We start from the raw sequence: 56,842 nt of genomic DNA on the forward strand, positions 1-56,842 counted from the left end.
CCGGCCGGGACGCAGCAGCGCCGGGTCGAGGATGTCGGGACGGTTCGTCGCGGCGATCAGGATGACGCCGCCCTTGACGTCGAAGCCGTCCATCTCGACGAGCAGCTGGTTGAGCGTCTGCTCCCGCTCGTCGTGACCGCCGCCGAGGCCCGCGCCGCGGTGCCGTCCGACGGCGTCGATCTCGTCGATGAAGATGATCGACGGGGCGTTCGTCTTCGCCTGCTCGAACAGGTCGCGGACGCGCGAGGCGCCGACGCCGACGAACATCTCGACGAAGTCCGAACCGGAGATCGAGTAGAAGGGCACGCCCGCCTCGCCGGCGACGGCGCGCGCGAGCAGCGTCTTGCCGGTGCCGGGCGGGCCGTACAGCAGGACGCCCTTGGGGATCTTCGCCCCGATCGACTGGAACTTCGCCGGGTTCTGCAGGAAGTCCTTGATCTCCTCGAGTTCCTCGAGGGCCTCCTCGGCTCCCGCCACGTCGGCGAACGTGGTCTTCGGGGTGTCCTTGGTGATGAGCTTGGCCTTCGACTTGCCGAAGTTCATCACCCGCGAGCCGCCGCCCTGCATCTGGTTCATGATGAACAGGAAGATCAGCACGATGATGACGATCGGCAGCAGGCTGAACAGCAGGCTGACGAACATGCTCTGCTGCGGGACCTCGATGTCGTAGCCGCCGGGCAGGTTGCCCGCTCCGGCCTGCTTCTGCAGCTCGTTCTGGAGCTCGAGCCCCTGGCCGCTGACCCAGGAAGCCTGCTGCTGCTCGCCGCTCTTGAGCGTGATCTCGATCCGCTGATCCTTGTCAATGATCTTGGCGGACTTCACCTTGCCCTGGGCGATCTCCTGGACCACCTTGGAGGTGTCGACCTTCTCGTACGAGCGGCCGGGGTTGACGCCCCACATGACGAGGGCGACCAAGAGGCCGAACAGCAGGATCCACAGCAGCGGCCCGCGAAAATAGCGCTTCACGTCCATTTATCCGGTTACCCCTTCGGGGCCCGTCCCTCCTGACCAACGTCTGTGTGCGATCCTCGCCCGCCCCCAGAGGACGGACGCCACTGCGACCAACGACGGTCCCGCCGTGGCTCCGGACCACCGAGGCGGTCCCCCTTCTACGGCTCCCCGGCCCTGGGGCCCGGGACATCGACGGTACACCGCTGGGCGCAGAAGACGCAGCCAGCGCTGTCTCCTGGCCCTTTCCCTATACCCGTCAACGACCCTTGCAACGATCCGTCACGGCCACTTGTTCCCTGACGCGTCGTTCCTGCCGGTTCAACGGGGGTTTCCCGCCCACGCGGCTCTCACTCCCCATCGCCGCCGTAGACATGGGGAGCGAGCGTCCCCACGAAGGGAAGGTTCCGGTACTTCTCCGCGAAGTCGAGCCCGTACCCGATGACGAACTCGTTCGGGATGTCGAAGCCGATGTACTTGACGTCCAGCTCCGCCTGGACGGCCTCCGGCTTGCGCAGCAGCGCGCAGATCTCCAGGGACGCAGGCCCCCGCGAACGCAGGTTGCTGACCAGCCACGACAGCGTCAGCCCGGAGTCGACGATGTCCTCCACGATCAGGACGTCGCGGTCGAGGATGTCGGTGTCCAGGTCCTTCAGGATCCGCACGACGCCGGACGACTTCGTGCCCGACCCGTACGACGAGACGGCCATCCAGTCCATCGACGCCGGCGTGTGCAGCGCCCGCGCCAGGTCCGCCATGATCATGACGGCGCCCTTGAGGACGCCGACGAGGAGCAGGTCCCGGCCCGCGTAGTCGGCGTCGATCTGCCCGGCGAGCTCCCGCACCTTGGCCTGGAGGTCGGCCTCCGGGATCAGCACCTTCGCCAGGTCGTCGCCCAGGTCCTTCTCGTCCACAACCCCACCCTCATCGTCGTGATCGCGCCCGCCCGGAGGCACGGACCCGCGCCACGGGCGAACCGGGCGTCGGCCGGGCGTCAGACCGGGCCGAACAGCAGCTTCCCATACCGCCTGAAGGCCCTCAGACCTCCGGGCAGGTCCACGTGGCGCTGGCCGTGCCATGCCGTGACCAGCCGATCCACCGCGTCGACGTGGACGGCCGCGAGCGTACCCGCTGGGCTGCCCGCTTTGACCGCGGCCGTCCGCAGTACACGGGTCCGGACGGCCCTCGGCAGCTCCGCGAGCCCGTCCAGGCGAACGGCGACGGTGTACCCGTCCTCGGGTGCTCGCAGGTCCGCGTAGGCGCGCGCCGCCAGATCGTCCAGGACGTCCGCGTCCTCGCGCAGCATCCGCGCCGTGCGCGCCAGCGCCTCCGTGACCCCGGGGCCAAGAGCCTTCTCCAGGGCGGGCAAAGCATCGTTGCGTACTCGTACGCGCGTGTAGGCGGGGTCGTCGTTGTGAGGGTCGTCCCAGGGTTCCAGCCCCATCGCCAAGCAGGCCCGGCGCGTGGTCACCCGGTCGAGTTCGAGCAGTGGACGCAGGTAGCGCACGCCTGCCTCGTCCTTGGCGGCACGGCGGGTGAAGGCGGGGGGCATGCCGGAAAGCGAGCGCGTACCGGATCCGCGCGCAAGGCCGAGCAGGACCGTCTCGGCCTGGTCGTTCAGGGTGTGCCCAAGAAGAACCGCGGCGGCACCCAGACGGCGTGCGGCATCGTCCAACGCCCCGTATCGGGCTTCGCGGGCCGCGTTCTCCATCCCGCCGCGCGTTCCCACCGTGACGGCCACGGACCCGACCGGGTCGAGCCCGAGGTCGGCGAGCGTGCGCACCACGGCGTCAGCGCGCGCGCCCGATCCTTCTTGCAGCCCGTGATCGATCGTCACGGCTCCGGCCGGAATGCCCAGCCTCGGCGCGACGAAGGCGAGCGCCCCCGCGAGCGCGAGTGAATCCGCGCCTCCGCTGCACGCGGCGAGCACCATGCCCGGCCGTCCCGGAGGGCCTTCGGAAGGCGGCGACTCGGCCAGCGTCCGCCGCACCGCGAGGCGGACGGCCGCCACGGCCGGATCAGGACCCACTCAAGCCTCGTTCGCCTCCGGCGGGACGGCGTCGATGGCGCGCGGGCCCACGACGCGTTCCATCCACAGTTCGGGTTCCTTGATCTCCAGGTGGGTGGGCAGGCTCTCGGGCGAGTCCCACACCTTGTTGAAGCCGCTCATGCCGGCCTCGGTGACGACCCGGCGGACGAACCGCGAGCCTTCCGCGTACTGCTTCATCTTCAGGTCGATACCGAGAAGCCGCCGGATCGTCTTGTCCATGCGGCCACCGCCCTCGCGGCGGCCCTGGAAGCGCGACCGGATCTGCTGCACGGACGGGACGACCTCGGGGCCGACGGCGTCCATCACGTAGTCGCCGTGCCCCTCGACGAGCGTCATCACGGCGGTCAGCCGGTCGAGGATCTCGCGCTGCTCGGGGCTCTGGATGGCGTCGATGAGGTTGGAGTCCCCGCCCCGGACGGCGTCCGCGACGGCCTCCGCCGCGTCCTTGATCCGGTCGAGCATCGCGCCCGGATCGAGATCGGACGCCAGGAGGAACTGGGTCGTCTGGTTCTGCACGTACTCCCGCAGCCACGGGACGCCCGTGAACTGTGCGCGGTGCGTCTCCTCGTGCAGGCACACCCACAGGCGGAAGTCGCGCGCGTCCACGCGGAGTTCCTGTTCCACATGGACGATGTTGGGCGCGACCAGCGTCAGCCGCCCCGTCGGCGCCCGTCCGTCCGGGTCGGGCGGGAGGAACAGTTCGTACTGCCCCAGGACACGGCTCGCCATGTAGGCGAGGATGGCGCCGACCTGCATCCCCGTGACGCGCGACCCGACCGCGTCCACGACCAGGTTGCCCGCGCCGCCGAGCGGCCCCGGCCCGCGCTTCTCCGTCATCTGCTCCATGAGCGGTTCGAGCACCACCCGGAAGCCGTCCACGTTCGCCCGGATCCAGCCGGGCCGGTCCACGATCGTCGCCGGGTCGGGGTCGAGTTCGGAGGCCATGCCGGTGAACTCCCGCACGTGCCCGTGCGCCAGCGTGGACAGCTCGCGCAGTTCCGCCACGACCTCGCGGGCCTCCGCGTGGCTGACCTGCGGCCCTGGACGGACGAGCCGGGTCCCCGCCTGGACCGCCACATTCCAGTCGATCATTGAGGCGCTCATGTACTCCACCGTACGTTTCGACGCGGCGCCGCAGCGCCTCTCCACGATCGTTCAACGAACAACCGTTCTGGTTATCTCCCGTGGCGCACTCCCCACACGCTCCCGCCCATGGGAGCCGCCCGCAAGGACGACCGAGGACGGCCGCGTGTTCAGCAGCCGCAGCGCGCGACCTCTGCGGCCAGCCGGTCGAGCGTCAGCGGGTTCACCCATCCCTTGCCGTCGCCCAGCATGAACGCGAACGCCAGCAGGCGGCCGTCCGCGTCCCGCAGCAGTCCCGCGAGCGTGCTGACGCCGGAGAGCGTCCCGGTCTTGGCCCGGACGACCCCGGCGCCCGCCCGGCTGGCCCGCCCGGTGTACCGGGGCGGGCTGAGCGTGCCGGAGAAACCGGCCACGGGCATGCCCGTGATCGTGGCGCGCAGATCCGGGTGCTCCGCGTCGGCGGCGAGCGAGACGATCCGGGCGAGCGCGAGGGGCGTGATGCGGTTCGCCGGGGACAGCCCGCTCCCGTCGTTGACCGCGACACCCTGTCCAGCACCGAGTTCCGTCAAAACCTGCATGACCGCCTGCGCGGCGCCTTGGAACGACGCAGGCAGTCCCTTGTTCATCGCCACCTGACGCGCGACGGCCTCGGCCACGTCGTTGTCGCTCTCGGTCAGCAGGTGCTCCACGAGAACCGACATCGGCGGCGACTGCACCGCCCCCAACTCTTCCGCGCCCTCACCTGCGGCGACCTTGCGCCCGGCCTTGGCGGAGACACCGTTCTTGGTGAGCAGTTCCGCGAACTTCGCCGTGGCCACGGCAGCAGGGTCGGAGACCCGTGCCCGCTTGGTCGGGTCCTGTGGTGCGACCTTGCCGTTGTCCACGGCCAAGGCGGACACGGGAGCGACCTCACCGTCGGGTATGTAGTTGGGCTTCCAGGTGGGCGCCGCCCCTGGCCCCTGGTAAGCGGACGCGTCATAGTCCACTCGAACCTGACCGATCCCGGCCTTCTTCAACGCGGCCGCCGTCTGCTTCGCCAGGTCGTCCAGTGACGCGAACTGCGGGGAGAACTGCGGAGAATCGTCCTCCGGGCTCGCCGGGAGCGCCGTCAGGGTAGGATCCCCGCCTCCGACCAGTACGATGCCGCCTCCGGCGCTCCGCACGACCCGCGTCGTGATGCGGTGCTCCGGTCCCACCGAGGCCAGCGCCGCCACCGACGTCGCCAGCTTCGTCGTCGAGGCGGGCGTGGCCGGCCGGTCGCCGCGATGCCCGAACAGCGTCCGTCCGGTGGCGACGTCGACCACGACCGCGCTGATCTCGGTGCCGGAGCCGCCGATCGCCCCGGACAGCCGTCCCGCCAGGACGGACGCGTCCGGTACGGGGCCCGTGCCCGGTTCGGCGGCGGAGACCCCGGCCGGGGACCCGGCGGAGGACTCGGCCGATACCCGGACGACGTCCCGCGCCGCCACGCTCGGCGGTTGCGGGGACAGATGCCTGGCCGGTGTGAGTTTCACCACTGCGAACGCCGCGGCGACGGCGAAAACATTAAGGAGGGACAGTGACAACAAGACGAGGGCACGGCCCCGTCCGGACACGTCGCCGCCCCTCTCCCACTCAGCACTCACCAACGTGCGACATCCTTATATGAGGGAACACCCACACCGTGGGGGCCGGCCTCGCCCGCACAGACCCCCGAAAGACTATTCACTGCGACGCGCAGGGAGCGGAGGACACCTTGGATTTCGACGTCACCATTGAGATCCCGAAGGGTCAGCGGAACAAGTACGAGATCGACCACGAGACCGGTCGGATCCGCCTCGACCGCATGCTCTTCACCTCGACGCAGTACCCCGCCGACTACGGGTTCATCGACGACACCCTCGGTGAGGACGGCGACCCCCTCGACGCGCTCGTCCTCCTGCAGGAGCCGACCTTTCCGGGCTGCCTCATCCGCTGCCGCGCCGTCGGCATGTTCCGGATGACCGACGAGGCCGGTGGTGACGACAAGGTCCTGTGCGTCCCCGCGACCGACCCCCGTATGGAGCACCTGCGCGACATCCACCACGTTCCCGAGTTCGACCGCCTCGAGATCCAGCACTTCTTCGAGGTCTACAAGGACCTGGAGCCCGGCAAGTCCGTCGAGGGCGCCAGCTGGGTGGGCCGCGTCGAGGCCGAGGCCGAGATCGAGCGCTCCCGCAAGCGCGCGGTGGAGCAGGGCGGGCACTGAGCCCCGCCGGGGGCCGGCCGCCCCTTCCGCGATACCGCTCGTCGCAGGCGAACGAGGACCCTTCCGTGAGGGACACGCCCTCCGGGAGGGTCCTCGTTCATTCAGCCGGACGGACGGGTGGCGCCGATCAGGTCGCTCCGGTGGATGCCCGCCACGCGGACCCGCGCCCCCGTGTACGGCGCCTCTACCATGCGTCCCTCACCGATGTAGATGCCGACGTGGTGGATGGTGTCCGGGTCGGACGTGTCGCGGGCGAAGAACACGAGGTCGCCGCGGCGTAGTTCGTCCAAGGGGACATGCGGCCCGGACGTCCACTGCGTGCCCGTCCAATGGTCGAGCCGTACACCGGCCTTGTCCCACGCGTACATCGCGAGCCCCGAACAGTCGAATCCGCGGATACCGGAGCCGTGCTCGATACCGAAGCTGGGACCGTCCACGGTGCCGCCGCCCCACGAGTAGGGCGTCCCGAGCCATCTGAGGGCCGCTCTCGCCGCGATGTCACCGCGCTCACCGGACGGGACGGCTTCGCCCGAATCGGCGTGCGCGGAGTTCACCTTCTGCGCGGCCGACTCCGCCAACGCGCGTTCCCGCGCGCGCTTGAGTTCGGCGGCGCGCGCTTCGGCCGCCCCCAGGCGACGTTCGAGTTCGCGCTTACGGGCCTCGATGCGTACAACGGACGCCTGTTGCTTCTCCACGGCGTCCTGTGCGCGACGCCTCGCCTCGTCCGCACGACGGGCCGCCTCGCCCTGCCTGGCCAGAGCGTCCTCCGCCTGACGCCGGAACAGGCCCTCCACGGTCCTGGACGCCTCCACCCGGCGCACCATCCCGGCCCGCTGCTGGGCCAGCATCTTGGCCATGACGGCCCGGTCCATGAACCCTTGCGGGCCGCCGCGTCCCGCCACCACAGACGCCAGGCGGTCGTGCCCGCTGCCGTCCCGGTACATCCGCGCCGCGTAGGCCGCGAGATCGGCCCGAGCGGCGTCGACCCGCCGCCCGGCCTCCGCCAGCCTCCGCTGCGCGTCCCGGTGGGCGAGGCGAGCGCGTTCCAGCATCAACCGTTCACCGTGGTATCGCTCGACGGCGGCCTGCGCGTCGGCGACGAGCCGGTGCAGCTCGCCGTCCGCCACCGCCAGTTCGGCCTTCGTCCGGCCGACGGCCGCCGCGCGCTCCCGCACGTCCTGCCGGCTCTGCTCGACGTCCCGCGCGCTGGGCGGGGGCTCCGCCGGAGGGCGCGCGGCCGACGCCGGGGCCAGGCAGGTCAGGCCGAGGGCGGCACCGGACGTCAGGACGGCGAGGCGCAGCCCGGTGCCGCGAGTCCGGAAAGTACAGAAGATCCGGAAGATGCGGCCACGACATTTCGCCGCGCTCATGATCACGTCCTCCCCCCGACGCGTGATGCGCAGCGCGAGCAATTGATCACGCATCGTAGTTCGCGTGATCAACGGGAGGAACGTCCGGCACCGCGTTGCGGGCGGACCGTTACCCGCTCGGGGCCGGACTTTGCCCGGTCGGCGACGGCGACGCCGGCTCACCCGTCGGTGACGGGGGCGGGGACGGGACGGGCGTTCCGCCCCCGGACGGCGGCGGCTTCGACGGCGACGCCGAGGGGGAAGCGGACGGGCGCGGCGGCCCCGGAGAACTCCCAGGGGAACGCGTCGACGTGACCTGCTCCGAGCCGGAAGGCCCGGGCATCCCGCTTTCCGTCAACGACCGGGGAACGTCCTCTGGCTTCTGGCCTTGGACAGGAGTCACGGAGGGCGTGCGCCCCGGGTCGGGCACGTCCCCGGAAACGGCGTCCGGAGACGGCGACGCGCGGTCATGCCCCGGCCGGGGGGTGTCGTTCGGCCCCACGATCGTGTCCATCCGCTCTGCGTCCCGTCCGTCCGCGCCGAAGGACGCCCACGCGAATCCCCCGCCGCCGAGGACGGCGACCGCGGCGACCCCCAGCAGGGCGCGCTTCCAAGCCGCGCCCGGCGAGGAGGCGCGAGGCCGAGCCGACCGGTCGCCCTGAAGGGGGAAGCCCGCCGCCGTGAACCCGGAAAAGCTCGTGGCGACGAACAACCGGTACCCGACCAGTTCAGGATCCGTGAAGCAGCTCACCACACGGAGTTTCAGTTCGTCCGGCGGATGGACGACCGGCAGCAACCCGAACACCTTCGACGCCGAAACCGCGCGCGGACAGAACGCCTCGCACTCCGAACACTCCTCCGCGTGCCTCGACAGGCGGCCGTCCACGTCCGTCCCGCTACTTCTTTGCCTCAGCAGGGCGGCGCGTTCTGCACATCCGTAAGGGCCTTGGCCTTCGAGCATCTCCGCCGTCAACGTCTGCTCGAGTTCCATATGCGCACGATCGAGCACGTCTTGCACGTTGCCGGGTGCGAGCCCCAGCACGGCGCCCAGTTCCGGGATCGACAACCCGTGCCGCAGATGCAGATCAAGAACGTCCTGCGAGAGCGGCGAAAGCGCCTGCACGGCTTTCCAGGAGACGAGCCGCTGATCGACGTCCTCCTGGTCGTGACTCGCCACCGGCGGGTCGGGCGTGCGGTCCTCCGAAGGCGGACGACGCGCGCACTGCAGGCGCGCAATGGCATACAGCCACGGACCGAACAGTTCGGGGTCGCGGAGTTTGTCGATGTGCGCTTCCGCCGCGATGAAAGTGTCGCGAAGAGCGACCTGGGCGTCGTCCCGCGCCTGCGTCCGGAACCAGCAGTAGGCGTAGAGCCGGTCGGCATAGGCGCCGTAGACCGAGGCCGGCGCGTCCGGTTCCCGCACTCGCAGCGCCTCGACCAGTTCTTGGTCGTCCATGAGTGAAAGGTAGGGGCTCCAAGGTCCCTTTACCGGCAAATTCACAAGATCGGACACCACACCGAACTGAATTCGGCAATCATCATTCCCTCGTGCAACTTTTAGGAAGAAAGGAACGATCACCCCGCTTTGTCCGCTTATGGGAATTGGTTTGACAGTGTCACGATGACAGTGTCATCATCGGCCCATGGACGGCACTTGGACGATCGGCGAGCTGGCGGACCGCGCCGCCGCGGCCCTCGCGGCCGGCGACTCCCCGCCGGCGAACGGCCGGGTGCGCGACCTGCCGAACGAACGACTGATCCGCTGGTACACCACGATCGGCCTCCTCGACCCGCCCCTGGGCCGCCGCGGCCGCACCGCCCTCTACGGCCGCCGGCACCTGCTCCAGCTCGTCGCGGTGAAACGCCGCCAGGCCGCGGGCCGCTCGATCGCCGAGATCCAGGTCGAGCTGGCCGCCGCCACCGACGAGTCGCTCGAACGCATCGCCGAACTGCCGCCGGCCACCGGCAAGGAACGGGAGCACTTCTGGCGCGACCGGCCCGACATCTCCCACCGCCCCGCGACCGTCACCGACTACCGCACATCCCGCCCCCCGGTCGTCCAGGGCGTCCGCCTCGGCGCCGACGTCACCCTCCTGCTGGAGGCGTCCCACCTGACCGACGCCGACCTCGCCGCCATCGCATCCGCCGCCCGCCCGCTGCTGGACGAACTGCACCGCCGAGGTCTCACCCGAACCGCCGCCCCTCCACGGAGGTCCCAGTGACAGTGCGCATCCACGAACTGCCCGATCCCCCCGCGCGAGACCCCGAGAGCGGGCTCGGCGCGCTCAGGACCGGCAAGGGCAACCTGCCGCTCGACAGTGTCGGCGTCCACGCGACCATCACCGGCCACGTCGCCGGCATCGACCTCGTCCAGGGCTTCCACAACCCGTTCGACGTGCCGCTCGAGGCGACGTACATCTTCCCCCTCCCCGACCGCGCGGCCGTCACCGCGCTCCGCATGGAGGCCGCCGGCCGGGTCGTCGAGGGCACCCTGAAGGAGCGCGGGCGCGCCCGTCGCGACTACGACGCCGCGATCGCCTCCGGCCGGAGGGCCGCGATCGCCGAAGAGGACCGCCCCGACGTATTCGCCATGCGGGTCGGAAACATCCCGCCGGGCGAACGGGTCACCCTCGAACTCCGCCTGGTCCAGCCGCTCTCCCGCGACTCCGCCAACGAGGCGACCTTCCGCTTCCCCCTCGTCGTCGCGCCCCGCTACATCCCCGGCGCCCCCTTGGACGACGAGCGCGCCGGCCCCGGCACGGCCGACGACACCGACGCCGTCCCCGACGCGTCCCGGATCAGCCCGCCGGTCCTCCTGCCCGGCTTCCCCAACCCCGTCCGCCTGACGATCGACGTCGACATCGACCCCGCCGGGCTGCCGCTCACCGACGTCGCCTCGACCCTGCACGTCGTCGCCGAGGAGAACGGGCGCATCAGCCTGCGCCCCGGCGAACGCCTCGACCGCGACTTCGTCCTCCGCCTCCGCCACGCCGAAGACGAGAGCGCGTCCCTCGCCCTCGCCCCGGACGAGGCCGGCGACGAGGGCACCTTCACCCTCACCGTCCTCCCCTCCGGGGAGGCACGGCCCCGCCCCCGCGACGTCGTGCTCGTCCTCGACCGCTCCGGCAGCATGCGGGGCTGGAAGATGGTCGCGGCCCGCCGCGCCGCCGCCCGCATCGTCGACACCCTCCGCACCGAGGACAGATTCGCCGTCCTGTCCTTCGACAACGTCATCGACACCCCCCGCGGCCTCGACCTCGACCTCGTCCCGGGCACCGACCGCAACCGGTTCCGTGCCGTCGAGCACCTCGCCGGCCTCGAGGCCCGCGGCGGCACCGAGATGCTCGCCCCGCTGCTCGAAGCGGGCGGTCTCCTCGCGGACCCGTCCCGCGACCGGGTCCTCGTCCTCGTCACCGACGGCCAGATCGGCAACGAGGACCAGATCCTCGCCCGCCTCGCCCCGCGGCTCCGGGACGTCCGCGTCCACACCATCGGCATCGACCGCGCGGTCAACGCCGGATTCCTCGGCCGCCTCGCCGCGCTCGGCGGCGGCCACTGCGAACTCGTCGAGTCCGAAGACCGCCTGGACGAGGCGATGCGGGACCTCCACCACCGGATCGCCGCGCCCATCGCGACGAACCTCTCCCTCGACTCCGAACTCGACATCGTCCCCGACTCGGTGGCCCCACGCCTCGGCGCCCTGTTCCCGGGCGTCCCCCTCGTGGTCTCGGGCCGCTACCGGGGCCGCCCCGGCCCCGTCACCCTCCACGGCACACGACCGGACGGGACCGCATGGACCCGGCACGCTTCCCCGGTCCGCACCACCGACCGCGCCGCCACGCACCTCTGGGCCCGCGCCCACCTCCGCGACCTCGAAGACCGCTACACCGTCGGCGAAGACCTCGAACAACGCATCGTCGACACGTCCCTGCGTTTCGGCGTCCTCTGCCGCTTCACCGCGTTCGTCGCCGTCGACTCCGACGTCACCGCCGACGGCCGAACCCTCCACCGGGTCGTCCAGCCGGTGGAGGCCCCCTCAGGCGGGGTCGCCCAGCCGCCCCGAGGAGCCGCCCGCCCCTTGGCGGCCCGCTCCGACTGGACCGACGACATCGACGTCCCCGACTTCCTCGGCGCCGGCCCGGCCGGTGCCGCCCCGCTCGCCCCGGCGCCCGTGCCCGCCCCTCCCGGGTACGGAGCCGCACGCCCTGTCTCCCGACGCGCCGCGCCCCGCCCCACCGGCACGACCTTCAAGGACGAGATCGCCCGCGCCGTGGAACGCCTCCGCGCCGTCCCCGACACCCCCCGCGACCGCCGCACCCACCTCCTCACCGACCTGCTCCCCGCACTGGAATCGATCGTCCGGCGCATGGAGGCCCATTCGCGGGACACCGCCGCCCTCGCCGCCCTCCGCGACGAGCTCCGCACCCTGGCGACGACACCCGATGCGGACGTCGAGGCCCTCTGGACCCGCGCTTTCGAAACCCTCGCCGACTTCACCTCCCGCCGCCCCTTCTGGAAACGCGGCACATGACAGCCCTCGACCACCCCTGACACCCCGCCGGGACGGCCGACCACCCCCGACCATCCCGGCGGAAACCCCACGCCGAACCCACCAGCGAACTCGGGGGCACGTCCGTACTCGCGTTCGACGATCCGCCACGCCGAACCTCACACGAAGCGGGCTTCGTGTGCCCGCAACCCCGTCCCCCGAACTGCGGACCCGTCCCAGCGACTCGCCGCCCGGGAGATCGGTGCCGATGCCGGCCGACCGGCCGCGATCGGTGCCGCCGGACCGTGGTCGCCCGCGCGTCCGGCCGCCACCTACCCGGCCAGACGAGGCGAGCCAGCCGACCTGCGTTTCCGGCAGCGCGGCGCCAATGCCCGCAAGCACGGGGCGCTCAGCCGCCGGAGGCTCGGAAGTCCTGGGCGTGGTCGGCGGCCCACTCCGCGAACGTCCGTGCCGGACGGCCGAGGATCTTCTCCACTTCAGTGGTGACCAGGGCCGGACGGCCCACCGACCTGGCGGCGAGGGCGAGATAGGAGCAGACGAAAGCCTCCGGGAAACCGTTGCGCGCCATCTGCGCCTTGACCGCCTCCGGCGGAACCTCCTGGTAGGTGAGGGGCCGGTCGATTGCCTCGGCGAGGTCGGCGAGCATCTCGGCATGGGTGAGGGACCGCGGCCCGGTCAGCACCGGCTTGCGCCCGACGAGGTCGTCGGCGAGCAGCGCGCGGGCCGCGACCGCGGCGAGGTCGCGCTCGTGCAGCGGCGCCTCCGTGGCCCCGGCGTACGGACCGCGGACGACGTCGCCCGCGCCGAGCTGGCCGCCCCACATGGTCAGGGCGTTGAACGCGAAGAAGCCGGCCCGCAGGCTCGTCCATTCCAGCCCGCTGCCGACCGCCGCGTCCTCGGCCTCCTTGTTGCGGTCGCCGCGATGGCGGGAGGGCTGGTCGGCGAGGTCATCGTCCACGTTCATGGCCGACAGCGCCACCACGCGCCGGACGCCCCTCTCCCGGGCCAGCGCCACCAGCTCGGCGCTCGCGTCCGCGACGGCACGTGGATGCAGGAACAGCGCCGTGGCGCCCTCCAGCGCGGCGGCGACCGTGGCGGGGCGCCGCGGATCGCCCTCCACGACATCGACGCCCTCGGGCAGCCCGCCGCCGCCCGCGTCCCGCGTGACCGCGCGGACGTCGGCGCCCGCGTCGGCGAGGAGCCCGACGAGCGGGCGTCCGACGATTCCTGTCGCTCCGGTGACAACTATCATTGCCGCCTCCCTCACGTGATCGTTGATTTCAGTTGACGCCGACGAGCTTGTCGGGATTGGTGACGGCGTAGACGCCGCACACCCGGTCGCCATCGGCGGTCAGGTCCAGGGTGAGGACGCCGAACGGGGAGTCGCCGTCGAACAGCAGCGCGGAGACGTTCCCGTTGACCCGCCGGTACTCGACGCCCATGCCGGGGGGAAAGCGGACTCTGGTCGAGACGAGCACCCGTGCCACGTTGTCGCGGCCGCGGATCGGACGCCGACCCGCCGCCGGGGCCTTGCCCCCGCCGTCGGTCCACAACGTGACGTCCGGCGCGAGAAGCTCCAGCAGCGCGCCCATATCGCGACCGATCGCGGCCTCCAGGAACCGCTCGGTCGCCCGCCGGCGCAGGCTCTGGTCGACCTCGAAGCGCGGGCGCCGCGCCCGGACGCGCTCGCGGGCCCGGTGCGCGTGCTGGCGGACCGTTGCGGGGCTGCGGCCGAGCATCCCGGCGATCTCGGTATGGGCGTAGCCGAACACCTCATTCAGCACGAACACCGCCCGTTCCACCGGTGTCAGCGTCTCCAGCACCACCAGCAGCGCCATCGACACCGCCTCCGCGCGCACGGCCGCGTCGTCGGTGCCGGCCGAAAGCGCGGGTTCCGGCAGTGGTTCGACCAGCGGCTCGGGCAGCCAGGTCCCTATGTAGGTCTCCCTGCGGCGGTTCATCGCCGCCTGCTGGGCCAGAGCCCGGTTGACCGCGATCCGGATCAGGTAGGCGCGCGGGTTCTCGATGTCCCCCGCGTCGGCCGACCGCTTCCTGGCGGACCACGACAGCCAGGTCTCCTGGAGCACGTCGTCGGTGTCGGCGCGGCTGCCGAGCATGCCGTAGACGATGGAGAACAGGAGCCCGCGATGGTCGGCGAACAGGTCCGTCGCCTCGTCCACCCGGTCGGCCTGCGAAGTTCCGGACACTGTGACCTCCCGTAGCCGCTCCTGAGATGGAGCCCGACAGTCCGAATGTGACACTCGATGGCCGGAGAGCATCCGGTTCCTCACCGGCGCGCGCGGGGCGGTCCGAGCAGCGCGGCGGCGGCCAGGCACCCGAACGCGAGCACGGCGGCGGTGGTCCTGACGACGTGCGCCACCTGCCATCGGTCCCGCTCGCCGTCCCAATCCGGCGGCGGCGCCTGCACGCTCCAGTCGAGCTGATCGCTGTTGATCGGCAGGTTGACCGTCACCGAGGTCAGGAACGCCGCGACCAACAGGACGAACGCCGCCACCACCAGCCAGAAGCGGCGTTCCCGCACTCCGGCGGTCAGGGCGATGAGAGCGGCGGTGGCGATCAGCGCCGGAAGGAGGGTGGCGGAGGCGAGGTCGTCCAGCCGGACCAGCTCGACTTGGCGGACCTGGGTGTAGACCTGAGGGCCGTAGTCGCGCAGGGTCAGTTCCAGCACGAGGACCGTGACGAGGAAACCCGCGAAGACTCCCCCGCTAGCAGGCTGACGAAACGGACGGCTCCGATCGTGGCGGCGGAACGCATGATCACTCTTCCCTGCTCGGCGTCGCTGTCGTGCTCACGTCTGAGAGCGACCCGGCGCACCGAACCGTGACAGATGCGCCGCCGATGTGACCCATGTCTCACCCGACCACGCGTCGAGCGTTCCGACTCCAACGGCGTCGAGAAACCACGCGAGGGGAGGCGCCCGTACGGGCGCCTCCCCTCCGGTCGGTGACGTTCTCGGTCAGGGACGGGCGGTTCCGGACGTGCGGGTCGTGCGGATCAGGGGGATCAGGTTGAGGGCCAGGCCGACGACGGCGACGGCGCTGACGAGGTTGACGCCGGGGTGGAAGCCGCCGAAGTCGCCGCCTTCGTGCGCGGCGCCCGCGACGAGGGCGGTGACGACCGCGAGGACGAGCGCGGCGCCGACCTGGCCGGACGTCTGGACGAGGCCGGACGCGAGGCCCTGCTCGGAGTCGTCGATGCCGTCGGTCGCCTGGGCCATGATCGAGCTGAAGCCGAACGCGAAGCCGCCGCCCAGCAGGATCATCGCCGGGAGGATGGTGACGGTGTAGTGCGGGGCGTTCCCGGCGGTCGCGAGGAACCAGACGTAGCCGAGGCTCAGCGACGTCATCGAGCTGATGATCAGCGGCGGGGTGCCGTACCGGTCGATGAGGCGGCCGACGAACGGGGAGCCGAAGGCGACGATGAGTCCCGCCGGCAGGAGGCCGAGCGCCATCTCGAGGGGGGACCAGCCCAGGACGTCCTGCAGGTACAGGGTCATCATGAACTGGAAGCTCAGGTATGACCCGAACAGCGCGACGATGCTGAGGTTCGCGCGGACGATCGTGCCGATGCGCAGGATCCCGAGGCGGATCAGCGGGTGCCGCACGCGGTTCTCGGTGACGACGAACCCGACCAGGAGCGCCAGGGCCGCCACGAAGGAGACGACCGTGAGCGGGTCGAGCCAGCCGCGTTCGGGCGCCGACACCACGGTGTAGACGGCGAGCAGCATCCCGCCGGTCAGCGTCACCGCGCCGACGAGGTCGTGGCCGCCGCCCGCGGCGGGACGGTCGCGGGGGATCAGCGCGATGCCCGCGACGAGGGCCAGCAGGGCGAGCGGGACGGGGGTCAGGAACGTCCAGCGCCAGCCGAAGCTGGTCAGCAGGCCGCCGAGGATCAGCCCGGACGAGTACCCGCTGGCGCCGAACACGGAGAACACCGAGAGCGCCCGGTTGCGCGCGGGCCCCTCCTGGAACGTGGTGGTCAGGATCGAGAGGGCGGTCGGTGCGGTGAACGCCGCCGCGAGGCCCTTGACGAAACGGGTGACGATGAGCAGCGCGCCGTTGTCGACCAGGCCGCCCACCAGTGACGCGACGGCGAAGACGGCCAGCGCGATGAGGAAGACCCGGCGGCGGCCGAGGAGGTCGGCCGTGCGGCCGCCGAGCAGGAGAAGGCCCCCGTATCCGAGGACGTAGCCGTTCACGATCCACTGCAGTGACGTGGTCGACAGCCCGAGTTCGGCACCGATCGACGGCAGCGCCACGCCCACCATGGACACGTCGAGCCCGTCGAGGAACAACACGGCGCACAGCACGGCGAGGACGCCCCACAGCCGAGGAGTCCACGTCTGTTCGGCCGGTGCGCTGACGGCGGAGGCAGGTGAGGTGTCGGTGATAGTCACGTCGCAGGACAGTACATGCACACGCATTCAATGTCCACGCATAAATTTCGAGAGCATCTAATGCGTGTGCATGGTACGATCCGCGCCATGGAGTCGGAGGCCGCTCTCGTCAGCCGCTGGCGCACGCTGGCGACCTGCTACAACACCGTGGCGTGCAACCTCGACCGCGCCCTGCAGGACGCGCACGGCCTCAGCATGAGCGAGTACGAGACGCTGGACCGGCTCGCCGAGGCGAACTGCGAGAAGCGCCGCATGCAGGAGATCGCCGCGGAGATGTACCTCAGCCAGAGCGCCCTCTCCCGGACGGTCGCCCGGCTCGAGAAGCACGGCCTGGTCGAGCGGGCCATCTGCCCGGACGATCGCCGCGGCGTCTTCGTCCGCCTCACCAACGAGGGCCGCGAGCGCCACACCGCCGCCCGCGACACCCACCTGAAGATCCTCGCCGAACACCTCGAACCGTCCGCCGCCCCGCTACCGCAAGACGCGTAGGCCCGGACGTCCGGCGGCCGTGAGCGGGGCCGCCGGACGCCGGCCGATCCACCCGTTGACCGGCCGGGACGGACGAAGAAGCGCGCGAGCGGCTTGATCGCGTCCCGGCCGACCGGGTTCGGGGGGCGAACGCCGCACCGAGCAGGTCGTTCGCACCGCCGGCCCGCAGCGGCGCGCACACCTGCCGGTAGCCGCGCGCCAACTACGGATCGTCCAGTAGACGCGCCCCGGTTGCCGACGCCCGCCACGGGTCCCGGGGCGGCCTCGGGGAGCGGACGGATGTGCGGACAGACCGAGGCCGTCAGGTGGCGGCGGACCGAGCATGGCCGGCCCGACCCTCTGTGGTTCGTGAGACGAAGGCGTCCAAGCGGCCCCACAAAAGGTGCCGGTTGAGCGAGAAGTTGTGCATGTGCGCTGAGCGGGGGACAACGAAGATCGAGATATCGGTCGCGGCTTTGAGGGTCGCCACCTCGACGGCCGGTGGGTGACAGACGTCGCGTTCGCCGGTGGCCAGGAGGACGGGGACGTTCACCGACGCGATCTCCACGGCCAAGCCCTCGGGGCGCAGGCCGAGGGTGCTGCAGCCGGGGTAAGTGCCCGTCCCCCACGGCGGCGGAGCGGTTCGCCTGGGCAGTCCCCCGGCGATGTCCGCGGCGACCAGCGAAGCGAGGTCGTGCGGCGAGTCGGCGGCGTCCGCTTCGGTCACCGCCTCCCAGTGAAAGACCCAAGCGGCGTCCAGGCTCGCGCGCGCGTCCTCATAGGGTGCAGCGGACTCGGCGCCGGCCCGGGCGGGCATCACCGTTCCGGCCATGCTGCTGCCGAGAAACGCCACCGCATCGAACGTCCGGTGGTAGGCCTGCATCCCGGCAACGACATGCCCGCCGAGCGACTGCCCCGCACCCACGATGCCGCGGACGGCGAGCGGACCCGCTTCCGGCGCGAGCGAACCCCGGCGTAGCCGATCGACGATCTCAATGGTCGCCGCGTGGCCGGTGGCCGCGACGGTGGGCAGGTCCGTCGCCTCGAACGGCGGGACCGAACTGTCGCCCACACCCAGGTAGTCGAGTGCTACCACCACTGTTCCCTGCTCGGCGTGGTGCCTCGCCTGGCTGAACCCGGGCACCGGCAGGTCGAAGTACCGCCGGTTGTACCCGCCGCCGGGCAACAGGACGAGCACCGGCGCGGCCGTCGTCGAGGCCTGGGCGGGCAGGTACACCGTCGCCGCGATCTGCCATCCCGAGGGCGTCCCGTCCGGCGTCGCCACCGGGACACGAAGGTCGATCGCTCGCACTCCCAACATGAACAAGCCCTCCCGACCCGTGCAGCACCGACCGATGCGAGAAGCATATTCTCGCTATAGGAGCGTCAGACTTCCATGGACCCCTCAAGCCGTCAACGGGCCCTCGGCCGAGTTCCCCGCCACCGGCCGTTCATGTCGGCGCCCCTTCCGCAGACTCCCTGCTCATGCGGCTGGCCGACCTCGACCTGCCCGGGCATTCCTCGGCGGTCTTGCGGATGGTGTCGGATGCCTCGCTAGCCTCTAAGACGTCGTCTCTTTTGGGGAGGTGGCGGTAGCGAATGAGGACGGCGGCAGTGCTGGCGACGGAAGCCGTTCGTGCACGACACCGTCCGCTCGACCACCCACCGGTGCCCGCCGAGGCTGGTCGGACGCCTCGATGCCGCAGCGGGCGATGCGCGGGACGGTGTTGCGGCCCGCCGCCATCTCTGTAGGTCGGCGTGGTCGTGGCCCTTGTCGGTGTGCAGCTTGTCCGGACTGCGCCTGCGCGGGCCGTGCCGGGACCGGAGCGGCCGGATGCCGCGCAACAGCGGCTCCGGCCCGAGCTCGTCGTGGGTGTCGGCGGCCGAGATCCCGACAGAAATGGGCAGACCGGCACGGTCGGGTGACCGCGTTGACGTGGCCGATGCGCGGCGAGGGTGGTCGGTCGGTGGGAACATTCGTCCAAGACGGCTGGACGGGCGACGGGGCATCGTCGTCGGCATGAGCAGGTCTGAGGTTGAACCCTCGTATCGGTTGCACGTGGTCCGTGACGGCTCGCGCGAGGCGGCGCCGTTGTTGCTCGTCCACGGGTCGGGGGCGTCGGGCGGTTCTTGGAGCCCGGTTGTGCCGGCTCTCGCCGGTCACCATCACCTCGTCCGGGTCGACCTGCCGGGGTGCGGGCAGTCCCCGCCCGCGGAGTCGTACGATGTGCCTGACCACGCGCGTCGGGTGGCGGCGGTGCTGGACGAGCTCGGCTTGGAGCGCGTCACCGTGGTCGGCCATTCCAGCGGCGGTTACGTCGCCACCGCGCTCGCCGAACAGCGTCCCGACCTGGTGCGGTCGATCGCGCTGATCAGCACCGGGCCGCGTCCCGATGCACTCCTTGCGCAGCCGCTCGTCCTGCGGGTACTGCTGGGGCCGCCCGTCGGCCCGCTGCTGTGGTCGCGGCGTTCGGACGCGATGATCCGCCGGGGCATCGAGGCGACGGCCGTCCGGCCGGTGGACGTGCCGGACGACATGGTCGCCGAGCTTCGGAGCACCACGTACAGCACGTTCAGGGCGGCGCTGCGCAAGAACACCGCCTACATCGCCGAACGGAGCCTGCCCGGTCGCCTGGCCGCTCTCGGCGTCCCGGTCCTGGTGATCTTCGGTGCCGCCGATCCCCGCTGGGAGCCGTCGTCGGCACGCCGGTACGACGAGGTGCCGGGCGCGCGGGTCGAGATGCTGCCCGGCGTCGGGCACATGCCCATGCTCGAAGCCCCCGAGACCACCGGCGAGCTGCTGCTGCAATTCGCGGCCGCGGGACGCTGACGCCCCCGGCACGGCGGCCATAGGCTGCACATGTGCCGGCAGGAACACCGTTCGACTGGACGGACGTGGACGTCGCCGTCCCGCGACGGTCGAACAGGCTGACGGGGGTCGGCATGGCCGGGTTCCGCCATCGGGTTCCCGGACGTGTCGACATCGCCATGGTCGCGCACCCGTCCGTCACCCTGCTCATCGATCTGGCCGACGGAGACGGCATCGTCCACGACGGGCCCGGTCGGCGAGAGCGCGGCAGTGTCGTCGTCGGACTGCTCCCCGGCGATCTCCGGACCACCGGCCACGGGACGGGGGAGTGCCTGCAGATCCGCCTGGAGCCGGACGTCGCCGCCGCGGTGCTCGGAGCGTCGTCCGAGCTCACCGGGACGGTCGCGGCCCTCGCCGATGTCTGGGGCCGCGACGCCCCGCGAGTCGAGGACAGGCTGCGCGCCGCCCCGTCCTGGGACGAGCGGTTCGCGATCGCCGCGGACGTCCTCGGCCGACGGCTCGGCGCGCGTCCCCCGGTCGATCCGGAGGTCGCCCACGCCTGGCGGCGGACGCTCGCCGACCGGGGGCGGGTGCGGGTCGGCCGCCTGGCCGACGAGGTCGGCTGGAGCCGCAAGCGCCTGTGGTCGCGCTTCCGGTCGCAGCTCGGCATCACGCCCAAGCACGCCGCCCGGCTGGTGCGCTGCGACCACGCCGCCCACCTTCTCGCGGCCGGTCATGCCGCCGTGGACGTCGCCACCCGGTGCGGCTACGCCGATCAGTCCCACCTCCACCGCGAGGTCAAGACGTTCACCGGTTTCACGCCCACCGCCGTGGCCTCCGCGCCATGGCTCGCGATCGACGACGTCGCGTGGCCGGCTTCATCACCGGCTCGCCACCCCGCCGAGGCCGCCACCCTTCGTTGAACGTTGTCCCGCGGCACCACGTCCAAATGAATGGGCGACAGGACCTCGGGAGGGCACGTGTCCGGACATGGCGATCCATACCGCTACGGTGTCGCGCCCGTGGACTCGTCTGGGGCAGGGTGCGTGGCTTTCGGCCTGGTGCTGAGCGCCGTGCTCATCTATGTCACCGTCACTTCCGACCCCACTGAGGGGCTGGACTACGCATCGGGCGATAAACCCGAGGAAATGCGGAAGCCGGTCTGCTTCAGTGACTCCGGTCCGTGTCCTCCGACCGGCTTCAAATGGATAGTTCCCGCTTCAGGTGTCGTCCAGACGCGGTTCGCACGGGAAGAAATCGACGAGCGTACGAAGTTCCGGGGCTGGGTCCGCCTGGATGCCGCGATGTTCACCAAGGACGAGGTCCGGAGTTGTGCGGCCACGGTGGACTGGTCCCTGCTGGCCGACGGCAAGCCCGTCGCGCGCGGCACGATCAAGGCGGACAGCGAAGACCGCGAAGTCGCCGGCAGATCGCCGCGCGAGGCACGGTTCGTCCTGTTCACCGCGCGGCGCACCGACTCCTTGCCCTGCTCGTCCACCCTCCAATGGGTCTACGCGGGCCTCGACTGAACGTTGCGTCGGCGCTCGCCGCCCGGAGGCACCCCACGACCATCGGACGGCGGGGAGTCTTTTCTGGCCGGCGGTAATGGTTCGGCGAGGGAATGAAGATGGGCCCGCTGGCCACACGGTTGTTGACGGTCCTGCTCTGGCCCTATGGCTTGACGAGAGAACGACGCCTCACCTGCCGCTCTGGAGGCGCTGGCGGAGGTGACGCCGCACCTGATCGGAGCGCGACGGGTCGACGGGCGCCCAGCAGAGGGATGCCCAGGGACACGAGAGGCTCTCTCGTGGGTCTTCGCGGACGGTGCTAGACATTGATTCTTGGGTGTCTATGTCGGAGCCCCAATTCGGGTGGTGTGGCGTATGGCTAGGCGGCGGTATGTCGCTCGCGGCGTTCCGGGCGGTTATCGCATATGGGACAACCGGCGGCGGCGGTGGTGGGGAGATCTCTACGAGCTATGTCCCGATGACCTCATCGCCGAACTCAACGGGGGCGCCGACCACGAGAGGGTGACCGCCCTGCTCAAGCGCTACCGGGCGCAAAAGCGGTAGACCACGGCACGAGCTCGGAACCGGGTTGAGGGGCCCGGCACCCGAAGCGAACCGAGGGCCGGCTGCACGACTGCGGACGCTCCTCCGGCCCCCGGACGCCGGCCGGGAGCAAGGTCGTCGCGTGGATGTGCCGCAGATCGTGAACCCGAGCATCGGACAGCGGCTCAGCCGGACGCGGCCCGTCCTCGGGTCGTTGCAGGCGCGTCCAGCAATGGTGATCTCCTTGCCCTCAGGTCCGCGTTCGACCAGCGCTCGGCGGGGCACCTCACCCCGCCGAGCGCTCGTTGTACGCCGCGAGGTGGTGAGAGGCGAGCGACCAGCGCCGACGTCGTCGCCGCGCGGCTCGGCGCGCCGTTCCCGCGATCGCGCTTCGAGTCCGCGCGGGTGTCGTGCGGTCGGTGGAGACGGCTGCGGCGGACGTCCTCGTGACGGCGATGGAGGCTGCCTCGTAGCCCTGTTAGCAAGAGGCCCCTTCCGATGATCGGAAGGGGCCTCTGAGCTGGAGCCGCCTATCGGAATCGAACCGATGACCTATTCATTACGAGTGAATCGCTCTGCCGACTGAGCTAAGGCGGCGCGCCGTGCGGGCACGGCGGGATGAAGTCTACCGGGTCCGAGGGGGTGCTTGCGCACCCGTTTTCAGCGGCACACCGTTCCGTTCTTCGGGGGCTCGGTGGTGACGAGGTAGCGGTCGGTGGCGCGGCTGATGCAGGGATCGGCCTGGAGGTAGGCGGTGTGGCCGTCGCCGTCGAGGGTGAGGAGGACGCCCGACCGGAGCTGGTCGGCGAGGCGTTCGGACCACTCGTAGGGGGTGGCGGGGTCGCGGGTGGTGCCGATGACGAGGATGGGCGGGGCGCCCGTGGCGGTGACCGGGGCGGGGGCCTTGTCGGTCTGGGCGGGCCAGTACACGCACGGGAGGCCGCCCCAGACGACGAACTCGCCGAAGAGGGGCGCGGACTTCTCGGCTTCCGCGACGGCCTTCGCGTAGGACGGGAAGTCCGGCGGGTTGGGCTTGTCGACGCAGTTCACGGCCATGTTCGCGTCGGTCTGGTTGCTGTAGGAGCCGTTCTTGCGGTCGACCATCTGGTCGGCGAGCGTGAGGAGGACCGTGCCGTCGCGGCGCTGCATGGCCTGGGCGAGGCCCTGGCGGAGGGTCGGCCAGTACTCCTTGGCGTACAGGGCGGTCGCGATGCCCATCGTGGCGAGGGATTCGGTGACCTCGCGGCTGTCGCCCCGGGCGGTGAGGGGCTTCTCGTCGGTTTCGGCGAGGAACTTCTCGAGGTTCTTCGCGGCGGCGTCGGGCGAGTCGCCGAGGGGGCAGCCGGCGGACGCGGTGCAGTTCTCGGCGAAGGCGCGGAAGGCGGTCTCGAAGCCCTTCGCCTGCTCGGCCAGGATCTCGGTCGAGGAGAGGCGGGGGTCGACGGCGCCGTCGAGGACGAGCGCGCGGATGTTCTTCGGGAACTGTTCGGCGTAGAACGCGCCGAGGTAGGTGCCGTAGGACGCGCCGTAGTAGGTGAGCTTGTCGTCGCCGAGGGCCGCGCGGAGGACGTCCATGTCGCGTGCGGCGTCGGCGGTGCCGACGTGCGGGAGCGTGGACTTCTCCTTGGCTTCGCAGTTGTCGGCGAACTGCTCGCCGCGGGTGGCGAGGGTCTCGCGTTCGGCGGCGTCGTCCGGGGAGGTGTCGGTGGCGAAGAACCGGTCGAGTTCGGCGGTGGTGTTGCAGCGGACGGGTCCGCTCTCGCCGACGCCGCGGGGGTCGAAGCCGACGATGTCGAAGCGGGCGCGCAGGTCGTCGCCGAACGCGGCGGCGGCCTGGCGGACGAACTCGATGCCGGAACCGCCGGGGCCGCCGGGGTTCGTCAGGAGGGAGCCGATGCGGCCGGACTTGTCGCGGGCGGGGAGCCGGATCACCGAGATGCCGATCTTCTCGCTCTCGGGTTTCGTGTAGTCGAGCGGGACCTGGACGGTCGCGCACTGGAAGCCGCCGCCGCAGTCGCGCCAGCCGGGGCGCTGGTCGTAGAAGGAGCCGAGGCCCTCGGGGACGTGGCTCGCCATCGTCGTGTCGTCGGAGCCGCCGTCGCAGCCGGTGGCCACCGCGAGGGTCAAGGCGATGGTCGCGCCGATGGTCTTCGCTGCCCGCACTCCGGCCCCCGTCTCGTCGTCGCGGCTCGTATGCCGGTGCCTACGCTACGTCGACCGGGGGTCCGGGGCCACTTCTTCGGGCGTTGATTACACCATTGGTCGATGGCACGGTGCCTGATGGTGTGATGCCGGTCGCTTTCGGCGATGAAGCCTTGAAGGAGGGCCATGGTTACGCGACCGTAGGTTACGCGCTAGTAGGTTCCGTGACGGGGAGGCGACGTGACCAAGCTCTCGGCTGCGGCGCGGTTGCTGACGACGCCGCTGCTGCCGGACGACTACCTGGGACTGATCAATCCGCTCTGGAGCACCGCCGAGCCGCGGGGACGCGTGGAGGCGGTGCGGCACGAGGCGCCCGGGGCGGCGACGCTCGTCATCCGGCCCGGACGGGCGTGGCGGGGCCACCGGCCGGGGCAGTGGGTCCGGGTCGGGGTGGACATCGGCGGCGTCCTGCACCGGCGGACGTTCTCGCTGTCGTCGCCGCCGCGCGCCGACGGCCGGGTCACGGTGACGGTGAAGGCCGCGCGGGACGGGTTCGTGTCGAGCCACCTCGTGCACCGGATCCGCCCGGGCGCGGTCGTCCGGCTGGGGACGGCGGAGGGCGACTTCGTGCTGCCGGCGGTGCCGCCCGAACGGCTGCTGTTCGTCACCGCGGGCAGCGGGATCACGCCGGTGATGGCGATGCTGCGGCACCTCGCCGAGCGGGCGCCGGACGCCGACGTCGTCCTGCTGCACTCGGCGCGGACGGCCGACGACGTGATCTTCGGGGCGGAGCTGCGGCGGCTGCGGCACCGGTTGCCGCGGCTGCGGTACCGGGAGCGGCACACGCTGGTCGAGGGCCGGTTCACGCCGGACGACCTGCCCGCCGACTGGACCGGACGGGACGCCTGGGCCTGCGGCCCCGAGGGCCTGCTGGAGCGGCTCGGGGACCTGTGGCGCGACGCCGGCGTCCCGGAGCGGCTCCGGGTGGAGCGGTTCCGGCCCGTGCTGGCCGCCGTGGACGGCGCGGGCGGCGTCGTCCGGTTCACCCGCAGCGGCGTCGAGGTCGAGGCCGCCGGCGGGACCAGCCTGCTGGACGCCGGGGAGGGCGCGGGCGCGCTGCTGCCGAGCGGCTGCCGGATGGGCATCTGCCACGGCTGCGTCGGCCGGCTCGCGGCGGGACGGGTGCGCGACCTGCGGACGGGACGGGTGCACGGGGACGAGGGCGAGATCGTCCAGACGTGCGTGAACGCGGCCGCCGGGCCGGTGGAGATCGAACTGTGAGGAGCACGCCGATGACCACGAACGTGAACACCGCGACGCCCGACACCGGCTCCGCGACGGGGCACCTGACGGACGCCGACCACGAGGCGATCGCCCGGGAGCTGGACGCGCTCGGCGCGGAGATCGCGGCCGACCTCGGGGAGCGCGACGCGGCCTACATCCGGCGGGTGATCCGCTGGCAGCGGGGGCTGGAGATCGGCGGGCGGGCGATGCTGCTGGCGTCGTCGCTGCCGCCCGCGTGGATCGCCGGGACCGCGACGCTCGCCGTCGCGAAGATCCTCGAGAACATGGAGATCGGGCACAACGTCATGCACGGCCAGTGGGACTGGATGCGCGACCCGAAGATCCACTCGACGACGTGGGAGTGGGACAACGTGTCCCCGGCCGAGCAGTGGAAGCACTCGCACAACTTCGTGCATCACACGTTCACGAACGTCCTGGGCAAGGACAACGACGTGGGCTACGGGATCCTGCGCGTGACCCCGGAGCAGAAGTGGCACTGGGCGTATGTTCCCCAGCCCCTGTACAACCTGCTGCTCGCGATGTTCTTCGAGTACGGGGTCGCGGTGCACGACCTGGAGATCGACAAGATCCGGGAGGGGACGAACGACCCCGAGGAGACGCGGCGGAAGCTGCGCGCGATCGGCCGCAAGATCCGCCGCCAGTGGGGCAAGGACTACCTGGCGTTCCCACTGCTCAGCGGGCCGCAGTTCCTGTCGACGCTGGCCGCGAACTTCACCGCGAACGTCGTCCGCAACGTGTGGGCCCACTCGATCATCTTCTGCGGGCACTTCCCCGGGGACGTCGAGGTGTTCGAGGAGGACCGGCTGGACGGCGAGTCGCGGGGCGAGTGGTACGTGCGGCAGCTCGCGGGGTCGGCGAACATCACCGGCGGACGGTTCTTCCACCTGATGACCGGCAACCTGAGCCACCAGATCGAGCACCACCTGTTCCCGGACATGCCGAGCAACCGGTACGCGGAGATCGCGCCGCGGGTGCGGGAGCTGTGCGAGAAGTACGACCTGCCGTACCACAGCGGTTCGCTGTCGCGGCAGGTCACGAGCACGTGGAAGAAGATCTTCCGGTACGCGCTCCCGACCAGGTGACGCGGGCTACTTGACGACGGCCGTGCTGTACGTCGGCGGGTCGCCGAGCATCCCGCGATGGGATCGGGGCCGCGAGCCGTCGACGTCGGTGACGCCGAGTTCCTCCCCCAGTTCGGCGCCGATGAGGACGCGTCCCGTCCACGCCATCGGGTCGGCCGAGCGGGCGAGGGCGTCGATCACCCGGCCGCTGAACTCGGGGGTCTCGGCGCCGGCGGCGAACGACTCGTACCGGTCGGGGACGCCCTCGAACATGGCGCGGTTGCGTTCGGTCTTCAGCAGGCCCATCCACAGGGAGACGACCGCGACGTTGTAGGGGCGGAAGTCCTCGGCCATGTCGTGCGCCATCTTGTCCACGGCGGCCTTCCCGGCGCCGTAGGCGGGGCCGTGCATGTAGCAGCGGCCGCCGAACGAGGACGTGTTGACGACGAGGCCCCCGGTGTTCTTGATCAGCAGCGGGGCGGCGTAGTAGCTCGCGACGTACGCCGAGCGCATGCCGACGTCGAACATGCTCTGCAGTTCGAGCGGCTTCTCCCAGAACGGCCCGTCCCGGGTGAGCCCGTCCGGGATGGTGAACGCGTTGTTCACGAGGACGTGCACGGCGCCGTGGTCCCGTTCGACCTGCTCGAAGAGCGCCCGGACCTGCGCGTCGTCGGAGTGGTCGCACACCACCGGGACGCCGGTGCCGCCGCGTTCGTCGATCTCCGCGGCGGTCGCGAACACCGTGCCCGGCAGGTCCGCGTCGCCCTCCGCGCGCGTCCGTCCCGTCACGTACACGGTCATGCCGGCCGCGCCCAGGGCGAGGGCGATGCCCTTGCCCGCGCCGCGGCTGGCGCCGGTGACGACCGCCACCCGGTCCCCGGTCATGCGCCTCTCCCAGCGAGGAATTCCAGCATCGTCGCGGTGGTCTCCGCGGGTTTCTCCATCTGCATCATGTGCCCTGCCGTCTTGAGCATCCGGACGTCCCGGACGTCCGCGTGGTGGTCGCCGAGCCTGTTCAGGGGGTCGTCGCCGTGCCAGCCCTCCAGGTCCGCGTCCTGCTCGCTGCCGATGAAGTAGTAGGGCACGGTCGTCCGGCCCTCGTAGGACTTGCGGTACTCCCAGGCGAGGTCCATGGCCCGGTACCAGTTGAGCCCCCCGGTGAAGCCGCTCGCGCTGTAGTCGGCGACGTAGAACTCCAGTTCCGTCTCCGTCAGCCACGACCACGGGAGCGGAGGCGTCTCGGGCAGGGCGTCGATATAGGACGTCCCCGGAGGCTTCTTCCACACGTCGAGGTAGTGGTAGTCGCTGGAGAGCGCGTAGAACACCTTGCGCAGGAACTCGCGCGGCGCGGCGGCGAGGTCGCTGTCGGCGACGCCGGGGGCGGCGAAGTAGTGGATGTGGTTGAAGTGCCGTTCGGCCTGCCGGGCGGCGAGCGTCAGCGGCGACTCCCGCGACGGCGTGAAGAACGGGTTCTCGAGCGCGATGATCGCCTCGATGCGCTCCGGGTGGTGGTGGGCGAGGTCGTAGGCGGCGAACAGGCCGAAGTCGAGGCCGCTGAAGACCGCCTTCTCCTCCCCGAGGTGGTCGAGGAGGCCGACGACGTCCCCGACGATGCTCGCGGGACCGTACTCGCGATGGTCCGCGGGCCCGCTCGTCCGTCCCATCCCGCGCATGTCGGGGGCGACGACACGGAACCCGGCGTCGGCGATCGGCCCGATCTGGTGCCGCCAGCTGAACCACAGGTGCGGGAACCCGTGCAGCAGGACCACGAGCGGCCCGCTCCCCTGCTCCACGTAGTGGACGTCGAGGTCGTTGATGCGCGCGTACCGATGACTCCAGCCGGCCATGCCGTGGTCCCTCCGGTGCAGATGCCGATCACCGGAATCTGCACGACGAACGCCCCCGGCGGCAGCCCCCCGTCTCGCTCAGCGGGAACCCGCCCGATCTCGGTCCTTGACTCCGTGTCCGCAACGCCGCAACCGATTCGACGAGACCGGCCCGCTCGAGAGCGTCGAGAACATCCTCCATCGTCTCCGGGGGGTTCCTCCGAGAGTCGACGATCTGCTGGACGCACGCCCAGATGACCCGGTCGTCGAAATCGATCTGGTCGAGGACGAAGTCGTCGGGACCTTCGCCTCCAGGCCCCACGGCGCCAGCGATTCGGACGGGAAGTCCTTGAGGTTCGAGGTGACGATCACCTGCGCGCCGGCCTTGATCGCCGCCGCGAGGCCGTACAGCACGCATGCGTCGTACACCGCGACGAAGACCATGCTCAGATGTCCAGCTCCTGACCGAGCGCGGCGAGCTCGTCGGCGGCGGCACGGCTCTGCGCCTCCGACTCGCGCTTGTAGGCGATGAGGTCGTCGTACCTGACGCGGCGGTGCCTGCCGACCCGTTTGAACGGAATCGTTCCGGCCTCCAGCAGGCCGATGAGGTAGGGGCGGGAGACGTTGAGCAGGTCCGCCGCCTGCTGTGTCGTCAGTTCGGCGTGCGACGGCATGACGGATACGCCGCGGCCCGCGGCGGCCTGCGTCAGAACGTAGGCGAGGAGACTCACCGCCTCCCGCGGCAGGACCAGGGCCTCGCCTCCACCCAGTTCGGCTCGCACGCTGATGGTCTGCTCGTCCGGGTGCCCCTGCAGATACGCCTTGATCCGCTGGGCGGCGCGCGCAGCCTGCCGGGAGTCGATCACGCCCGGCTCAACCCGTTTGACCTGGACGTCCGCCATGCGTCCCCCTCACTTGACTCTATTCGAATTATGCGAAGCAAACGCAACAAACGCAAGCAGTGGAGCGCGTTCGGTGATGCTCCGATCACTATGCGCTAACTTCAGGCGGGTGCTCTCGAATCAGGTGGCGCCGTCGTCGGGGGCTTGGTTGTAGTGGGCGTCGTGTTGTTTGCGGGGGGAGCAGACGGAGGCGGAGGGGCAGGAGCAGCGGCGGGAGCCGACTTTCACGGTGACGCGGTCGCCGGGGACGTTGTAGCCGATGACCTGGCCCTCGCCCTCCGGGGTGCTGACGCGGGAGCCGAGGCGGGGGGCCTTCTCCTTGAACTCCATGTAGAGCGGGTGCTCGTACTTGAGGCAGCACATCAGGCGGCCGCAGGCGCCGGCGATGCGGAGCGGGTTGACGGGGAGGTCCTGCTCCTTGGCCATGCGGACGGAGACGGGCTCGAAGTCCTTGAGGAACGTGGCGCAGCAGAGGTCGCGGCCGCAGGGGCCGATGCCGCCCTGGAGGCGGGCCTCGTCGCGGGGGCCGACCTGGCGGAGCTCGACGCGGGCCTTGAGGGTGCGGGCGAGGTCGCGGACGAGCGCGCGGAAGTCGACGCGGTGCGGGGCCGTGAAGTAGATCTTGACGACGTTGTCGGCGTCGAGGAAGTCGACGCCGATGACCTTCATCGGGAGTTCGTGGCGGCGGATGAGGCGCTTGGCGACGGTGCGGGCCTCGGCGCGGTGGCGGCGGTTCGCCTCGTCGCGGGCGAGATGCTCGTCGGTGGCGGGGCCGCCGCATTCGGGGAGGCCGTCGATGTCCTCGGAGACCCACTGCGGGGCCCACACGCACTCGGCGACCTCGTGGCCGGAATCGGTGGGGACGAGCACCTTGTCGCCGACCTTCGGGCTGTGCGGACCCGGATCGAGGTAGTACAAGCGGCCGTATCGGGTGAAACTGACTGCCATCACCATGCCCACGGTTTCGCTCCGTTCGCCCGGTTCCGTGCGACCACCTTAGGCGTCACCACGCGGCGTCGGCGAGATCCTTCCCGGGGAGCGGGCCGGCGGGGCCGTAGAGGTCCCCGGCGAGGGCGAGGAGCGCGCCGTTCTCGGCGGGGTCGAGGGCCCGCACCGTGGGGGCGCCCTTGATCGGGTGCTTCCAGAGGATCTGCCCGGGTTCGCCGGTCGGCGAGTACGCCTGGAGGACGAGGTTCGCGTCCTGCACGCGGCCGGTGACGATCGTGGTGCCGTCCGGGCGCAGGAACGCGGCGGCCGTCCCGGACGGCAGCGTCGCGACGGTCTCGCTGGACTTGAGGTCGCCCGCCGAGGCGGCCGTGTCGATCGTCCTGACCTGGGTCTTTCCGGCGGCCGTCCAGACGAACGACAGCGCGTCGCCCGACCAGGAGAGGCCGCCGACGCGGCCCTGCGAGGCCGCGGGCCAGGACTTGCGGGCGCCGGTTCCCGGCTCGACGACCGCGATGGTGCCGCGCTTGCCCTCGTAGGTGACGTACGCGATGCGGCCGTCGGACGCGACGGCGAGGTCGGACCACTCGGCGGACTCGCCCGGCACGACGGCCTCCGGCAGCGGGACGAGCGCCTCGGCGCGGCCGTCGTCGTCGAGGTTCAGGCGGTGGAACGTCACCCGGCCGCCGCCGGCGGACGCGACGACGAACGAGCCGTCGGGGCCGGACGCGACGCGCGTGAAGCGGCGGCCGGGCGGCGGCGCGATGGGCAGGCCGGTGTCGGCGCCCGTGCCGGTGTCGCGGACGACGAGCGCGGAGCCGTCCGCGACGACGCCGGCGACGAGGCCGGGGGCGGCCGGCCCGGCGTCCGCCGCGGCCTTCGCGCTGCGCGACTTCGCCGCGCCGTGGTGCCGTTCGAGGACGTCGAAGCCGCCGCCGATGACGAGGACCGCGCCCGTGGCGACCGCGATCGGGACGAGCCCGCGCCACGCCTCGCGCGCCCACGAGCCGCGCGCCGGTCCCTCGTGCTTCCCGTGCCTGCCGTCCATGGGGGTGTCCCGCACCTGCCTCTCGTTGCCGGATCCCTCGTTTCTATCTCATCGACCGGGGGCGATACGCCGGGAATGGGGAGTTGCCGGGGTCGAGGGCGGGCGTCAGCCGAGGGCGGCGCGGACGGCGTCCATGAGCGACGCCCGGTAGGAGCCGCCGAACAGCGCGACGTGGACGAGCAGCGGGTGGAGCTGGTGCAGCGGGACGCGGGCGCGCCAGCCGGCGGCGAGGGGCGCGGCCTCGTCGTAGGCGGCGAGGATCCGGTCGAGCAGCGGGGTGCCGAACAGCGCCATCATGGCGAGGTCGGTCTCGCGGTGCCCGCCGTGCGCGGCCGGGTCGATGAGCACCGCGCGCTCGCCCGTCCACCGGACGTTCCCCGACCACAGGTCGCCGTGGATCCGGGACGGCGGCTCGGACGGTCCCGCGAGCGACTCGGCCTCGTCGACGACCCGCTCGACGAGCCGGACGTCGGCGGCCGGGAGGTGCGGCGCGGCGAGCGGGACGAACGGGGCGAGCCGGCGTTCGGCGTACCAGCGGGGCCACGGGCGGTCGTCGGGCGTGTTGTCGAGCGGGAGGTCGGCGATGAACCCCGGCCACGGCGCCCCGTACACGTCCGGACGGGACGTGGTGTGCAGGGCGGCGAGTTCGCGGCCGAGGCGTTCGGCGGCGGCCGGGCCGGGCGGCGCGGACGGCAGCCACGGCAGGACGAGCAGGCGTTCGTCCGCCGCGACGACCTCGGCGACCGGGACGTCCGGGCCGGCCGCGCCCAGCCAGCGCAGCCCGGCCGCCTCGGCCGCGAACACCCCGGCGGACGAGGAGTCGCCGAGGGCCTTCACGAACACGTCGCGGCCGTCGGCGAGGGAAGCGCGGTGCAGCGTCCACGCGTGGCTCGCACCGAGGTCGTGGACGCTCGCGACGTCCGTCCCGAGGAGGCGCGCGAGTCGCGAGCGGACGCCGGGCACCGGTCAGGCCGCCTTGAGGCCCGCGCGGATCTCGTCGAGGAGGCCGGGCATCGCGGCCTCCACCATCTCGAGGACGAGGTCGAAGTCGGCGCGGCCCCCGTAGTAGGGGTCGGGGACGTCGAGGTCGCCGCCGGCGTCCGGGTCGAACTCGCGCAGCAGCCGGACCTTCGCGCGGGACTCCTCGTCGGGGGCCATCGACCGCAGCGCCCGCAGGTGGCCCGCGTCGAGCGCGAGGATCAGGTCGTACCGGTCGAACCAGAGGGCCTCGAACTGGCGGGCGATGTGCGCCGAGCGGTACCCTGCGCGCCGCAGCGCCGCGATCGTCCGCTCGTCGGCGGTGTCGCCGACGTGCCAGTTGCCGGTGCCGGAGCTGTCGACCTCGACGTCGAGGCCGGCCGCCTCGGCGTGGTGGCGCAGGACGGACTCCGCCATCGGGGACCTGCAGATGTTGCCCGTGCAGACGAAGGTCACTCGGTACGGCATGCCCCCCATGATGCCCGACGTCAGTCCCTCGGCTCGATGTACACGTGGTCGACTTCACGGTGCCGGGGGTGACCTTCATCGCCTCTGACTCGGCGGACCACACCGGCGGCTGGTGCGGCGCGCGGAACGGGCGGCGGCGCCGCCGTAGCGCCGTCCGCGACCGGTTGAGGACGGCGGACCGGACGTACGTCAGCGCCCGGTCGCGGTCGCGCAGCCGCGGCCACGCCGCGTACAGGCCCGCGAAGGCGTCCTGGACGACGTCCTCGGCGGTGCCCCGGTCTCCGACCATGATCAGCGCGAGGCGGGTCAGGCCGAGCGCGTGCTCCCGGTACAGGTCCGTCACCGCGGCGGCCGCGTCCTCCCCGGACGCGGCCGCCGGTGTGTCCGCCCGCGGCTCGGCGAGCGCCGTTTCAGCGTTCATGTCCCAGAGACACCGCGAGCCCCCTCGGGTTGCCTCCAGCGCGGGCGTTTCTCGTCAGCCGGTGCGCAGGGCCATGGTGAGGGCCTCGACGGCGAGCAGCGGGTTGACGTTCGCGTCGAGCCGCTCCCGGCACTCCATGATCGCGTCGAGGCGGCGGAGGGTGCCCTCGGGGCGGGTCTCGGCGGCGGCCGTCCGCAGCTCGGGGGCCAGTTCGGTGTTGACGAGCTCGCTGCCCGCGCCGAGCTGCAGGGTGAGGACGTCCCGGTAGTAGGACGCGAGGTCGAGCAGCGCGCGGTCCAGCGCGTCCCGTTTCACCCGGGTCGCCCGGGACTTCTGCCGGTCCTCGAGCTCCTTGAGCGCCCCGGCCGTCCCGCGCGGCATCCGGCCCTTCGCGCTCTCCCCGAGGGCCTGCCGCATCTCGGCGGTCTCCTGCGCGTTGAGCTCCTCGGTGGTCGCCTTCGCCTCCGCCTCGGCGGCCTTCACCAGCGCGTCCGCCGCCATCGCCGCCGGGCCCACGGACGTCAGGCGGCGCGGCACCGCGAGCACCTGCGCGCGCCGCGCGCGGGCCTCCGGGTCGGTGGCGAGCCGCCGCGCCCGGCTGATGTGCCCCTGCGCGGCGCGCGCGACGACGTCGGCGGTCTCGCGGTCGACGCCGTCCCGCTGGACGAGGACGTCCGCGACCGCGTCGATCGGCGGCGTCCGCAGCGTCACCAGCCGGCAGCGGGACCGGATCGTGATCAGCAGATCGTCCGGGGACGGGGTGCACAGCAGCCACAGCGTGCGCGGCGGCGGCTCCTCGATGGCCTTCAGCAGCGCGTTCGCGGCGCCCTCGGTGGCGCGGTCGGCGTCCTCGAACAGGACGATCTGCCAGCGGCCCACGCTCGGCGACGACGACGCCCGCAGCACCAGCGCCCGCGTCTCCTTGATCCCGTACGACAGGCCCGACGGGCGGACGACCTCGAGGTCGGCGTGCGTCCCCTGCAGGACCTGGTGGCACGCGGCGCAGTGCCCGCAGCCGCGCGGGATCTCCGTGCACTGCAGCGCCGCCGCGAACGCCCGCGCCGCCGCGGACCGTCCGGACCCGGGCGGGCCGGTGAACAGCCACGCGTGCGCGACGCCGCCCCCGCCGCCGGCGCCGTCCGCGGCGGCGGACAGCTCCGCGACGACCGGATCCTGGCCGACCAGGTCGTTCCAGACGCTCATGGCGTCAAGGCTACGGGCCCGCCGGGGCTCACACGTCCCTGATCGCGGGGAACGTGTGCGTCGCGTCCTCGGTGCCGAGCGGGATCGGGTCGGGCAGGATCTCCCGGATGCGGTACTGGATCTCGCGGCTGAGCTCGGCCTGCGGGCGGGACGCGTCGAGCACCAGGTAGCGGTCGGGGTCGGCGTCGGCGAGCGCCCGGAACCCGGCGCGGACCCGCTCGTGGAAGTCCTGCGACTCGGACTCGATGCGGTCGGCGGGCGCCGACAGCCGGGCGAGGCCGGTGCGCGGCGGCACCTCCAGCAGGACGGTCAGGTCCGGGACGAGCCCGCCGGTCGCCCACTCGTTGACCCGGGCGATCTCCTCGACCGGCTGTTCCCGGCCGAACCCCTGGTAGGCGAGGGACGAGTCGACGTACCGGTCGCTGACGACGATCGCGCCGCGGTCCAGGGCCGGGACGATCACGTTCGTGACGTGGTCGGCGCGGTCGGCGGCGTACAGCAGGCTCTCCGCGCGGATCGACAGGCCGGTCGTCTCGCGGTCCAGCAGCATCGCGCGCAGCCGCATGCCGATCTTGGTGGCGCCCGGCTCCTGCGTGGTGATGACGTCGTAGCCGTGGTCGCGGAGCCAGATCGCGGCGAGCCGCGCCTGGGTGGTCTTGCCCGCGCCCTCGCCGCCCTCGAACGCGATGAACACGCCCCGGTTGCGGACGGCCGGGGCCTCCGCCGGCTCGGCGGGCTCCTCCCCCGGCGGGACGTACACCTCGCCACGCAGCGCGGCCCGCAGGTCCGGGAGGAGCGGGACGCCGCGGCGGTCGTCCGCCCGGCGGTACGCGAGCAGGCCCGCGAGGAGCGCGACGACGGCGGCGACCAGCAGCGCGGCGGCCGTCCCGGCGAGGTCGTAGACGCCGCCGCCGAGGTCGATGCGGGTGCCGCCGATGGCGCCGGCCAGCGGCGGGACGGCCGCGACCGCGACGAACGCGGTGACGAGCGCGACGGCGCGCGGGTACGCGGGGTTCGGCGGCTCGGCCTCTTCGGGCGCCTCGGGCGCCTCGGGCGCCTCCGCGTCGGCGGGGGCCGCCGGGACGGACGTCCCGCAGGCCCACGCGGCGCCCGCGGCGACGCCCACGAACGCGGTCGCGAACACCGCGACCGGAAGGTTGTCGACCAGCGCGGTCACGACCAGCGCGAGGGCGCCCGCGACGACCGCGAGGCCCAGCAGCCGGCGGCGGCTGAACGGGCCGAGGATCCGCGGCCCGAGGAAGATCCCGAAGCCGAGCCCGGCGGTCAGCGCGAGCAGCACGGCCCCGTACCCGGCGTCGCCGCCGCCGAGACCGGCCGCGTGCAGCCGGGCCGCGCCGACGACCGCGCCGGACGCGAGGGCCGCGCCGGTGACCGCGGCGCCGAGGCCGCGCGGCGCGCCCGTCCGTCCGCCCCGGACGAGCAGCGCCAGCGGGGACGGGACGGGCACGGGCGCGGCGCCCGCGACGTCCTTGATCAGCGCGACGGCGGCGGCCGCGAGCAGGAACACGGCGGCGTTCGCGTACAGGACGAGGTCGGTGCGGTCCCCGGCGCCGTCGAACAGCCCGGCGCCGATCAGCGCGAGGACCGTGAACAGCGCGGCGGCGGCCGGGGCTGCGGCCGACACCGTCCGCAGCGCCGAACGGCGCGCGGCGGCCCGCAGCCCGTTCGTCCCGCCGCCCGGCGCGTCGTCCGGCGGCCCGTCCGGGACGAGCGCGGGCGGGGCCGCGAGCGCGACCGGCGTCCACAGCAGGCCCAGCAGGCCCGCGAGGAACGCGGCGGCGAGCGTCCACGGCAGGTTGTCGAGCAGCGGCACGGTCAGGACGATCACGAACCGCAGGGCGTCCGCGGCGAGCAGCAGGACGCGGCGGTCCGCGCGGGCGGCGAGCAGGCCCGCCAGCGGCGCGAGGAGCACCGCCGGGAGCAGCAGCAGCCCGAGGACGCCGCCGACCGCCTGCGCGCGCGCGGCGACGTCCTCGCCTCGCGTCAGCACGACGGCCGACGCCGTCAGCGCGGGCACGGTCAGCCATTGCCCGACCGCGGACAGCGACAGGGCGAGCCGGAGCCGCCGGAACGGCCCGAGCTCCGAGAGCGACGAAACGCCCGGCTGCGGCGCGGCGGGGTACGGCCGGGTGGCGTCCGTTCTGGTCATGTCCGTCAGAGTATCGGCGTCCTTGTCGCTATGACCCCGACTTCGCCGAGGACTTGGTCGACGACTTCGCGGCCGGCTTCGCGGCCGTCCGCTTGCGCGGCGCGGCCTTCTTCTTGCCGCCGCCCGCCGCGACCTTCTCACGGCGCTCCGCGAGCAGCTCGGCGGCGCGCTGGATCGTGATCGACTCGACCTCGTCGCCCTTGCGCAGGCTCGCGTTCGTCTCGCCGTCCGTCACGTACGGGCCGAACCGGCCCTCCTTGACGACCACCGGCTTGTCGCTCGCCGGGTCCTTGCCCAGCTCGCGCAGCGGCGGCGCCGCGGCGGCCCGGCGACCCCGCTGCTTCGGCTGCGCGAACAGCTCCTTGGCCTGCTCCAGCGTGACGGTGAAGAGCTCCTCCTCCGAACCCAGCGACCGGCTGTCCGTCCCCTTCTTGATGTAAGGGCCGAACCGTCCGTTCTGGGCCGTGACGGGCTCCCCGTCGAGCTCCCCGACCGTCCTCGGCAGCGACAGCAGCTTCAGCGCGTCGTCCAGCGTCACCGTGTCGAGCGACATCGACTTGAACAGCGAACCCGTCCGCGGCTTCGGCGCGTCCGCCTTCTTCGTGCGCTTCTTCTTCTCGCCCTCCGCCGGCGCGGGCGGCTCCGGCAGGATCTCGGTGACGTACGGGCCGAACCGGCCGCTCTTCGCCACGATCGTGTGCCCGGTCTCCGGGTCGACGCCCAGCTCCCGGTCACCGCTCGGCTGCGCGAACAGCTCCTCGGCCTTCTCCGCCGTCAGCTCGTCCGGCGCGATGTCCTCGGGAATGTTGACCCGGTTGCCGTCCCGGTCCAGGTACGGCCCGTAACGCCCGACCCGCACCATGATGTCGGTGCCCTTGACCGGGAACGAGCTGATCCCCTTGGCGTCGATGTCGCCGCTCTCGCCGACCAGCTCCTTCAGCCCCTCGGCGCCGTTGTCGCCGAAGTAGAACCGGTTCAGCCACGGCACCCGCTCGGCGTTCCCCCGCGCGATCTCGTCGAGACCGTCCTCCATGTGCGCGGTGAAGTCGTAGTCGACCAGGTTGCCGAAGTGCTGCTCCAGCAGGTTCACGACCGCGAACGCCAGGAACGACGGGACGAGCGCCGTGCCCTTCTTGAACACGTACCCGCGGTCGAGGATCGTTCCGATGATCGACGCGTACGTCGACGGGCGCCCGATCTCCCGCTCCTCCAGCTCCTTGACCAGGCTCGCCTCGGTGTACCGGGCCGGCGGGCGCGTCGAGTGCCCCTCGGCCTCCACGTCCTGCGCCGTCAGCCGGTCGCCCTCCGCCAGGTTCGGCAGCCGCCGCTCCTGGTCGTCCCGGTCCGTCGACGGGTCGTCGGCGCTCTCCACGTACGCCTTCAGGAACCCGTAGAACGTGATCGTCTTACCGGTCGCACCGAACTCGGCCGTCTCGCCCCGCGTCGACTCCCCGGTCACCCGGATCGACACCGACTGCCCCGACGCGTCCTTCATCTGGCTCGCGATCGTCCGCTTCCAGATGAGCTCGTACAGCCGGAACTGGTCGCCCGACAGCCCCGTTTCCGCAGGCGTCCGGAACGTGTCGCCCGCCGGACGGATCGCCTCGTGCGCCTCCTGCGCGTTCTTCACCTTCGAGGCGTAGACGCGCGGCTTGTCCGGCACGTACTCGCCGCCGAACAGCGACGCCGCCTGCCGCCGCGCCGCCGTGATCGCCGTCTCCGACAGCGTGATCGAGTCGGTGCGCATGTAGGTGATGAAGCCGTTCTCGTACAGCTTCTGCGCCACCGACATCGCGTACTTCGCCGAGAAGCCCAGCTTCCGGCTGGCCTCCTGCTGCATCGTCGTCGTCCGGAACGGCGGGTACGGCTTGCGCGTGTACGGCTTCCGCTCGACCGACTTGACCTCGTACGGACGCCCGCGAAGCCGCTCGGCCAGCCCGCGCGCGGCGTCCTCGTCCAGGTGCAGCGCGTCGCGGGTCTTGAGCGTGCCGTCGGACGCGAAGTCGCGCCCCTGCGCCACCCGCTTGCCGTCCACCGACACCAGCCCCGCCTTGAACGACGTGGGCTCCTCGTCCTTGCCCGTGCCGAACCGCGCCGCGATGTCCCAGTAGTGCGCGGGGACGAACGCGATGCGCTCCCGCTCGCGCTCCACCACCAGCCGCGTCGCCACCGACTGCACCCGGCCCGCCGACAGCTTCGGCATGACCTTCTTCCACAGCACGGGACTGACCTCGTACCCGTACAGCCGGTCGAGGATCCGCCGCGTCTCCTGCGCGTCCACCAGCCGCAGGTTCAGCGTCCGCGGGTTCGCCGCCGCCTGCTGGATGGCGTCCTTGGTGATCTCGTTGAAGACCATCCGGTGCACCGGGACCTTCGGCTTCAGAACCTCCTGGAGGTGCCAGGCGATCGCCTCGCCCTCCCGGTCCTCGTCCGTCGCGAGGAAGAGCTCGTCCGCCTCGGCCAGCAGCTTCTTGAGCTTCTGTACCTGCTGTTTCTTGTCGGTGTTCACCACGTACAGCGGCTCGAACTCCTGCTCGACGTTCACGCCGAGCTTCGCCCACGGCTCGCCCTTGTACTTGGCCGGCACCTCCGAGGCGCTCCCGGGCAGGTCCCGGATATGGCCGATACTGGACTCCACGATGTAGCCACGGCCGAGGTAACCCGCGATCGTCTTCGCCTTCGCGGGCGACTCGACGATCACCAGGCGGGTCCCGCCCCCGTTCTGGCCACTCTTCGCAGTGCCGTTCTTGGCTGGCACAGTCGCTCCAACCTCGCTGTCCTGGTACTCAGGGTTTTCTTACACAGGCTTCCTACAACGTCGCGTGACGGCGCGTTCATGCCCGCGGGTCCCCGCCACCGATCCGATGGGCCCGCCCCGTCCGTCCCGGACGGCGCAATTCCCACCACCGTGCCTCCGACAGGATGACATGCCGCCGCCGTCCGCGCGGACCGGGTCGCCACCGTACGGCGGCGATCCGCGGCCGGACCAGGTAATAATGGTGGCAATGGCGGAGTACACCTACCTCGTCCTCTCGCTGCCGCGCGGCACCACACGCGACACCGCCCGGCAGATCCTCACCGAGCACGCGGAACGCGGCGGGTGGGAAATCGATCGTCTGCGCCTCTACCCGGACGGGCGGCGCCGTATTCAACTACGGCGCAAGGTCATCCGGGCCGTGCGCACGCTCTGACGCCGCGGAGGACGGGCAAGGCTCCGCCCGCCCCGGTCCGCGCCTCCGGGGCGGGCAAAGCACGTGCGGCTCCCAGGAGCCGCGCCTACACATGGTGACCGTACCACCACACTTCGCATGCGCGGCGGTAAAATCGCGGGAAAGTCAGGCCCGATCAAGGAACGCGTCGAGGACCCGCACGCCGAACTTCAGCCCGTCCACCGGCACCCGCTCGTCGATCCCGTGGAACATCCCCGAGAAATCCAGCTCCGGAGGAAGCCTGAGGGGCGCGAACCCGAAGCACCGCATCCCCAGCCGCGCGAACGCCTTCGCGTCCGTCCCGCCGCTCAGACAGTACGGCACCGGCAGGGCGCCCGCGTCCTCCTGCAGCAGCGACGCCTCCATCGCCGCGACGAGCGCCCCCTCGTACTCCGTCTCCAGCGCGTGATCGTGATGGACGAACCCGCGCTCGACGCCCGGCCCCAGCAGCTCGTCGACCGTGGCGAAGAACTCGTCCTCGTACCCCGGCAGGAACCGCCCGTCCACCTGCGCCGTCGCGCTCTGCGGGATCACGTTCGTCTTGTACCCCGCGTCCAGCCGCGTCGGGTTCAACGTGTTCTTGAGCGTCGCACCGATCATCCGCGCGAGCGGCCCGATCTCGTCCAGGCACGCCTCCGGCCGCTCGGGGTCGAACTCCACCCCGTACGCCATGCAGGCCCGCTCGAGGAACGCCCGCACCGTCTTCGTCAGCCGCACCGGGAACTCGTGCGACCCCAGCCGCCCGACCGCCGCCGCCAGCGCGGTCACCGCGTTGTCCGGATGCACCATCGACCCGTGCCCCGCGGTCCCCTTCGCGGTCAGGTTCATCCACGCGATGCCCTTCTCCGCGGTCTCGATCAGGTACATCCGCCGATCACCCGGGACCGTCAGGCTGAACCCGCCGACCTCCCCGATCGCCTCCGTGCACCCCTCGAACAACCCCGGATGCTCGTCCACGAGCCACTGCGCGCCCCACTTCCCGCCGGCCTCCTCGTCCGCCAGGAACGCGAGCACCACGTCCCGCGGGGGCCTGCGCCCCTCCCGCAGCCGCTGCCGCACGACCGCGAGGATCATCGCGTCCATGTCCTTCATGTCGACGGCCCCGCGACCCCACACGCACCCCTCGGCGATCTCCCCGCCGAACGGATCCCGCGTCCAGTCCTCTTTCCGAGCGGGGACCACGTCCAGGTGTCCATGCAGCAGCAGCGCGTCCCGCGAGGGATCCTCCCCCTCGATCCGCGCCACGAGGCTCGCACGTCCCGGATGACTCTCGAAGATCCGCGACTCCAGCCCCACCTCCGCGAGCCGCTCGGCCACGTACTCCGCGGCCGCCCGCTCCCCGGGACCCGAATGATCCCCGGGGTTGCTCGTGTCGATGCGGATCAGCTCCTGGCAGAGCCGAACCACCTCGTCCTCCGCAGTCGCCCCGGCGCCGTCGCCGTTCGCAGTCGCCTGCACGTCCCTCACCCCCGGTGTCCGCACGTCCCGCCGTCCATGGTGCCCCCTCGCCCTCCGTCCCGCGACTCGCGAACGGCGTCGCCGCGACTCCCCAACCTTTGGTATCGTGAACCCCGCCGCAGCCGCAGGGCTGCGCGCGAACCCGGTCCGGGTGGCGGAATAGGCAGACGCGCTAGCTTGAGGTGCTAGTGCCCTTCACGGGGCATGGGGGTTCAAGTCCCCCCTCGGACACCAGCTTTCAGAGCGGGAGAAGCGATCGCTTCTCCCGCTTTGACGTGTTCGGGCCCTGGGTGCTCGGTGGCGCAGGCGCTCGGCGTGGGGCGCCGCGGCGTGGGCGTTGCGTCGTATCGTCGGCCTCCCGGGAGCCGGTCTCGCGCCGCCTGAAAATCAGTGCGCTCAGGGTCGGGTCGGCCATTACGCTTGCGGACGTTTGATCACGGCGGGCAAGCGCCGTCCACGACCGCTCATGGAAAGGCGCACTCGATGATGGGGGTCCCGGAGCAACGGCCTGAGCACCCCGATCTGCTTGAGCGGGGGCATCCCTTCCGGCAGTGGAAGACATGGCGGATTCCCGGCGCCGAACTGACGCTCACCGGCTACTCCCGCGCGAACGACAAGACCTTCTTTCATATCCCCGAGCTGCGGTGCAGCCTCGACGCGGGGCTCTGTGAAGGGCGGCAGGTGGACACGGTCTTCCTGACCCACACCCACCACGACCACTCCAAGGATCTCGATTTCCTGGCGTCCAAGGCGTCCGGCGTGGACATCTACCTGCCCGCTGAGGCGGTTTCCTACGCGGAGTCCTATCTGCGTGCGTCCGCGGAACTGAACCATGGCCCCGGATTCGATCCGGCGTTGGCGGGAGGCCACCGCCTGCACGGCGTGCGGCAGGGCGACGAGTTCACCTTCGGGCGCCGCGGACACCGCGCGCGGGTCGTGGAGTGCGAACACAAGGTGCCCTGTGTGGGATATGCGTTCTCGGAGCGGCGCAAGGCGCTGCTGCCGGAGTTCGAAGAGCTGCGGCGGTCCCTCGTTGCAGAGGGGCGGGGCGGGGAATTCGGCCGGATCATGGCCCGGCGGCGCAAGGACGGCGTCGAGGTCGACGGTGCGGTCGACCGGCCGCTGTTCGCGTTCCTCGGCGACACGCATGTGAACGTGTTCGAGCGAAACCCATGGCTTTTCGACTATCCGGTGGTCATCACCGAGTGCACTTTCCTGGACGACGCCGAATCGGACCGCGCGGACCGGGTCGGGCACACGGTGTGGAGCCGGCTCAGGCCGGTGATCGAGGCTCATCCACGGACCCTGTTCGTCCTGACCCACTTCAGCCTGCGCTACTCGGACCGGGAGATCCTCGCGTTCTTCCGCCGGGAGTGGGAGGAGGCGAAAGGCGGGCGGCCGGGCAACGTCCTGCTGTGGGTGCACCCGGAAAGCCACCTGCCCGAGCAGCACCAGCACAGCGGGCTCTGAGGGGTCAGTCCGCCATCCGCCAGGTCTTGCGCGGTTTGCTGTGCATCCGTCCCGGGATGCCGGGGCGCTGCTGCCAGGGGTGCGGGCCGCCGGGCGGGCGGTACCCGACGCCCAGCGCGTCCAGGCGGGCGTAATGCGCCCTGTTCATCCGGCGCTCGAAGTCCTCGAAGTCGCGCTCGTCCGGGCCCGGCAACCGTGACCAGGCCACTTCGGCGAACGCGACGAGGCGGGGGAACGCCTGGTAGTCCACGCGGCCGCGGTTCTCGACGACCTCGGTCCACAGGTTGGCCTGCGCACCGATGATGTTGTCCGCGTGGGGCGTACCGGTCAGCCGGGGCGGTACGGGTTCGAACCGGTAGACGTCCTCAAGGGTGTGGACCCATCCGAACGGCACAGGCTCGTCAGGGCCGTGGGCCTGGGCGTGGTCGAGGTAGACCTCTTGCTGCGGGCACATCACCACACTGTGGCCGGCCTGCGCGGCGGCGATCCCGCCTGCGTACCACCGCCAGCACATGACGGTGGCGCCGTCCGCCAGGCCGCCTTCCAGGATCTCGTCCCAGCCGATGAGGCGCCGCCCCCGCGCGGCGAGCCAGTGGGCGAAGTGGCGGATCATCCACGACTGGAGGCCGTCTTCGTTCTCCAGCCCGAGTTCCCGGATGCGGGCCTGGGCGGTGGGCGACTCGCGCCACTGGTCCTTGAGGCATTCGTCCCCGCCGATGTGGACGAACCGGCCGGGAAAGATCGCCAGCACTTCGTCCAGGACGTCCTCATAGAAGCGCACAACGGCGTCGGTGGGGGCCAGCACGTTGCGGTTGACGCCCCAGTCGGTCCACACCTCCAGCGCGGCGGTGTCGACGACGTCGCTGTTCCCCAGTTCGGGGTAGGCGGCGATGGCGGCCTGGGAGTGGCCTGGAAGGTCGATCTCGGGCACGACGGTGACGTGCCGCTCCGCCGCGTACGCGACGATCTCGCGCAGATCGTCCTGGGTGTAGAAGCCGCCGTGCGGCCGCTCGTCCCACAGCGCCGGCTCCCCCCAGCCCAGGCGGGTGCGCCGCCGCCAGGCGCCGATCTCGGTCAGCCGGGGGTGGCGGCGGATCTCGACGCGCCACCCCTGGTCGTCGGTGAGATGCAGGTGCAGCACGTTCAGCTTGTGGGCGCTGAGCAGGTCGACATAGCGCAGCACATCGTCCTTGGGCAGGAAGTGCCGCGCGACGTCGAGCATGAAGCCCCGCCACGCGAAACGCGGCCGGTCCTCGACGGTCACGTACGGGACACTGACCGGCCCCCGCGCACTTGGGGCGCGGCGGAAGGACTCCGGTCCCAGCATCTGGCGCAGGGTCTGACGCCCCCAGAAGACGCCCGCCTCGTCACCGCCCACGATCTCGGCGCCGTCAGCCGACACGGTGAGCCGGTATGCTTCCGGCCCCAGCGACGGGTCGACTTCGGTACGGACATCCCCGCTGAACGGGCCGACACCTCCGGTCAGTTCGACCCGGTCCGGGGCTGGTATCAAGTTCAGTTCAGGCGCCACGCATCCAGTTTCCCCATAGAAGTCTTTCCTTCGCCAGGGACCGGTCGAGCGCTTCGCTCTGATCGCTTCGACGAACGTCTCCGTCCAGTGCTTCACAGGAGTTTGCAGCGTCCACGGCAGCGCCCCCGGCTATGACGGGCCTCTCACAGCCTTCGGCCCGGGTCGCGTCCACCCGTTCATGCACTGCCGCTTGATAGCTTCGCTCCTTGTACATGGCACATGCCGCCTACTGGGAGCAACCACCGCAACGGGCTGCAAACTTGGGCTAAGCCTGCACCGTGACGCGGTACACGTCGCCGGTCGGGTTGTCATGGGGATATGACTGGCCGAAGATGCCCGCAGGTTCTTCCGCCGGAGGACGGCTTCGCGCTGCCATCCGCGCGACGCCCGCCGACCCTGACCCTGGTGGCCGAGGTCCGTTCAAAGAAGGCGAAGCGCAGGCCGCTCCCGGCCGGTCGGGCACTGCCGGCTTCGGCTATCCGTGCGCAACGGCAGGCGCCGCACAGGTCACCGGCCGGCACTGAGGCCGTGCGCGTCAACATCGCCCAAGACCGCCGCCGGGTTGCTCGCACAGAGTTATACACTTCCTTGTATAATCGGACCGTGAGCGTGCTGTGGCGGATCGAGATCGAGCCGGAGGTCCGGCAATGGTTGGAGCTTCTCACCGACCGGCACTACGACAAGGCCGAACGGGCGGCCGACATGCTCGCGTCCCAGCCGACCACGCTCGGCGAACCGTACTCGCGCCACCTCGGCGGCAAGGTGCGCGAGCTACGCTTCATCCTGGACGGGAATTCCGTCCGCATCACCTACTGGCTCGCCCCGCAGCAACGGATCGTGCTGCTCACCGTGTTCCGCAAGACCCGGCAACGCGAGGAGGGGGAGATCGAACGGGCCCATCAAGCACAGAAGGTGTGCGAAACCGAGCATGATCCCGCCGAGCACAGCTACGACCGGGCCAAGGAGGACACGCCGTGAACCACACCCAATGGAAGACCCGCCGAACCAAGAGGTTCCTGGGCGAAACGGTCGAAGAGTCCCCCGCCTACGTCGAGGCGGGACATGCCCTCGCGCTCGGCCAGGCCGTCCATGACCGCCGCGCCGCCCTCGGCATCTCCCAGGCTGAACTGGCTCGCCGCGCGGGCATGACACAGCCGCAGATCTCCAATATCGAGGGCGGCGACTCGGTACCCACTCTTCCTTTGCTCACCCGGCTCGCCGGCGCGTTGGACGCCTCTCTGACCATCGAGTTGGACGACGGCGAGTCCACCTTCGTCTTCACACCCCACCACACCCCCGGCCCCGACGCGTCGTCCGGCGATGGGCACACCTCGGCCGCGTAATTCGTGGCGCCCATCCCTGCTGTCACCATTTCGGAAACACCGACGACCACGTGGCCACATGCGATCACTTGTGACCGTTCCTGGATACAGCGTTCGTAGAGGCAGGGTGGTGGTTGCGTTTATGGGGCTCGAGATACCCGTCTCGACGGCGACGTGGGCATGGGAACGGTGCCGGCATCGTCAGTCCGGACGTCGGCGGGGCGTTTCTGTGGGGCGCTGGGCGGTCCTCCCTTGAACGGATGGGTCTGCCGGTGCGCTGTCGGAGGGCTGGGGCTTCAGCGGGGACGGTCGACGCGGTCTTCGTGCCAGACGGGTTCGGTGCTTTCGTAGACGGCGCCGTCGGCGCCGAAGACGAGGTAGCGGTCGAAGTCGGCGGCGAACCAGCGGTCGTGGGTGACGGCCAGCACGGTGCCGGAGAAGCCGTCCAGGCCGGTCTGGAGGGCGTCGGCGCTGGCCAGGTCGAGGTTGTCGGTGGGCTCGTCGAGCAGCAGCAGGGTCGCGCCCGACAGTTCGAGCAGCAGGATCTGCAGGCGGGCCTGCTGGCCGCCGGAGAGGGTCTCGAAGCACTGGCGGCCCGCCGGGGCGAGTTCGTAGCGGGCCAGGGCCGCCATGGCCTCGTTCAAGGTGAGTGCGTGTTCGGACATCACCAGCTCGGCGAGGGGGCGGCCGAGCAGGTCGGGCCGGGTGTGGGTCTGCGTGAAGCGGCCGGGGACGACTCGTGCGCCCAGCCGCACCGAGCCGCGATGGGCGATCTCGGGGACGGCGCCGTGGGCGGCCCCGGCCAGCAGCTGCAGGAAGTGGGACTTGCCCGAGCCGTTGGAGCCGAGCACGCCGATGCGTTCGCCGTACCAGATCTCGGTGTCGAACGGCCGCATCAGCCCGCTGAGTTCAAGGCCCTCGCAGATCACCGCGCGTTTGCCGGTGCGGCCACCGCGCAGCCGCATCCGCACGTTCTGCCGTTTCGGCGGACGCTCGGGCGGGCCGACCTCCTCGAAACGCTGCAGACGGGTGCGGGCGGCACGGTAGGTGGAGGCGACATTGTCGCTGTGGGCCGCGGTCTGCCGCAGCCGGTGCACCAGCTGCTTGAGCTTGGCGTGTTCCTCGTTCCAGCGGCGGCGGCGCTCCTCCAGCCGCTCGATGCGCTGCTCGCGGCCCTGGGCGTAGGTGGCGAAGCCGCCGCCGTGGATCCACACGCCGCGGGACTCCACCGTCACGATGCGGTCGGCGGCGTTCGCCAAGAGCTGCCGGTCGTGGGAGACCAGCAGCACGGTCTTGGCGGTGGCCCGCAACTGCTGCTCCAGCCACTGCTTTCCTGGCACGTCCAGGTAATTGTCCGGCTCGTCCAGCAGCAGCACTTCGTCCGGGCCGCGCAGCAGCGCCTCCAGCACCAGCCGCTTCTGCTCCCCGCCGGAGAGGGTGTTCACCGGGCGATGGCGGGCGGTGTCGTACGACCGGCGCATCGCCGCCGTGGTACAGGTGTCCCAGACCACCTCCATGTCGTAGCCGCCTGCGTCGGCGTAGTCGGTGAGGGCCTGCGCGTACGCCAGCTGGCTCACCTCGTCGCCGGCCAGCGCCGCCTCCGCTCGCCGAAGGGCGGCGGCCGCGGCGCGGACCCGGTCCGGCGCCACCGACAGCAGCAGGTCGTGCAGGGTGCGATCGTCGCGGATGCCGCCGATGAACTGCCGCATCACCCCCAGGCCGCCGGAGTGGACCACCCGGCCGTCCTCCGGCTCGGCGTCACCGGCGATCAGCCGCAGCAGGGTGGTCTTGCCCGCGCCGTTCGGTCCGACCAGGCCGGCTGTGACCCCGTCGCCGATGCGGAAGGACACGTCGTGCAACAGCAGCCGACCGTCGGGCAGGACGTAGGTCAGCCGATCGACCTCGACATGTCCCATGTTCCGGCTCCTCAGCTCTCGTCCCGACCGTCGTTCCGGCTACTCGACCAACGGTCGAGTACCGGACCGGCATACTAGACTTCTCGCGTGGACGAGACCAAGGCACGACGGACATCAGCCGGGGACGTGTGGCTGCGTCCTCCGCGTACGCAGCGCGGGACGCCTCCGCTCAGCCGGGACCGGATCGTCGAGGAGGCCGTGGCGCTGCTGGACGAGGAAGGCGTCGACGGGCTGATCATGCGGCGCCTCGCCGAGCGCCTCGGCACCGGTTCGGCGACGCTGTACTGGCATGTGAAGACCAAGGACGACGTTCTCGACCTCGCCCTCGACGCCATCTTCAGCGACGTGGCGATCCCGCAGGGCACCGGCGACGACTGGCGCGGGAACGTCACCGCCCTGATCACCGGCTGGCGCGCGGCGCTCCTGGAGCACCCCTGGTCGGCGGCGCTCCTCAACCGCCCCATGCTCGGGCCCAACGTGCTCGCCCGCAGCGAGTTCCTCTACGCCACGCTGCTCGCGGCCGGCCTGACCGGTCCGCACCTGACCGCCGCGGCGTTCGGGCTGTCGAACTACGTCGTCGGCTCGGCCCTGATGCAGGCCACCTGGCACACCGGCGATGAAGAGGGCGGCCAGCGGTCCGCCCAGGCGTACCTCCAGGCCAACACCGACCTTTACCCCGCCCTCGCCGCCCACGGGCCCTACACCGGTGACGACCAGGATTCCGCCTTCGCCCTCGGCCTCACGTACCTTCTCGACGGAATCGAGGCCAATGCTGTGGGCACGCCCCGCGGAACGCGAACCGGCACGGGAGCTGGGAACGCTCGATCGGTCCCGGACTAGGTGTTGGTGTGGGGGTGCCGGCGGCGCTGTGGACGGCACCGCGCTGCCGGCCGCCTGGATCGGCATGGCCGCGTTCGCAAGTGCTGCGGTCGTTGAGGTGCGGCAAAGTGCGCCGGCGCCCCGGCTCCACCTGCGCCTCCGGGCGGTTCACCACTATTTCGATGCCCTACGCGTCTGGCCGGGCCGTGGCGGGCTCACGGAACGCCCCCGGGCCGTCAGGTGGATCCGGTTGCCGATCGTCGCGGTGACCCATTCTCCAGCGCGATGCCCACGATCAGCGTGATGCTCCGAGGAAAGGGGGAACATCGACCCGATCCCCGCCGTGTTGGGCACCCCCTGCCCGCAATGAGGTTCTGGGGGAACGCCGTACGGCCGAGGCGATGATAATCTTTGGTCCTCTACCTTCCGGAAGTTCACGGAATGGACGGACGGGCCGGGGACATTTGACGGCTCTGCGGGTTCGTGTCTCGGAGTGCGGATGACGGGTACGGTTTGATGTACGCGACAGAGGTGGCAGAAGCTCACATCGACGATGCGAACAACATCTTGGTCGGGCCTTCGACGTTGGACCATGGCTTGATCAGGGGATTCTTTGGGTCCGTGATCACGCCGGAGGAGCTTGCCTCCGGTTCGGCCGACCTCGCGCAGAAGACCGTCTACCTGTGTGGCGATGTGTCTGAGATCAGCGGTCGTTGGCTGCATGCGGCGGCCCGGGTGCTCATTGTCCGGGATCTATCTCATGGGTACGACGAGCACGCCGATGAATCTTGGAGCCTCGTCGACCTTGGCCAGGTTCCCATCCGCGTGCACGGTGTCGGCGTGTATTATCGCCGCTTTTTCAGCCTTGAAGCTGATCACTTCGGGCGGATCCGTGGGGAGCACGCGTTCCAGTCCCTGACGGAGTCCGACAAGCCTGGAACGGCCCATCGCAGCGGAATCTATCTGACGCCGGTCACGCGAGAGGGTGACGAACTGCATTTCCGCCTGCTCCGGTGCTCCACGAATCTCTCGGGGCCGACCGAGGGCTTCCGGCCGACGGACACGCGTATCGTCGAGGATTTGAACCGTGAAGCCGCCGCTGTCTTTCGGAACCAGGCACCGTTGAATCACGTCCTCGCTCAGATCTACCACAACACCCCTGCCACGGCCGCGCGCAAGCAGTCCAAGGCCAAGATCTCGGCTCATGCCGACAAGACCAAGGACATGCCCGTCAACGGCATCATGGCTTTCTGCACGTTCTATGACCGGCTCGACAAACTGCATCCCCTGACCGAAGACGCCTTCGATTACGGTGTGCAGGGCGCCAGTGGGCTGACCAAGCTCCACTTTCGCCTCAAGGAGCCGACCGAATGCGACGGGGCCGCGTATCCCCGAGAGTTCACCCTGACTCTCTACCCCGGCTCGGTTTTCTTCATTCCGCTGTCCACCAACCGCATGTACACGCACGAAATCCGGCCCTCGGCGTTGGACGCCGATCTGCTCCCGACTCGCCTGGGATACGTGGTCCGCTGTTCGAGCGCCGAAGCCGTTCACAAGAACGGTAATACGTTTCTCAAAGTGGACGGGGGGTTGGCGAAGCTGGAGGCCCCCACAGCAGCGGGCATGAACGACCTTCGAAGGCTGTATGCCGAGGAGAACAAGACCTCGTCCTTCATTGATTACGGAGACAAGTTTCTTTTCAGCATGAATACGGGAGACTACGTTGCCCCGCGAATCTAGGATCGCAGACGAGATTCTCTCGTACGCTTTGCCGAGCGTGGAAGGTCTCTTTGCGGAGCTGTCCGCGTCGGCTTTTCTGGAGGACGTGGGGAAAGGTCGGCGTGGTGCCGTGCTCGCCAAGGTCGACGAGGAGGGTGGCGTGCCTCTAGTACGTACCACCACTCGTTACGGCGGCCCGGCGCAGCGGTTCCGGGCGGTGCACGAACGGCTGGCGCAGCGGATTCAAGAACGTCTGACGCTTCCGGTTGGCTTCAACAACGCCCTCATCGAGAGCTATACGAACGCCTACAAGACCATGGGCGGCCATTCGGACCAAGCTCTCGATCTGGCCGACGGGTCGTTCATCGCCGTCTTCTCCTGCTACGAATATCCAGAAATGGCCCCCTCGAGGAAGCTGATCTTCGAATCGAAGGGGGACGGTGGCGAGACGTTCGAGATTCCCCTCGTTCACAATGGTTTCGTTGCTTTTTCTGTCGACTCGAATCGGCGACTCCGGCACAAGATCGTACTGGACGCGTCCGCTCAGACGACGGACAACCAATGGTTGGGTGTAACGTTTCGAACGTCGAAGACCTTCGTTCGGTTTCGCGATGGGCACGCATATCTCCCGGAGGGGGCGCGCCTCGTGTTGGCCGATGATGGGCAGGAGCGCGAGTTCTACTCGCTACGGCGCCGTGAGAACAAGGAAGCGCACTTCGTCTATCCACCGCTGACGTACACCATCAGCGAGAGCGATCTGATGCCGCCCGTCTGACACGTTCCTCTCGCCGGGGCTGGTACGTGTCCAGAGCCGGGCAAGGAGTGGTGGTCGGTGGCGGGCCAGCCGGTCGTCCGGTCCGCGGTGACGAGCCGGCCGAGCCGCTCGGGCATGCGCACGGCGTTGCGGAGGCGACAAAGCGACTGTTTCTCACACCGGCGGAGTGAGTTTAAATGAGCGAGAAATGAGCATGCAAGGGGTGTGTCCGTAACTCCCCACGGCACACGGGCCCGCGTCCTCGACCGGTTCGTGAGACCGAACCCGGCGGTCCTCGTGAATTCTTGGCTCGTCTAGGAGTCCGCTCATGGGCATCAGCGCCCGGATCATTCATCCGAGTTCACCGGAGGGTGGCGCGCAATGTCGGTAGCCGGTGGCATCGCCCTCCTGACGATCGGGGCGATCATCACTTTCGCCGTCTCCGGGTCCCTGCGCGGCATCGAGCTGCACACGGTGGGCGCCGTCCTGATGGTCGCCGGTGCGGCCCTGCTGGTGCTGCGGCTCGTCATGCCCCCCAGGCGGCACCCGAAGGAATGGGTCGCCCGCAGCCGCCGGGACGCCATGGAAGAAGCGGCCGACGCGCGACGAGAGGTCCTCGATGACCATGAAGCATGAGTACCTCCGGCTGATGAAGGGACTCATCGGCGGCACGGCCCTCGCGCTGGTCCTCGTCTGCGCCCTCATCGCGGCGATCGCCATCGTCGTTCCCTGACGCGGCCGAGGGGCGTACCGCACGCGTCCGTCCGGTTGGCGGGAGTCGGGCGGACGGACGTGTTCCGGTCCAGGCCGCGGGGCGGTCGGGACGAGCGCGGGCCCGCGGCCGATCCGGCCCTGGGTCAGGCTGCCGTTTCGGCCGGGTGGACGGTGAGGATGCGGCCGAGTCCGGTGGCGCGGAGCAGCGCGGCGACCTGTGCGCTCGGGGCGGCCAGGCGGAGGGTGACGCCGAGTCCGGCGGCGCGTTGCCGGACGCCGATCAGCACGGCGAGTCCGGCCACGTCGGCGGACGTCACCGCGCTCAGGTCGAGGATCAGCAGGCGGCCGCTGTGCCGCAGCGCGCCGATCAGGTATTCGCGCAGCGCCGGAGCGGCGGCGCCGTCCAGGACGCCGGACAGCGCGACGACGGTGTGACCGGAACGCCGGTGGGCGGGCGGCCGGACTTCGTCCGGGACGTGGGCGCGGGGCGCGGCGGTGGTGAAGGCGGTCATGACGATCTCCGATCGCGGTCGAGCGGTGGTGCCGTGCCCGGGCGGCCGGGTGTCGTGCGCAGGCGGGGCGAGGGCCGGATCAACGTGTCGCGAGGTCGTCTCGCGGCCGGCCGCCCTCGGCTTCCCGAGTCTTCATGCTCCCCCTCCTGGGGGTAGCCCCGGTGTGGCGGAGCGCCCCTCAGAACGGGGAGGCGTCCGTCGCCGGATAATTTAATTCTACCTGATAAAGTGGCAGAATTATCGAAATTCGATACTTTATTTTCGCGCATTTCCCGGAGGTCCCGGGACGGCGTTCATCTCCCTACGGGCGACGTGGGCATGGAGTGCCCGTGTCCGCCGTCGGCTTGCCTGGGTACAGGCCAGGGCCGCCCGCTCCTCCCCCGGGCCGGACGGCCGGCGTTGTGCAAGGATCGCGCACGCTCCGGTCTGACGGACGCGCCCGGTCCTTCACTCGTACGACGACGCCATCGCGGTCGGTCGGGCCCCGGCGGGTTCCAGGGCCGGAGGCGGCGGTTGCTGGAGCGCCCGGGGAAGGGTCGGGTAGGTCTGGAGGCCGTGGCCCGGGGCGGTGTCGTCCAGGACTCTCGCGACTTTCGAGCGGGGGGCGGCCAGGCGCATCGACACGCCCAGAGCCAGTGCACGGTGCCAGGCGCTGATCAGGGCGGACGTCCCGGCCGCGTCGCAGAACCAGACATGGGACAGGTCCACCACCAGGATCTTCTGACCGGGGTGCAGGAGTGCCAGCAGCCCGTCGCGCAGGGCGGGCGCGGTCACCAGGTCGAGTTCGCCGTGCAGGGCCGCGACGGTGTACGAGGGCCGGCGCGCGACCGACAGCACCACCCGCGGATGGATATCGGTATGGCCTTGGGTCGTGTACGTGGTGCTCATGATGTCGCTCCGGCCGCGGACCGGATCGCGGGCGGGCGGAGCCGGTGGCGCCTCGCGGAACGTCTCTCGCCCCGGACGATGCCGGTTGATCGTCGGCACCCGATTGATCCGCGGCATTACCGACGTTACGCCGCATACGGCGCTCCTGACGGCAATGACCTGCAAAGTTATCCGCGCGCGGTGCGATACCGGACGGTCGACCCATGACGGCCGCGGCCGCACCCCGTGAGCGTCCGGCACGGGAGACGGCTCGGACCGGATCGGCGCCGTCGAGGTGATCGGCGGGCGGTGCGGGTACGAATACCGGAGTGTCCCGGGTGAAGCGCGGGGGACGGCCCTAGTGTTCGGCCTGGGGGAAAAGTGCAGAGTCAGGCGGAGGACCGGGGCGGCGAGCTGCACGGCAGCCTGGTCGAGGCGATGAACTCGGGAGTTCTGGCCATCGACGCCACCGGCCGGATCACGGCGTGGAACCCCCGGGCCGAGCGGCTTCTCGGCTACACGCGCGAAGAGGCCCTGGGCAGGGACGTTCACGGCCTTCTTCACCGGGACGCCGACGGGTGGTCCCGCCGGAGCGGGACTGCCTCCTGACGCGAGCACTGCGGACGGGTGTGCCCGACCACGGGGACGGCGAGCATTTCGCCCATCGCGACGGGCGCCTGCTGACGTGCTCCTGGTCGTCCGCGCCGATCTACCCCGGGGGTCCGTCCATGGCCGGGACCGAGGCGGTGGCCGGGATGGTCCTCGTCTTCCAGGACGTCTCCGAGCGCTCGGTGATCGAGGACGAGCTGCGCGAGCGGATGGCGCGGATGCGGCGGGCCATCTCCCGGTTGCGGCTGGTGGCCGAGATCAGCACGGTGCTGTCCTCGACGCTGAACGAGGAGGAGGTGCTGCGTCGGCTCGTCCGGCTCGTGGTGCCCGCCCTCGGGGGCTGGGCGGAGGTCGATCTGCTGGTCTCCGACGGACGCGTCGAGCGTGCGGCCGCGGCGCACCGCGAGCTCACACCCGACGAAGCCGCCGCGCTGGAGGGGCCGCTGCCGCCGCTCCCCCGGACGCCCCGCGGAGCGCTCGCCCGGGCGCTCCGCGGCGGCGCGACCGTCGTCGTGGGCGGCGGCGACCCCGGCCCGTACCCCGGTGAGCCGCTGGACGACGCCCAGCGCGACCTCTTCCGCGTCATGGGCGCCCGCAGTGCGATCGTGGCTCCGCTGGCGGCCCGGGGCGAGGTCTACGGTGCCTTGACATTGGGCCATTCCCGCCCCGGCCACCGGTACGAGGACGACGACGGGCTCATCGTCGAGGACATCGCCCGCCGCGTCGGGCTCGTCCTCGCCAACGCCCGCCTGTTCGCCGCGCAGCGCAACACGGCCGAGGCGATGCAGCGGAGCCTGCTTCCCCCCTTGTTCCAGCCGCATGACCTGCAACTACAGGCCCGGTACCTGCCCGCCACCGAGGCCGGCCGGGTCGGCGGCGACTGGTACGACTCGTTCGAGCTGTCCGACGGCGCGACCGGGCTGGCCATCGGGGACGTCGTGGGCCACGACCTGCAGGCGGCGGCCCGGATGGCGCAGGTCCGCAACATGCTCCGGGCCCTCGCGTGGGATCGGCCCGCTCCCCCCAGCTCGGTGCTGGAACGGCTGGACGGTGCGATCGATGCCGTGAGCGAGGCCGAGACGGCCACCGCGGTGTTCGCCCGCATCGAACGGCCGGGCGCGGGCCGCCGGCGGCTGCGCTGGTGCAACGCCGGTCACCTGCCGCCGCTGCTGATCACTCACGACGGCGGCACGCTGTTCCTGGAGGAGCACGGGATGCTGCTCGGCGATCCCGGGTTCGCCGGCTCCCGCCCGGACGGCGTCCGCGACCTCCCGCCGCTGTCCACCCTCCTGCTCTACACCGACGGTCTCGTCGAAACCCGGCACTCGGACCTGACCGACCGTCTCGTCGGCCTGCGCCGCCACAGCGCGCAGCTCGCCCGGCTCCCGCTGTCCGACCTGTGCGACCGCGTCCTCGAGCGGATGGCCCCCGGCCGGGAGGACGACGTCGCCCTGCTCGCCCTCCGGATCCCCGGCTGAGGAGCGCGAGACGTCCGGACGCCGGTGCTCAGAGCGGCTCGGTGACCCAGCTCCAGGCGCCGTCCCTGTTCTCCGCGCGGATCAGGTGCGCGCCGCTGGAGTCGCCGAGTTCGGCGATGGCCCGGGCCAGCCGGCGATGGAAGTCCGCGGGCGGGTGACCTTTCCCGGACGACCCCTCCAGGAGGGTCACGCTGACCTTCGCCTCGTCACGCAGCTGTGCGGTCAGCCGGCCGGTGTTGTCCATGCGGAACACCACGACCGCGTCGGCACGGACCATGTCACAGCCGTCGGCCGCCGAGATCCACACTTCGGGCACCGCTCCGCCCATGTCGCTCATCTCCCTCGGAAGCCCTGTCCCTCCAACATAGGCGACGCCGCTTCGCCGCCCCAGCCTCGTGCGGGGCCGGTGTCCCCGGCGCCCGGCGGCCGGAGGGCGTAGACTCGAGGTGAACGAGGAGTTGTCGACGCGGGCGGCCAAGCCCGTGGCCCCCTGGTTCCTCGATACCCGGCCTCTCCCGAGGCCCAGAAGGTTCGGCGCCGATGCCGCCGCGACACACCCCGTCCGGACGCCGGCGCCCGTTCGTCCCCGCGGAGACCACCCCACCGCCGTCCGTGACGACCGGGGCGGCCGTATCGACTTTCGGAGCCGCGGCGGGTGCGCGTCGGCTCTCGGATCGGAGAGCCAGCATGCCCACCGCCCGTACCGTCCGCGAGCGCTTCGCGGGACCCGCCCTCGTCTCCGCCCCGCCCCATCGGCCGAAGAAGCGGCACGGGACGACGGCATGACCGGCGTCGATCAGTCGTTCCGGGGGTGGGGCCCGGTGGAGGCCCCCCGCAGCATGGAGGACCGCGAGCGGCTCGCCGCGTCGTTCGACCTGATGGAGGCGGCCCTGCGCGGGACCCGCCCGCCCGGCATGCTGGCGCTCGTGGTGGAGCGCGCGCGCCTGCTGGCGCACGTCCCGCTGGCGCTCGTCGCCCTGCCGGACGCGGACGGCCACACGCTGCGGATCGAGTTCACCGCGGGCGCGGACGGCGACCGGGTGCGCGGGTCGACGGTGCGGCTCGGCCGCTCGATGCTCGGCCGGGTGTTCAGTTCGCGCCGCGCCCTGTCCGCGCGGGTCGCCGCCGACCCGGCGCCCGGCGGCCTGCCCGGCGGCCTGCCCGGCGGGCTGCCCGCGGGCCCGATCCTGATCCTGCCGCTGGAGACGGGCGAGGCCACGCGGGGGGTGCTCGCCGTCCTCGGCCGTCCGGGCGCGCAGCCGTTCAGCCCGGCCACCGCGCACCGGCTGCTGCTGTTCGCCGACATGTCCGCCCGGCTGATCGAACTGGCCGAGGCGCGCCGCGCGGCCGACGCGGCGGACTCCGCCCCCGGCGACCCGCACGCCGTCCTCGCCTTCCCGCCGTCACCGATGCCGGGGACGCGGCGGCCCTGACGGCGCCCCCGCCCCCGGTCGGCGACCGGGGGCGACGGTCGGGCGCGGGCCTACTCGGGCGGGCCCTGTGATCGGCGTTCCCGCTGGAGCTCGGCGTTGATGCGCTGGGCTTCGGCGAGCTGGTCTTCGAGGATGATGATGCGGCACGCCGCCTCCAGCGCGGTGCCCTGGTCGACCAGGTCGCGGGCGCGCTGGGCCAGCCGGAGCTGGTAGCGGGAGTAGCGCCGGTGCCCGCCGCGCGAACGCTGCGGGACGAACAGCTTGGCGGTGTCGAGGCTGCGCAGGAATGCCGGGGTCACGTCCAGCAGCTCGGCGGCACGGCCCATGCTGTAGGCGGGGTAGTCCTCGTCTTCGAGCTTGTCTTCGAGCGTGTCGTCGGGATTGGCGTCCGTCGCGGCGTCCTGGGGGACGCGTCCGGACGATCGGTGGCCGGTCTGTGCCGGCTGGGGTGCTTTCACAAAACCTTCCGTACTGCTGCGGGAATCGATGCCGGGAAACGGCGACAGGGGCCCCGGCGCCAACCGCGGCGCCGGGGCCCAGAGGTACAACACCATCTATCCGGCCTCGGAAGGCCGGTCTTCCGCGTCAACCGTCCCGACGGGGACGGGTGCGCAGGGATCGCGGATGCGTGACCGTAGACCACCGTCCAT

The 56,842-nt window shown here is 71.3% G+C and carries 50 protein-coding genes, 2 tRNA genes and 1 pseudogene (1 of these 53 running past the window's edge); 21 read left to right on the plus strand and 32 right to left on the minus strand.

The genetic code is table 11. The annotated features are described in order from the left end of the window. The 5 genes from ftsH to dacB form a co-directional block, all read right to left on the minus strand. On the minus strand, positions 1–972 hold the 5' portion of the coding sequence (gene ftsH, locus ACFQ11_RS00255) for an ATP-dependent zinc metalloprotease FtsH (RefSeq protein ID WP_378295618.1). It extends 1,047 nt beyond the left edge of the window; 972 of the gene's 2,019 nt are visible here — the first part of the coding sequence; the start codon lies at positions 970–972; the stop codon falls past the left edge of the window. A gap of 326 nt (positions 973–1,298) precedes the next feature. Further along, positions 1,299–1,862 (minus strand): hypoxanthine phosphoribosyltransferase, encoded by a 564-nt coding sequence (gene hpt / locus ACFQ11_RS00260; RefSeq protein ID WP_378295619.1) that lies wholly within the window; start codon positions 1,860–1,862, stop codon positions 1,299–1,301. A gap of 80 nt (positions 1,863–1,942) precedes the next feature. Further along, positions 1,943–2,977: a tRNA lysidine(34) synthetase TilS gene (gene tilS / locus ACFQ11_RS00265; protein WP_378295620.1), complete on the minus strand. Its 1,035-nt coding sequence runs from the start codon at positions 2,975–2,977 to the stop codon at positions 1,943–1,945. Then, entirely contained in the window at positions 2,978–4,090 is a 1,113-nt protein-coding gene (locus ACFQ11_RS00270) for a zinc-dependent metalloprotease (RefSeq protein ID WP_378295898.1), read from the minus strand. Between the two features lie 161 nt (positions 4,091–4,251). Next, positions 4,252–5,646 carry a D-alanyl-D-alanine carboxypeptidase/D-alanyl-D-alanine endopeptidase gene (dacB, locus tag ACFQ11_RS00275; RefSeq protein WP_378295621.1) on the minus strand — a complete coding sequence of 465 codons (1,395 nt, stop codon included), beginning with the start codon at positions 5,644–5,646 and terminating at the stop codon, positions 4,252–4,254. 170 nt (positions 5,647–5,816) lie between these two features. Between dacB and ACFQ11_RS00280 the strand changes: the two genes are divergently transcribed. After that, positions 5,817–6,308 (plus strand): inorganic diphosphatase, encoded by a 492-nt coding sequence (locus tag ACFQ11_RS00280; RefSeq protein WP_378295622.1) that lies wholly within the window; start codon positions 5,817–5,819, stop codon positions 6,306–6,308. A 101-nt stretch (positions 6,309–6,409) separates the two neighbouring features. On the opposite strand, the gene ACFQ11_RS00285 is transcribed toward ACFQ11_RS00280, so the two are convergent. Both ACFQ11_RS00285 and ACFQ11_RS00290 read right to left on the minus strand, forming a co-directional pair. After that, a complete protein-coding gene (locus ACFQ11_RS00285) occupies positions 6,410–7,678 on the minus strand; it encodes a C40 family peptidase (RefSeq protein ID WP_378295623.1) in 1,269 nt (422 codons plus the stop codon). A gap of 109 nt (positions 7,679–7,787) precedes the next feature. After that, entirely contained in the window at positions 7,788–9,113 is a 1,326-nt protein-coding gene (locus tag ACFQ11_RS00290) for an RNA polymerase sigma factor (protein ID WP_378295625.1), read from the minus strand. Positions 9,114–9,300: 187 nt separating this feature from the next. On the opposite strand from ACFQ11_RS00290, the gene ACFQ11_RS00295 reads away from it, so the two are divergent. After that, entirely contained in the window at positions 9,301–9,879 is a 579-nt protein-coding gene (locus ACFQ11_RS00295) for a MerR family transcriptional regulator (RefSeq protein ID WP_378295626.1), read from the plus strand. Continuing rightward, the gene (locus ACFQ11_RS00300) at positions 9,876–12,188 is read left to right on the plus strand and encodes a VIT domain-containing protein (RefSeq protein ID WP_378295627.1); all 2,313 of its coding nucleotides are present in this window, start codon (positions 9,876–9,878) and stop codon (positions 12,186–12,188) included. Before ACFQ11_RS00295 ends, ACFQ11_RS00300 begins: the two co-directional genes overlap by 4 nt. Positions 12,189–12,555: 367 nt before the next feature. Here the strand turns inward: ACFQ11_RS00300 and ACFQ11_RS00305 are convergent, their stop codons facing one another. From ACFQ11_RS00305 to ACFQ11_RS00320, 4 genes are all read right to left on the minus strand, one after another. Then, complete coding sequence (locus ACFQ11_RS00305) at positions 12,556–13,419, minus strand: NAD(P)H-binding protein (RefSeq protein ID WP_378295628.1); 864 nt, start codon at positions 13,417–13,419, stop codon at positions 12,556–12,558. A gap of 28 nt (positions 13,420–13,447) precedes the next feature. After that, positions 13,448–14,374: an RNA polymerase sigma factor SigJ gene (sigJ, locus tag ACFQ11_RS00310; protein ID WP_378295629.1), complete on the minus strand. Its 927-nt coding sequence runs from the start codon at positions 14,372–14,374 to the stop codon at positions 13,448–13,450. A gap of 80 nt (positions 14,375–14,454) precedes the next feature. Further along, on the minus strand, positions 14,455–14,856 hold the full coding sequence (locus ACFQ11_RS00315) for an anthrone oxygenase family protein (protein WP_378295630.1): 402 nt from the start codon (positions 14,854–14,856) through the stop codon (positions 14,455–14,457). A gap of 288 nt (positions 14,857–15,144) precedes the next feature. Next, the gene (locus ACFQ11_RS00320) at positions 15,145–16,584 is read right to left on the minus strand and encodes an MFS transporter (protein ID WP_378295631.1); all 1,440 of its coding nucleotides are present in this window, start codon (positions 16,582–16,584) and stop codon (positions 15,145–15,147) included. Positions 16,585–16,671: 87 nt separating this feature from the next. Here ACFQ11_RS00320 and ACFQ11_RS00325 point away from each other — a divergent pair, with 87 nt between their 5' ends. Then, the gene (locus tag ACFQ11_RS00325; protein ID WP_378295632.1) at positions 16,672–17,073 is read left to right on the plus strand and encodes a MarR family winged helix-turn-helix transcriptional regulator; all 402 of its coding nucleotides are present in this window, start codon (positions 16,672–16,674) and stop codon (positions 17,071–17,073) included. A 301-nt stretch (positions 17,074–17,374) separates the two neighbouring features. On the opposite strand, the gene ACFQ11_RS00330 is transcribed toward ACFQ11_RS00325, so the two are convergent. Next, positions 17,375–18,364, minus strand: a complete 990-nt coding sequence (locus tag ACFQ11_RS00330; protein WP_378295633.1) for an alpha/beta hydrolase — start codon at positions 18,362–18,364, stop codon at positions 17,375–17,377. Positions 18,365–19,072: 708 nt separating this feature from the next. On the opposite strand from ACFQ11_RS00330, the gene ACFQ11_RS00335 reads away from it, so the two are divergent. From ACFQ11_RS00335 to ACFQ11_RS00345, 3 genes are all read left to right on the plus strand, one after another. Next, positions 19,073–19,882 (plus strand): alpha/beta fold hydrolase, encoded by an 810-nt coding sequence (locus tag ACFQ11_RS00335; RefSeq protein WP_378295634.1) that lies wholly within the window; start codon positions 19,073–19,075, stop codon positions 19,880–19,882. A 32-nt stretch (positions 19,883–19,914) separates the two neighbouring features. Further along, entirely contained in the window at positions 19,915–20,784 is an 870-nt protein-coding gene (locus ACFQ11_RS00340) for a helix-turn-helix domain-containing protein (protein WP_378295635.1), read from the plus strand. A 123-nt stretch (positions 20,785–20,907) separates the two neighbouring features. Further along, positions 20,908–21,390, plus strand: coding sequence for a hypothetical protein (locus tag ACFQ11_RS00345; RefSeq protein WP_378295636.1), 483 nt, complete (start codon positions 20,908–20,910; stop codon positions 21,388–21,390). A 1,043-nt stretch (positions 21,391–22,433) separates the two neighbouring features. On the opposite strand, the gene ACFQ11_RS00350 is transcribed toward ACFQ11_RS00345, so the two are convergent. After that, positions 22,434–22,509, minus strand: a tRNA-Thr gene (locus ACFQ11_RS00350). 63 nt (positions 22,510–22,572) lie between these two features. Then, positions 22,573–24,075, minus strand: coding sequence for an alpha/beta hydrolase (locus tag ACFQ11_RS00355; RefSeq protein ID WP_378295637.1), 1,503 nt, complete (start codon positions 24,073–24,075; stop codon positions 22,573–22,575). Positions 24,076–24,294: 219 nt separating this feature from the next. Here ACFQ11_RS00355 and ACFQ11_RS00360 point away from each other — a divergent pair, with 219 nt between their 5' ends. Together ACFQ11_RS00360 and ACFQ11_RS00365 are read left to right on the plus strand one after the other, a co-directional pair. Further along, complete coding sequence (locus ACFQ11_RS00360; RefSeq protein WP_378295638.1) at positions 24,295–25,335, plus strand: ferredoxin reductase; 1,041 nt, start codon at positions 24,295–24,297, stop codon at positions 25,333–25,335. 11 nt (positions 25,336–25,346) lie between these two features. Further along, entirely contained in the window at positions 25,347–26,441 is a 1,095-nt protein-coding gene (locus ACFQ11_RS00365) for a fatty acid desaturase family protein (RefSeq protein ID WP_378295639.1), read from the plus strand. Between the two features lie 6 nt (positions 26,442–26,447). On the opposite strand, the gene ACFQ11_RS00370 is transcribed toward ACFQ11_RS00365, so the two are convergent. From ACFQ11_RS00370 to topA, 11 genes and pseudogenes are all read right to left on the minus strand, one after another. Further along, the gene (locus ACFQ11_RS00370) at positions 26,448–27,305 is read right to left on the minus strand and encodes an SDR family NAD(P)-dependent oxidoreductase (RefSeq protein ID WP_378295640.1); all 858 of its coding nucleotides are present in this window, start codon (positions 27,303–27,305) and stop codon (positions 26,448–26,450) included. Continuing rightward, on the minus strand, positions 27,302–28,267 hold the full coding sequence (locus ACFQ11_RS00375) for an alpha/beta hydrolase (RefSeq protein ID WP_378295641.1): 966 nt from the start codon (positions 28,265–28,267) through the stop codon (positions 27,302–27,304). The genes ACFQ11_RS00370 and ACFQ11_RS00375 overlap by 4 nt, the downstream gene beginning before the upstream one ends. A gap of 425 nt (positions 28,268–28,692) precedes the next feature. Further along, on the minus strand, positions 28,693–29,148 hold the full coding sequence (locus ACFQ11_RS00380; RefSeq protein WP_378295642.1) for a helix-turn-helix domain-containing protein: 456 nt from the start codon (positions 29,146–29,148) through the stop codon (positions 28,693–28,695). 120 nt (positions 29,149–29,268) lie between these two features. Continuing rightward, positions 29,269–30,102, minus strand: coding sequence for a PSP1 domain-containing protein (locus tag ACFQ11_RS00385; RefSeq protein WP_378295899.1), 834 nt, complete (start codon positions 30,100–30,102; stop codon positions 29,269–29,271). A gap of 49 nt (positions 30,103–30,151) precedes the next feature. Beyond that, positions 30,152–31,156: an SMP-30/gluconolactonase/LRE family protein gene (locus ACFQ11_RS00390; protein WP_378295643.1), complete on the minus strand. Its 1,005-nt coding sequence runs from the start codon at positions 31,154–31,156 to the stop codon at positions 30,152–30,154. Positions 31,157–31,246: 90 nt separating this feature from the next. After that, on the minus strand, positions 31,247–32,104 hold the full coding sequence (locus tag ACFQ11_RS00395) for a fructosamine kinase family protein (protein ID WP_378295644.1): 858 nt from the start codon (positions 32,102–32,104) through the stop codon (positions 31,247–31,249). A gap of 3 nt (positions 32,105–32,107) precedes the next feature. Continuing rightward, on the minus strand, positions 32,108–32,587 hold the full coding sequence (locus ACFQ11_RS00400) for a low molecular weight protein-tyrosine-phosphatase (protein WP_378295646.1): 480 nt from the start codon (positions 32,585–32,587) through the stop codon (positions 32,108–32,110). A gap of 142 nt (positions 32,588–32,729) precedes the next feature. Further along, positions 32,730–33,008: pseudogene (locus ACFQ11_RS00405) on the minus strand (sigma factor); the annotation flags it as partial. Between the two features lie 54 nt (positions 33,009–33,062). Further along, positions 33,063–34,211 carry a DNA polymerase III subunit delta' gene (locus ACFQ11_RS00410; RefSeq protein ID WP_378295647.1) on the minus strand — a complete coding sequence of 383 codons (1,149 nt, stop codon included), beginning with the start codon at positions 34,209–34,211 and terminating at the stop codon, positions 33,063–33,065. Positions 34,212–34,239: 28 nt separating this feature from the next. Beyond that, a complete protein-coding gene (gene tmk / locus ACFQ11_RS00415; protein ID WP_378295648.1) occupies positions 34,240–36,381 on the minus strand; it encodes a dTMP kinase in 2,142 nt (713 codons plus the stop codon). Positions 36,382–36,409: 28 nt separating this feature from the next. After that, positions 36,410–39,139 (minus strand): type I DNA topoisomerase, encoded by a 2,730-nt coding sequence (gene topA / locus ACFQ11_RS00420; RefSeq protein WP_378295649.1) that lies wholly within the window; start codon positions 39,137–39,139, stop codon positions 36,410–36,412. Positions 39,140–39,386: 247 nt separating this feature from the next. Here topA and ACFQ11_RS00425 point away from each other — a divergent pair, with 247 nt between their 5' ends. Continuing rightward, positions 39,387–39,572 carry a DUF5703 family protein gene (locus tag ACFQ11_RS00425; protein WP_378295650.1) on the plus strand — a complete coding sequence of 62 codons (186 nt, stop codon included), beginning with the start codon at positions 39,387–39,389 and terminating at the stop codon, positions 39,570–39,572. 144 nt (positions 39,573–39,716) lie between these two features. Here ACFQ11_RS00425 and ACFQ11_RS00430 read toward each other — a convergent pair whose 3' ends face one another. After that, positions 39,717–41,048, minus strand: coding sequence for a M20/M25/M40 family metallo-hydrolase (locus tag ACFQ11_RS00430; RefSeq protein ID WP_378295651.1), 1,332 nt, complete (start codon positions 41,046–41,048; stop codon positions 39,717–39,719). A gap of 145 nt (positions 41,049–41,193) precedes the next feature. Here ACFQ11_RS00430 and ACFQ11_RS00435 point away from each other — a divergent pair. Together ACFQ11_RS00435 and ACFQ11_RS00440 are read left to right on the plus strand one after the other, a co-directional pair. Then, positions 41,194–41,282: transfer RNA gene (locus ACFQ11_RS00435), tRNA-Leu, on the plus strand. A gap of 249 nt (positions 41,283–41,531) precedes the next feature. Then, a complete protein-coding gene (locus ACFQ11_RS00440; protein ID WP_378295652.1) occupies positions 41,532–42,518 on the plus strand; it encodes an MBL fold metallo-hydrolase in 987 nt (328 codons plus the stop codon). 4 nt (positions 42,519–42,522) lie between these two features. Here ACFQ11_RS00440 and ACFQ11_RS00445 read toward each other — a convergent pair whose 3' ends face one another. Continuing rightward, the gene (locus ACFQ11_RS00445; RefSeq protein WP_449193539.1) at positions 42,523–44,145 is read right to left on the minus strand and encodes a beta-N-acetylhexosaminidase; all 1,623 of its coding nucleotides are present in this window, start codon (positions 44,143–44,145) and stop codon (positions 42,523–42,525) included. A 507-nt stretch (positions 44,146–44,652) separates the two neighbouring features. Between ACFQ11_RS00445 and ACFQ11_RS00450 the strand changes: the two genes are divergently transcribed. Together ACFQ11_RS00450 and ACFQ11_RS00455 are read left to right on the plus strand one after the other, a co-directional pair. Further along, positions 44,653–45,027, plus strand: coding sequence for a type II toxin-antitoxin system RelE/ParE family toxin (locus tag ACFQ11_RS00450; protein WP_378295654.1), 375 nt, complete (start codon positions 44,653–44,655; stop codon positions 45,025–45,027). Then, entirely contained in the window at positions 45,024–45,392 is a 369-nt protein-coding gene (locus ACFQ11_RS00455; RefSeq protein ID WP_378295655.1) for a helix-turn-helix domain-containing protein, read from the plus strand. Before ACFQ11_RS00450 ends, ACFQ11_RS00455 begins: the two co-directional genes overlap by 4 nt. A 275-nt stretch (positions 45,393–45,667) precedes the next feature. Here ACFQ11_RS00455 and ACFQ11_RS00460 read toward each other — a convergent pair whose 3' ends face one another. Further along, positions 45,668–47,287: an ATP-binding cassette domain-containing protein gene (locus tag ACFQ11_RS00460; RefSeq protein ID WP_378295656.1), complete on the minus strand. Its 1,620-nt coding sequence runs from the start codon at positions 47,285–47,287 to the stop codon at positions 45,668–45,670. Positions 47,288–47,374: 87 nt separating this feature from the next. Here ACFQ11_RS00460 and ACFQ11_RS00465 point away from each other — a divergent pair, with 87 nt between their 5' ends. The 4 genes from ACFQ11_RS00465 to ACFQ11_RS00480 all read left to right on the plus strand — a co-directional run bounded on the left by ACFQ11_RS00465 (position 47,375) and on the right by ACFQ11_RS00480 (position 51,215). Next, entirely contained in the window at positions 47,375–48,127 is a 753-nt protein-coding gene (locus ACFQ11_RS00465; protein ID WP_378295657.1) for a TetR/AcrR family transcriptional regulator, read from the plus strand. Between the two features lie 600 nt (positions 48,128–48,727). After that, on the plus strand, positions 48,728–49,846 hold the full coding sequence (locus ACFQ11_RS00470; RefSeq protein ID WP_378295658.1) for a hypothetical protein: 1,119 nt from the start codon (positions 48,728–48,730) through the stop codon (positions 49,844–49,846). A gap of 37 nt (positions 49,847–49,883) precedes the next feature. Beyond that, positions 49,884–50,600 (plus strand): hypothetical protein, encoded by a 717-nt coding sequence (locus ACFQ11_RS00475; protein WP_378295659.1) that lies wholly within the window; start codon positions 49,884–49,886, stop codon positions 50,598–50,600. 360 nt (positions 50,601–50,960) lie between these two features. Then, positions 50,961–51,215, plus strand: coding sequence for a DUF6458 family protein (locus ACFQ11_RS00480; protein ID WP_378295660.1), 255 nt, complete (start codon positions 50,961–50,963; stop codon positions 51,213–51,215). A 221-nt stretch (positions 51,216–51,436) separates the two neighbouring features. On the opposite strand, the gene ACFQ11_RS00485 is transcribed toward ACFQ11_RS00480, so the two are convergent. Both ACFQ11_RS00485 and ACFQ11_RS00490 read right to left on the minus strand, forming a co-directional pair. Further along, the gene (locus ACFQ11_RS00485; RefSeq protein ID WP_378295661.1) at positions 51,437–51,805 is read right to left on the minus strand and encodes an STAS domain-containing protein; all 369 of its coding nucleotides are present in this window, start codon (positions 51,803–51,805) and stop codon (positions 51,437–51,439) included. Positions 51,806–52,252: 447 nt separating this feature from the next. After that, positions 52,253–52,693: an STAS domain-containing protein gene (locus tag ACFQ11_RS00490; protein ID WP_378295662.1), complete on the minus strand. Its 441-nt coding sequence runs from the start codon at positions 52,691–52,693 to the stop codon at positions 52,253–52,255. A 360-nt stretch (positions 52,694–53,053) separates the two neighbouring features. On the opposite strand from ACFQ11_RS00490, the gene ACFQ11_RS00495 reads away from it, so the two are divergent. Then, the gene (locus ACFQ11_RS00495) at positions 53,054–53,281 is read left to right on the plus strand and encodes a PAS domain-containing protein (RefSeq protein ID WP_378295664.1); all 228 of its coding nucleotides are present in this window, start codon (positions 53,054–53,056) and stop codon (positions 53,279–53,281) included. A gap of 20 nt (positions 53,282–53,301) precedes the next feature. After that, positions 53,302–54,759 (plus strand): PP2C family protein-serine/threonine phosphatase, encoded by a 1,458-nt coding sequence (locus ACFQ11_RS00500; protein ID WP_378295665.1) that lies wholly within the window; start codon positions 53,302–53,304, stop codon positions 54,757–54,759. Between the two features lie 28 nt (positions 54,760–54,787). Here the strand turns inward: ACFQ11_RS00500 and ACFQ11_RS00505 are convergent, their stop codons facing one another. Then, complete coding sequence (locus tag ACFQ11_RS00505; protein WP_378295666.1) at positions 54,788–55,087, minus strand: hypothetical protein; 300 nt, start codon at positions 55,085–55,087, stop codon at positions 54,788–54,790. Between the two features lie 454 nt (positions 55,088–55,541). Between ACFQ11_RS00505 and ACFQ11_RS00510 the strand changes: the two genes are divergently transcribed. Beyond that, positions 55,542–56,192 carry a GAF domain-containing protein gene (locus ACFQ11_RS00510; protein ID WP_378295667.1) on the plus strand — a complete coding sequence of 217 codons (651 nt, stop codon included), beginning with the start codon at positions 55,542–55,544 and terminating at the stop codon, positions 56,190–56,192. A 50-nt stretch (positions 56,193–56,242) separates the two neighbouring features. Here the strand turns inward: ACFQ11_RS00510 and ACFQ11_RS00515 are convergent, their stop codons facing one another. Continuing rightward, on the minus strand, positions 56,243–56,518 hold the full coding sequence (locus ACFQ11_RS00515; protein WP_378295900.1) for a MerR family transcriptional regulator: 276 nt from the start codon (positions 56,516–56,518) through the stop codon (positions 56,243–56,245). Between the last annotated feature and the right edge of the window lie 324 nt (positions 56,519–56,842).

Source organism: Actinomadura sediminis, assembly GCF_042675525.1.
Lineage (GTDB): Bacteria > Actinomycetota > Actinomycetes > Streptosporangiales > Streptosporangiaceae > Spirillospora > Spirillospora sediminis.

What these genes read in the sequence shown, in the direction of transcription:
- ACFQ11_RS00270 (WP_378295898.1), bottom strand. Translation starts at nt 4,090, where the DNA reads ATGATCGACTGGAATGTGGCGGTCCAGGCGGGGACCCGGCTCGTCCGT.
- ACFQ11_RS00285 (WP_378295623.1), bottom strand. Translation starts at nt 7,678, where the DNA reads ATGAGCGCGGCGAAATGTCGTGGCCGCATCTTCCGGATCTTCTGTACT.
- ACFQ11_RS00290 (WP_378295625.1), bottom strand. Translation starts at nt 9,113, where the DNA reads ATGGACGACCAAGAACTGGTCGAGGCGCTGCGAGTGCGGGAACCGGAC.
- ACFQ11_RS00295 (WP_378295626.1), top strand. Translation starts at nt 9,301, where the DNA reads ATGGACGGCACTTGGACGATCGGCGAGCTGGCGGACCGCGCCGCCGCG.
- ACFQ11_RS00305 (WP_378295628.1), bottom strand. Translation starts at nt 13,419, where the DNA reads ATGATAGTTGTCACCGGAGCGACAGGAATCGTCGGACGCCCGCTCGTC.
- ACFQ11_RS00325 (WP_378295632.1), top strand. Translation starts at nt 16,672, where the DNA reads ATGGAGTCGGAGGCCGCTCTCGTCAGCCGCTGGCGCACGCTGGCGACC.
- ACFQ11_RS00335 (WP_378295634.1), top strand. Translation starts at nt 19,073, where the DNA reads ATGAGCAGGTCTGAGGTTGAACCCTCGTATCGGTTGCACGTGGTCCGT.
- ACFQ11_RS00365 (WP_378295639.1), top strand. Translation starts at nt 25,347, where the DNA reads ATGACCACGAACGTGAACACCGCGACGCCCGACACCGGCTCCGCGACG.
- ACFQ11_RS00370 (WP_378295640.1), bottom strand. Translation starts at nt 27,305, where the DNA reads ATGACCGGGGACCGGGTGGCGGTCGTCACCGGCGCCAGCCGCGGCGCG.
- ACFQ11_RS00375 (WP_378295641.1), bottom strand. Translation starts at nt 28,267, where the DNA reads ATGGCCGGCTGGAGTCATCGGTACGCGCGCATCAACGACCTCGACGTC.
- ACFQ11_RS00380 (WP_378295642.1), bottom strand. Translation starts at nt 29,148, where the DNA reads ATGGCGGACGTCCAGGTCAAACGGGTTGAGCCGGGCGTGATCGACTCC.
- ACFQ11_RS00385 (WP_378295899.1), bottom strand. Translation starts at nt 30,102, where the DNA reads ATGGTGATGGCAGTCAGTTTCACCCGATACGGCCGCTTGTACTACCTC.
- ACFQ11_RS00400 (WP_378295646.1), bottom strand. Translation starts at nt 32,587, where the DNA reads ATGCCGTACCGAGTGACCTTCGTCTGCACGGGCAACATCTGCAGGTCC.
- ACFQ11_RS00410 (WP_378295647.1), bottom strand. Translation starts at nt 34,211, where the DNA reads ATGAGCGTCTGGAACGACCTGGTCGGCCAGGATCCGGTCGTCGCGGAG.
- tmk (WP_378295648.1), bottom strand. Translation starts at nt 36,381, where the DNA reads ATGACCAGAACGGACGCCACCCGGCCGTACCCCGCCGCGCCGCAGCCG.
- ACFQ11_RS00425 (WP_378295650.1), top strand. Translation starts at nt 39,387, where the DNA reads ATGGCGGAGTACACCTACCTCGTCCTCTCGCTGCCGCGCGGCACCACA.
- ACFQ11_RS00440 (WP_378295652.1), top strand. Translation starts at nt 41,532, where the DNA reads ATGATGGGGGTCCCGGAGCAACGGCCTGAGCACCCCGATCTGCTTGAG.
- ACFQ11_RS00460 (WP_378295656.1), bottom strand. Translation starts at nt 47,287, where the DNA reads ATGGGACATGTCGAGGTCGATCGGCTGACCTACGTCCTGCCCGACGGT.
- ACFQ11_RS00480 (WP_378295660.1), top strand. Translation starts at nt 50,961, where the DNA reads ATGTCGGTAGCCGGTGGCATCGCCCTCCTGACGATCGGGGCGATCATC.
- ACFQ11_RS00485 (WP_378295661.1), bottom strand. Translation starts at nt 51,805, where the DNA reads ATGACCGCCTTCACCACCGCCGCGCCCCGCGCCCACGTCCCGGACGAA.
- ACFQ11_RS00490 (WP_378295662.1), bottom strand. Translation starts at nt 52,693, where the DNA reads ATGAGCACCACGTACACGACCCAAGGCCATACCGATATCCATCCGCGG.
- ACFQ11_RS00505 (WP_378295666.1), bottom strand. Translation starts at nt 55,087, where the DNA reads ATGGGCGGAGCGGTGCCCGAAGTGTGGATCTCGGCGGCCGACGGCTGT.
- ACFQ11_RS00510 (WP_378295667.1), top strand. Translation starts at nt 55,542, where the DNA reads ATGACCGGCGTCGATCAGTCGTTCCGGGGGTGGGGCCCGGTGGAGGCC.
- ACFQ11_RS00515 (WP_378295900.1), bottom strand. Translation starts at nt 56,518, where the DNA reads ATGGGCCGTGCCGCCGAGCTGCTGGACGTGACCCCGGCATTCCTGCGC.